The sequence below is a fragment of the Pseudomonas sp. B3(2017) genome (assembly GCF_002113595.1).
In the GTDB taxonomy this organism is placed as follows: domain Bacteria; phylum Pseudomonadota; class Gammaproteobacteria; order Pseudomonadales; family Pseudomonadaceae; genus Aquipseudomonas; species Aquipseudomonas ekonensis.
In genome coordinates, this window is the sequence record NZ_NEIU01000012.1 from 114,269 (window position 1) to 170,729 (window position 56,461).

The 56,461-nt window shown below is 66.0% G+C and carries 52 protein-coding genes (2 of these 52 cut by a window edge); 29 read left to right on the forward strand and 23 right to left on the reverse strand.

The genetic code is table 11. From position 1 onward, the window contains the following. A protein-coding gene (locus CAG33_RS18175; RefSeq protein ID WP_085632621.1) for a 2-hydroxyacid dehydrogenase crosses the window boundary here: on the forward strand, positions 1-61 show its 3' portion. Its footprint begins 908 nt before the window's first position; the window shows 61 of its 969 coding nt (coding positions 909-969); the start codon falls outside the window, past its left edge; the stop codon is at positions 59-61. On the opposite strand, the gene tssA is transcribed toward CAG33_RS18175, so the two are convergent. The 5 genes from tssA to CAG33_RS18200 are packed head-to-tail and all read right to left on the reverse strand — an operon-like array spanning position 58 to position 7,581. Further along, positions 58-1,158 (reverse strand): type VI secretion system protein TssA, encoded by a 1,101-nt coding sequence (tssA, locus tag CAG33_RS18180; RefSeq protein WP_085639875.1) that lies wholly within the window; start codon positions 1,156-1,158, stop codon positions 58-60. The two genes, CAG33_RS18175 and tssA, sit on opposite strands and share 4 nt — an antisense overlap. Beyond that, positions 1,155-4,976, reverse strand: a complete 3,822-nt coding sequence (locus CAG33_RS18185; protein ID WP_085639878.1) for a type VI secretion protein IcmF/TssM N-terminal domain-containing protein — start codon at positions 4,974-4,976, stop codon at positions 1,155-1,157. Before CAG33_RS18185 ends, tssA begins: the two co-directional genes overlap by 4 nt. Then, on the reverse strand, positions 4,973-5,737 hold the full coding sequence (locus tag CAG33_RS18190; protein WP_085583477.1) for a DotU/TssL family secretion system protein: 765 nt from the start codon (positions 5,735-5,737) through the stop codon (positions 4,973-4,975). Before CAG33_RS18190 ends, CAG33_RS18185 begins: the two co-directional genes overlap by 4 nt. Before the next feature lie 18 nt (positions 5,738-5,755). Next, the gene (gene tssK, locus CAG33_RS18195; RefSeq protein WP_085639881.1) at positions 5,756-7,087 is read right to left on the reverse strand and encodes a type VI secretion system baseplate subunit TssK; all 1,332 of its coding nucleotides are present in this window, start codon (positions 7,085-7,087) and stop codon (positions 5,756-5,758) included. Between the two features lie 47 nt (positions 7,088-7,134). After that, entirely contained in the window at positions 7,135-7,581 is a 447-nt protein-coding gene (locus CAG33_RS18200; protein WP_085583618.1) for a type VI secretion protein, read from the reverse strand. 228 nt (positions 7,582-7,809) lie between these two features. On the opposite strand from CAG33_RS18200, the gene tssB reads away from it, so the two are divergent. From tssB to CAG33_RS18255, 11 genes are all read left to right on the forward strand, one after another. Next, positions 7,810-8,352 (forward strand): type VI secretion system contractile sheath small subunit, encoded by a 543-nt coding sequence (tssB, locus tag CAG33_RS18205; protein ID WP_085583473.1) that lies wholly within the window; start codon positions 7,810-7,812, stop codon positions 8,350-8,352. 30 nt (positions 8,353-8,382) lie between these two features. Next, positions 8,383-9,864, forward strand: a complete 1,482-nt coding sequence (gene tssC, locus CAG33_RS18210; RefSeq protein WP_085583471.1) for a type VI secretion system contractile sheath large subunit — start codon at positions 8,383-8,385, stop codon at positions 9,862-9,864. Between the two features lie 76 nt (positions 9,865-9,940). Further along, on the forward strand, positions 9,941-10,438 hold the full coding sequence (locus CAG33_RS18215; RefSeq protein ID WP_007958866.1) for an Hcp family type VI secretion system effector: 498 nt from the start codon (positions 9,941-9,943) through the stop codon (positions 10,436-10,438). Positions 10,439-10,453: 15 nt separating this feature from the next. Further along, positions 10,454-10,897 carry a type VI secretion system baseplate subunit TssE gene (gene tssE / locus CAG33_RS18220; RefSeq protein WP_085639884.1) on the forward strand — a complete coding sequence of 148 codons (444 nt, stop codon included), beginning with the start codon at positions 10,454-10,456 and terminating at the stop codon, positions 10,895-10,897. Further along, on the forward strand, positions 10,881-12,674 hold the full coding sequence (gene tssF, locus CAG33_RS18225; protein WP_085639887.1) for a type VI secretion system baseplate subunit TssF: 1,794 nt from the start codon (positions 10,881-10,883) through the stop codon (positions 12,672-12,674). The genes tssE and tssF overlap by 17 nt, the downstream gene beginning before the upstream one ends. Beyond that, entirely contained in the window at positions 12,638-13,663 is a 1,026-nt protein-coding gene (tssG, locus tag CAG33_RS18230) for a type VI secretion system baseplate subunit TssG (RefSeq protein WP_085583465.1), read from the forward strand. The genes tssF and tssG overlap by 37 nt, the downstream gene beginning before the upstream one ends. 1 nt (position 13,664) lies before the next feature. Beyond that, positions 13,665-16,205: a type VI secretion system ATPase TssH gene (tssH, locus tag CAG33_RS18235; RefSeq protein ID WP_085639890.1), complete on the forward strand. Its 2,541-nt coding sequence runs from the start codon at positions 13,665-13,667 to the stop codon at positions 16,203-16,205. A gap of 54 nt (positions 16,206-16,259) precedes the next feature. Then, positions 16,260-17,780 carry a hypothetical protein gene (locus CAG33_RS18240; RefSeq protein ID WP_085639893.1) on the forward strand — a complete coding sequence of 507 codons (1,521 nt, stop codon included), beginning with the start codon at positions 16,260-16,262 and terminating at the stop codon, positions 17,778-17,780. Between the two features lie 52 nt (positions 17,781-17,832). After that, positions 17,833-19,113 (forward strand): endonuclease/exonuclease/phosphatase family protein, encoded by a 1,281-nt coding sequence (locus tag CAG33_RS18245; RefSeq protein WP_085632607.1) that lies wholly within the window; start codon positions 17,833-17,835, stop codon positions 19,111-19,113. Positions 19,114-19,177: 64 nt separating this feature from the next. After that, on the forward strand, positions 19,178-21,187 hold the full coding sequence (tssI, locus tag CAG33_RS18250; protein ID WP_085639896.1) for a type VI secretion system tip protein VgrG: 2,010 nt from the start codon (positions 19,178-19,180) through the stop codon (positions 21,185-21,187). A 12-nt stretch (positions 21,188-21,199) separates the two neighbouring features. After that, positions 21,200-21,742: a toxin-antitoxin system YwqK family antitoxin gene (locus CAG33_RS18255; RefSeq protein ID WP_085583455.1), complete on the forward strand. Its 543-nt coding sequence runs from the start codon at positions 21,200-21,202 to the stop codon at positions 21,740-21,742. 151 nt (positions 21,743-21,893) lie between these two features. Here CAG33_RS18255 and CAG33_RS18260 read toward each other — a convergent pair whose 3' ends face one another. After that, positions 21,894-22,289, reverse strand: a complete 396-nt coding sequence (locus tag CAG33_RS18260) for a DUF4280 domain-containing protein (protein WP_085583453.1) — start codon at positions 22,287-22,289, stop codon at positions 21,894-21,896. 190 nt (positions 22,290-22,479) lie between these two features. Between CAG33_RS18260 and CAG33_RS18265 the strand changes: the two genes are divergently transcribed. After that, entirely contained in the window at positions 22,480-23,547 is a 1,068-nt protein-coding gene (locus tag CAG33_RS18265) for a phosphotransferase family protein (protein ID WP_085583451.1), read from the forward strand. 36 nt (positions 23,548-23,583) lie between these two features. Beyond that, the gene (locus tag CAG33_RS18270) at positions 23,584-24,351 is read left to right on the forward strand and encodes an SDR family oxidoreductase (RefSeq protein WP_085583449.1); all 768 of its coding nucleotides are present in this window, start codon (positions 23,584-23,586) and stop codon (positions 24,349-24,351) included. 295 nt (positions 24,352-24,646) lie between these two features. On the opposite strand, the gene CAG33_RS28540 is transcribed toward CAG33_RS18270, so the two are convergent. From CAG33_RS28540 to CAG33_RS18280, 3 genes are all read right to left on the reverse strand, one after another. Next, positions 24,647-24,817 (reverse strand): hypothetical protein, encoded by a 171-nt coding sequence (locus CAG33_RS28540; protein ID WP_170930025.1) that lies wholly within the window; start codon positions 24,815-24,817, stop codon positions 24,647-24,649. A 204-nt stretch (positions 24,818-25,021) separates the two neighbouring features. After that, entirely contained in the window at positions 25,022-25,276 is a 255-nt protein-coding gene (locus tag CAG33_RS18275) for a DUF1652 domain-containing protein (protein WP_085583447.1), read from the reverse strand. A 167-nt stretch (positions 25,277-25,443) separates the two neighbouring features. Then, on the reverse strand, positions 25,444-26,940 hold the full coding sequence (locus CAG33_RS18280) for a helix-turn-helix transcriptional regulator (protein ID WP_085583445.1): 1,497 nt from the start codon (positions 26,938-26,940) through the stop codon (positions 25,444-25,446). A gap of 165 nt (positions 26,941-27,105) precedes the next feature. Here CAG33_RS18280 and CAG33_RS18285 point away from each other — a divergent pair, with 165 nt between their 5' ends. After that, the gene (locus CAG33_RS18285; protein WP_085583443.1) at positions 27,106-27,315 is read left to right on the forward strand and encodes a hypothetical protein; all 210 of its coding nucleotides are present in this window, start codon (positions 27,106-27,108) and stop codon (positions 27,313-27,315) included. A gap of 91 nt (positions 27,316-27,406) precedes the next feature. Here CAG33_RS18285 and sigJ read toward each other — a convergent pair whose 3' ends face one another. The 5 genes from sigJ to CAG33_RS18310 form a co-directional block, all read right to left on the reverse strand. After that, the gene (gene sigJ / locus CAG33_RS18290) at positions 27,407-28,300 is read right to left on the reverse strand and encodes an RNA polymerase sigma factor SigJ (RefSeq protein ID WP_085639899.1); all 894 of its coding nucleotides are present in this window, start codon (positions 28,298-28,300) and stop codon (positions 27,407-27,409) included. A 3-nt stretch (positions 28,301-28,303) separates the two neighbouring features. Then, complete coding sequence (locus CAG33_RS18295; RefSeq protein ID WP_085632601.1) at positions 28,304-28,738, reverse strand: carboxymuconolactone decarboxylase family protein; 435 nt, start codon at positions 28,736-28,738, stop codon at positions 28,304-28,306. Between the two features lie 40 nt (positions 28,739-28,778). Then, complete coding sequence (locus CAG33_RS18300) at positions 28,779-28,982, reverse strand: hypothetical protein (protein WP_085639902.1); 204 nt, start codon at positions 28,980-28,982, stop codon at positions 28,779-28,781. A 76-nt stretch (positions 28,983-29,058) separates the two neighbouring features. Further along, complete coding sequence (locus CAG33_RS18305; RefSeq protein ID WP_085632599.1) at positions 29,059-30,342, reverse strand: Zn-dependent hydrolase; 1,284 nt, start codon at positions 30,340-30,342, stop codon at positions 29,059-29,061. A 156-nt stretch (positions 30,343-30,498) separates the two neighbouring features. Then, entirely contained in the window at positions 30,499-31,983 is a 1,485-nt protein-coding gene (locus tag CAG33_RS18310) for an NCS1 family nucleobase:cation symporter-1 (RefSeq protein WP_085639905.1), read from the reverse strand. A gap of 623 nt (positions 31,984-32,606) precedes the next feature. Between CAG33_RS18310 and hydA the strand changes: the two genes are divergently transcribed. The 3 genes from hydA (at position 32,607) to preA (ending at position 36,870) form a co-directional block, all read left to right on the forward strand. Further along, on the forward strand, positions 32,607-34,046 hold the full coding sequence (gene hydA, locus CAG33_RS18315; RefSeq protein ID WP_085583433.1) for a dihydropyrimidinase: 1,440 nt from the start codon (positions 32,607-32,609) through the stop codon (positions 34,044-34,046). A 181-nt stretch (positions 34,047-34,227) separates the two neighbouring features. Continuing rightward, positions 34,228-35,595 carry an NAD(P)-dependent oxidoreductase gene (locus CAG33_RS18320; RefSeq protein WP_085639908.1) on the forward strand — a complete coding sequence of 456 codons (1,368 nt, stop codon included), beginning with the start codon at positions 34,228-34,230 and terminating at the stop codon, positions 35,593-35,595. Then, a complete protein-coding gene (gene preA, locus CAG33_RS18325) occupies positions 35,596-36,870 on the forward strand; it encodes an NAD-dependent dihydropyrimidine dehydrogenase subunit PreA (RefSeq protein WP_085583429.1) in 1,275 nt (424 codons plus the stop codon). 126 nt (positions 36,871-36,996) lie between these two features. On the opposite strand, the gene CAG33_RS18330 is transcribed toward preA, so the two are convergent. Then, positions 36,997-37,617, reverse strand: coding sequence for a TetR/AcrR family transcriptional regulator (locus CAG33_RS18330; protein WP_085583427.1), 621 nt, complete (start codon positions 37,615-37,617; stop codon positions 36,997-36,999). Positions 37,618-37,764: 147 nt separating this feature from the next. On the opposite strand from CAG33_RS18330, the gene CAG33_RS18335 reads away from it, so the two are divergent. The 3 genes from CAG33_RS18335 to copD are packed head-to-tail and all read left to right on the forward strand — an operon-like array spanning position 37,765 to position 39,460. Then, on the forward strand, positions 37,765-38,199 hold the full coding sequence (locus tag CAG33_RS18335) for a GNAT family N-acetyltransferase (RefSeq protein WP_085583425.1): 435 nt from the start codon (positions 37,765-37,767) through the stop codon (positions 38,197-38,199). Positions 38,200-38,248: 49 nt separating this feature from the next. Next, positions 38,249-38,608 (forward strand): copper homeostasis periplasmic binding protein CopC, encoded by a 360-nt coding sequence (copC, locus tag CAG33_RS18340; RefSeq protein ID WP_085639911.1) that lies wholly within the window; start codon positions 38,249-38,251, stop codon positions 38,606-38,608. Between the two features lie 3 nt (positions 38,609-38,611). Continuing rightward, a complete protein-coding gene (gene copD, locus CAG33_RS18345; RefSeq protein ID WP_085639914.1) occupies positions 38,612-39,460 on the forward strand; it encodes a copper homeostasis membrane protein CopD in 849 nt (282 codons plus the stop codon). 162 nt (positions 39,461-39,622) lie between these two features. Here the strand turns inward: copD and CAG33_RS18350 are convergent, their stop codons facing one another. Continuing rightward, entirely contained in the window at positions 39,623-40,762 is a 1,140-nt protein-coding gene (locus CAG33_RS18350) for an HlyD family secretion protein (RefSeq protein WP_085583419.1), read from the reverse strand. Further along, entirely contained in the window at positions 40,759-42,414 is a 1,656-nt protein-coding gene (locus CAG33_RS18355) for an MFS transporter (protein ID WP_085583417.1), read from the reverse strand. The genes CAG33_RS18350 and CAG33_RS18355 overlap by 4 nt, the downstream gene beginning before the upstream one ends. Before the next feature lie 352 nt (positions 42,415-42,766). Here CAG33_RS18355 and CAG33_RS18360 point away from each other — a divergent pair, with 352 nt between their 5' ends. Then, entirely contained in the window at positions 42,767-43,717 is a 951-nt protein-coding gene (locus tag CAG33_RS18360; protein ID WP_085639917.1) for a polysaccharide deacetylase family protein, read from the forward strand. 39 nt (positions 43,718-43,756) lie between these two features. Here the strand turns inward: CAG33_RS18360 and CAG33_RS18365 are convergent, their stop codons facing one another. The 3 genes from CAG33_RS18365 to CAG33_RS18375 form a co-directional block, all read right to left on the reverse strand. After that, entirely contained in the window at positions 43,757-44,557 is an 801-nt protein-coding gene (locus CAG33_RS18365; protein WP_085583413.1) for a sulfite exporter TauE/SafE family protein, read from the reverse strand. A gap of 9 nt (positions 44,558-44,566) precedes the next feature. After that, the gene (locus CAG33_RS18370; RefSeq protein WP_085583411.1) at positions 44,567-45,811 is read right to left on the reverse strand and encodes an FAD/NAD(P)-binding oxidoreductase; all 1,245 of its coding nucleotides are present in this window, start codon (positions 45,809-45,811) and stop codon (positions 44,567-44,569) included. A gap of 136 nt (positions 45,812-45,947) precedes the next feature. Next, positions 45,948-46,298, reverse strand: coding sequence for a helix-turn-helix transcriptional regulator (locus tag CAG33_RS18375; RefSeq protein WP_085583409.1), 351 nt, complete (start codon positions 46,296-46,298; stop codon positions 45,948-45,950). Positions 46,299-46,402: 104 nt separating this feature from the next. Between CAG33_RS18375 and CAG33_RS18380 the strand changes: the two genes are divergently transcribed. Both CAG33_RS18380 and CAG33_RS18385 read left to right on the forward strand, forming a co-directional pair. Continuing rightward, complete coding sequence (locus CAG33_RS18380) at positions 46,403-47,266, forward strand: MBL fold metallo-hydrolase (protein WP_085583407.1); 864 nt, start codon at positions 46,403-46,405, stop codon at positions 47,264-47,266. Positions 47,267-47,272: 6 nt separating this feature from the next. Then, the gene (locus CAG33_RS18385) at positions 47,273-48,247 is read left to right on the forward strand and encodes a tyrosinase family protein (RefSeq protein WP_256575730.1); all 975 of its coding nucleotides are present in this window, start codon (positions 47,273-47,275) and stop codon (positions 48,245-48,247) included. Positions 48,248-48,260: 13 nt separating this feature from the next. Here the strand turns inward: CAG33_RS18385 and bkdR are convergent, their stop codons facing one another. After that, on the reverse strand, positions 48,261-48,749 hold the full coding sequence (gene bkdR / locus CAG33_RS18390; protein WP_007988200.1) for a Bkd operon transcriptional regulator BkdR: 489 nt from the start codon (positions 48,747-48,749) through the stop codon (positions 48,261-48,263). A 185-nt stretch (positions 48,750-48,934) separates the two neighbouring features. Here bkdR and CAG33_RS18395 point away from each other — a divergent pair, with 185 nt between their 5' ends. From CAG33_RS18395 to CAG33_RS18415, 5 genes are all read left to right on the forward strand, one after another. Beyond that, a complete protein-coding gene (locus CAG33_RS18395; RefSeq protein ID WP_085583403.1) occupies positions 48,935-50,170 on the forward strand; it encodes a 3-methyl-2-oxobutanoate dehydrogenase (2-methylpropanoyl-transferring) subunit alpha in 1,236 nt (411 codons plus the stop codon). A gap of 1 nt (position 50,171) precedes the next feature. Then, a complete protein-coding gene (locus CAG33_RS18400; RefSeq protein WP_085583401.1) occupies positions 50,172-51,230 on the forward strand; it encodes an alpha-ketoacid dehydrogenase subunit beta in 1,059 nt (352 codons plus the stop codon). Further along, complete coding sequence (locus CAG33_RS18405; protein WP_085632590.1) at positions 51,231-52,505, forward strand: dihydrolipoamide acetyltransferase family protein; 1,275 nt, start codon at positions 51,231-51,233, stop codon at positions 52,503-52,505. It abuts the gene before it with no gap. A 7-nt stretch (positions 52,506-52,512) separates the two neighbouring features. Further along, positions 52,513-53,886, forward strand: a complete 1,374-nt coding sequence (gene lpdA / locus CAG33_RS18410; protein ID WP_085583396.1) for a dihydrolipoyl dehydrogenase — start codon at positions 52,513-52,515, stop codon at positions 53,884-53,886. A gap of 312 nt (positions 53,887-54,198) precedes the next feature. After that, positions 54,199-55,218: a branched-chain amino acid aminotransferase gene (locus CAG33_RS18415; RefSeq protein ID WP_085583393.1), complete on the forward strand. Its 1,020-nt coding sequence runs from the start codon at positions 54,199-54,201 to the stop codon at positions 55,216-55,218. 90 nt (positions 55,219-55,308) lie between these two features. On the opposite strand, the gene dmeF is transcribed toward CAG33_RS18415, so the two are convergent. After that, entirely contained in the window at positions 55,309-56,238 is a 930-nt protein-coding gene (gene dmeF, locus CAG33_RS18420; protein ID WP_085583391.1) for a CDF family Co(II)/Ni(II) efflux transporter DmeF, read from the reverse strand. 11 nt (positions 56,239-56,249) lie between these two features. Beyond that, positions 56,250-56,461, reverse strand: the 3' portion of a protein-coding gene (locus CAG33_RS18425) for a metal/formaldehyde-sensitive transcriptional repressor (protein ID WP_085583389.1). Its footprint extends 64 nt past the window's final position; 212 of the gene's 276 nt are visible here — the last part of the coding sequence; its start codon lies off the right edge, out of view; its stop codon occupies positions 56,250-56,252.

The window sequence follows — 56,461 nt, forward strand, 5'->3', positions numbered from 1 at the left end:
GCAACCGGTGCTGACGCCCCTCGACCTGCCCCCTCGCCTCAACGACCAGCGCGTGCACTAAAGCACGCCGAGCAACGTCCACATCCGCCGCGCCTCGGCGTCGGCGGAAATCAGTTCGCCCAACAGCTCGCTCAACGGCTTGTTGCCCCACTCCACCGCGCGCCGGATCAGGTACGGCACCGGGCTGTGGGGTTCGGTGCGGGCCAGGTATTCGGCGATCAGCAGCAGTTGCCGGTAGGCTTCCTCGCGGCTGGCCGGCTCGCGGGCCGCCTGGATCGACGGCGCGTCGTTCACCGCATCGGCAGCCGCCTCATCGGCGGACGGGACCTCGGCGACCGGTTCCTGAACCGGTGGCGGCGCGGGTTGTTGCGGGTGCATGGCGATGAACTCCTTGACCAGCGTCAGCAGCGCTTGGAGGGTCTCCTGCAAGGGCTTGAGCCCCGGCCCCTGATCCCCCAGATAGGTGTCGCTCCAGGCGTCGAGCCTTTGCAGGTGCTGCAACCCCAGCAGCAGGTTGCCCTGCTGGCGCAGCCAGAACGCCATGGGCGTAGCGCGCACCTGATCGCTGAGGGTCTTCTGTTCGCTGCGGGCGGTTTCCGCCAGGGCCTTGGCGTTCTTGCTGTCGTTGACCTGCACCTGCTGCACCTGCAGACGGCGCCAGGCACTCAGGCTGTAGCCCTCGAAATCACGGTTGTGGGCGCCGAACAGCGGCACCCGGGTCAGCAGGATTTCGCTGTAGCGGCGCACCAGCCATTCCAGCGGCGTCACCCGCCAGGACTGGTCGCCGTCTTCGGCCTGTGGGTGCACCTGATCGGGATAGCGCTCGCACAGCCCCGCGACCAGCGCCAGGCTCCCGGGCAGACCGTCCAGCCCCTGCAAATGGAGCCACGCTTCGCCGAGCCAGGCGCTGAGCATCAAGTCCTTGCTGCGTTCCAGCAGCAGGTGGGTGGTGATCGCTTCCACCTTCGGCCAGTCCGCCCGCTTGAGCGTCGATTCCCATACACCGGTCGGCAGGCTGGCGTCGTCTTCGCGGCGCAGGTCGCGCAGTTGGTCGAACTCGCGTTCGTAGCGCAGGTCCACGCCGCACGGCGCGTCTTCGCTGATCGGCGCCAGCAGCTGTTCAATGAGGTCAGGCAACGCGGCGGATGGCAGGCTCACAGCCCCTCCTTCTGGGTGTCGATGGCGGCGGTGGTGCCGGTCATCTGAAACGGCGAACGCGGCGCCCGGGTCGGCGGCGGCGTGATGGACATCGGCAGTTTCGAGCCCTGGCTCATCAGCGACAGGCGCACGAACATCCGGGTGAAGCCGGTGGTGACGCTGTCGTTCTGCGCCGTGACCGGCAGGCGCAGGCTCAGCGGAAAGTCGGTGTAGTCCATGCTCGGCTGGCGCTGCACGGAGAAATGCGCGCGCATCAGGCGCAGCAGCGACCACGGCCCGCCGTACTCCCAGCCCGCCTCAAGGTCGCGCACCACCAGGTTGGGCTGCAGCGGATCGTTGACCGGCCGTTCGTTGCCGTTGCGCGCCCAGCGCAAGGTCAGGCGCACCGGCTGGCCCACCCTCCAGCGCAGGTTCGGCTGCTCGGCGCCGGGGTAATTGATCTGTTGGCTGCCGGCCAGCAGGCCCCAGGCGATCACCTGATCGGCGCCCCTCTCTTCCTCGCGGTCGGTGCGCCAGCGCACATCCAGCTCCAGGCCGAGGATGCCGCTCTTGTCCCGCACGAACAGCGGCGTCAGCCAGGTGCCGGCCTGCTTCAGGCGGTTGAGGAAATCCTCTGCCGCCAAGCGCTCCGGCGCCTGGCTCGTGGCCAGGCCCGCCAGCGCCACCGGCAGGCGCTTGTCGATCAGCTCCAGCAGGTGCTGCACCCGGGCCGGGTCGGCATCCTGCGCCTGCACGCCGTTGGCGAACGGGAAGCGGTCGGCCAGGTATTGATTGAAGTAGTTGGCCAGTTCGTTCCACGCGGCGGCAGCCTGTTGCTGTTGCAGGAACTGGCAACGCTGCATGGCCGACTGCTGCAGCTCCACGGCCCGCATCGCCAGGGTGCCGCGCCCGCCGGCGACGTTGGCGGTCTGCAGCACCTGCACGCAAGAGCCGGTGTCCATCTCGATGAAGTCACGGCTGACCAGCTGTTCGATCTGCGCGGGCGAGCTGGCGGGGTTGGCGTCCTTGTACTTGAGCAGCTCGTCGTTGAGCGCGCTGAACTGGGTCACCCGCTCGTAGTCCAGCGCCGACAGGTTGGCCTGCTGGGTCTTGAGCCACTGCAACGCCGAGGTGCGCCGCTCGGTGATGCCGAGCATGGTATTGAACTGCTGCTTGAGGCTGAGCTTCAGGTCCTGCACGTCGCTGGCGCCGTAGAGTTGCAGGCCGAGGTTCTTCGAGCCGTCCCACTGGCTGATTTCGGCCCGTCCGCCGAACAGCGGCTGGACGACGATCTCGTCCAGGCCGCTGACGATCTGCGCCATCGCCCGGCGGTTCAACGCGCTTTGCAGGCGCGCCGCCAGGTCCGTGCGGTGCACCTCGACGAACGCCTTCTGCAGTTCCATCGCCTGCTCCGCCCGCACGTTGAACACCGCGTAGGGTTGGGTCTGGTCATTGTGGTCTTTGAGGCTCAGCCACATCGCTTGGGCCGCTGCGCTTTCGGCTGCCTGCAGCAGTGCGCCACGGTAGGCCGACGGGATCCTGGGCAATTCTTCGGCGATGTAACTCTTGTAGCTGGCGAAATAGCTCAACGAAGTGTCGAGGTCGTCGCCGTCCACGGTCTGGCCGCGCAGGTCGATGTTGTCCTGGCTGGCGCGCAGGGCGACCGACACGAAGTCGCGCTTGAACAGCGACTGCACGGCGTTGTCCAGCTTGACCACATGCTCTTGCAGCGTCAGTTGCCCGCTGCCCTGCTGCACCAGCAGATTGCCCCGGGAGCCGACCTGGGCGATCCACTGGTCGCGAAAGCTCTGCTGCAGCTTGGCCGCCTGGGCCTCCAGTTGCTGCTCCACCGCCGGCCCCAGCAACGCGCTCTTGTGCACCTCGTCGAGCATTTCGCGGTAGCCCGGCACCAGGTCCTGGCCCTTGCCGCGCCCCCAGGTCGAGTTGGTCAGGGCGATCGCCACCTGCAAGTCGTCGACCAGCGCGCGCAGATCCTCCAGCTCGCCGAGGCTGTTGCCGCTGCCGACCTCCAGTTGTTCCAGGTGCAGCTTGAGGTAGCCGGCCTTGCTGACGAAATTGTCGGCCAGGAAATACTGATCCAGCCAACGTTCCATCAGCCCGGTGAAATTGCCCACGATCAGCGGCCGGTCGACGCTCAGATCCAGCGCCTGCAGATTGCCGTCCTCGTCGGCCAGCAGCACCCGGTTGAAGAACGCGGCGTGGGGCAGCGTGCCGGCGTTGAGGTTCAGCGACAGGGCGTTGTTGCTCAACTGCACCAGATCCTCCAGCGGCGCCCGGGGATTGTTCAGGGCCTGGCCGAACCACTGGTTCTGCTGCTCCAGGCGCACGGCGCGGTCCACCAGGTCGGTGGCCTTCTGGTAGTTCTGCCACTGCGCAGGATCCTCGCTTTCGACACTGGCCCGCCGGTCGGTGCTGCGGATGCCCTTGAGCTTGGTCAGCTCGGCGTTCAGCAGATCATGCAGCGGTTCGAGCAGGTGCCGCCGGGCCGACAGGCGCAGTTGCTGTTCAAGCGTGGCGTCGAGCGACGAGAACCACGACGTCGGGAACACCAGCGACGCGAAATCCCAGCGCGGCGAGCGCTCCATCACCCGCCACAGGCTCTGCACGTTGCGCCGGGTCGGCTCGACCCGGTGCGCATCGTCGGTGACCGCCACATAGCCTTTCTGGGCGACTTGCAGCAGCCGCGCCAGCTCATGGGCGTCCTTGACCGAGGCATGCCAGACCAGCAGCATCGCCACCGCCCAGACCCCCGCGACCACCACCGCCACCCCGGCCGTCAGCCGTTGCCAGCGCTGGCGCAGGCGCAACAGGCGCGGCACGCCTTGGGCCACGCCACGCTCGCCGACGATGCGCTGGCGCCACAACTGGCGCACGAAGGCGCTTTGCTGCAAGCCGCTGTCATCGGCCGAGAACCCGTCCTGCGCATCCTCCGCCGGTTGGTTGGCGCTCAGGTACAGCCCGCGAAAGCACGGTGCTTCACCCTGGGCGTTGCCCTGGAACACCGGCTCCAGCACGTTCTGCAAGCCGCGGCGCAGGCTTTCCAGACGCTCCGGCAAGGCGTACAGGTCGGCGCTCAGATGCCCGGACAACGTGCCGATCTCGATCACCGCTTCGGCCACCGCCCGGTGCAGGCGGTCCAGCGCCTGGTCGCTCCATTGCCCCTGCCAGACCGCGTCCCTGGCATAGGGCGACGACCAGCCCAAGGTGCGTTCGCGGGCCTCGTCCGGCAACGCGCTGATCAGCTCCTGGAACCCCGGCAATTCCTCCAGCCCAGTGACCACCACGTACACCGGCAAGCTCAGGCCGAAGCGCTGCAGCAGGTCGATGAAGCGTCGCCGGGCCGCCAGGCCGAGGCCGGTCGCCTGCTCCAGGTTGCCCAGGCGCGCGGCGGGCACGGTCCAGATCACGCCGTCCAGCGGACGTTTGCTGCGCAGGCGCAGGATCAGCCCCAGCAGCCGCCACCAGCCGCCGCGTTGCAGGTGCATGCCGTCTTCGGGCAAGAACAGCGCCTGGGGCACCACCAGCACCGCGCCTTCAGGGTCGGACCACCAGCGGCCGAACCAGGCCGGTTTGTCGGTGGGTTGCAGGCGCCACTCGGTCACCAGTTGCGTGCCTTGGACTTCGTCGCCGAGCATCAGCAGCCACGGCAACTGATAGCGGTCGCGGCTGCCCTGCTCCTGCTCCATGTGCCGCACCGCACCGTAGAAGCTGCGGATCGCCGCGCCGCTCTGGGTGCGCAGCCACCACACCGCGACGGCCAGCAGCACCAGCAGCAGGACGATGCCGACCACCCACGCCACGATCGCCAGCGTGCTCATGAGCCTTGCTCCGGCGCGGGCGCAAGTTCTGTCATCTGCAGCACCGGTTCCAGTTCCTGGCCGATGTCGCGCCACAGCATGTGCCCCAGACCGGCGAGCAGCAGCACCATCGCCGCAATGCCCAAGGCCAGCCGGAAGCCGTCCGGCAGCGCAGTGCGCACCGGCAGGTTCAGCGGCGCCGCCTGCGAGGGCTGCACCAGCCGTTGGCTGACGTCGGCCCAGTCCGCGTCGTCCTGCCAGGCGAAGGTGAACAGCGCCAGGCGCCACTTCTCCCGTTGCGCCTGGCTCTGCTCGCCGCGCAGGCGACCGTGGAAACCGAGGATCAGGCATTGCAGGTAGACGTTGGCCAGGTCCCGGGCGGTGGGCTGCTGTTCCTCAAGCAGGGTGGCGATGGCCGCCGGCACCTGCTCGCCGGCCTGGCGGCTGGCGTACAGGCGCGACTCCAGGGGCTTGTCCTGCCAGGCGGCCTGCCCCGGCCAGGGCGTGAACAACAGGGTTTCGTCCACCAGCGCGACGAACGCGTACACCAGCGCCCGCACCTGCTCGGTGGCCGCGTCGCCGACCCGGGCAAACGCGGTGCGCCACAGGCGCTGCGAGGCCTGGGTCGAGAGCTCGACCACGGTGTCGACCAACGCCTGTTCGTCCTCGCCGTCCTTGGGCAACTGGCTCCAGTCCTGCGACCACTGCTGCCAGGCCTGGCGGAACGCGCTGCTCAGCGGCGCGTCTTGCAACCCCAGGCTTGCGGCATTCCCCTGCGACATGAGCGGCTCCTTGTGTGATCAGGCACTTTCACCGGTCTGCGGGACAAACAGCACCACCTGCCAGGGGCTGCTGGTCAGCTTGGCCGCCGGGGCGGCGATCATCAGCGGCAGTTGGGCGTCGAACCAGGTGCCTTCGGCGTTCACCACAAACAGGCGGGTGTCGTCGCCGACGCTGTAGGCCATCTGCTCGCTGCGGCTCATGGCCTGGTGCGTCAGGCCGCTCATGCGCTGGCGGCTGAGCAGCGCGATGTGCGGCGCCGACGCGATGATCGCGCCGCGCAGCCAGTCGCCGGCGGCCTGTTCGCTGGCGCCGTTGGGCATGCGCAGGCCGATGACCAGGCGCTGACTGGGCCGGTCCTCAGGCAACTGGATGGAAAAGCTGTGCTCGCCCCGTTCGAAGGCGATGCTGCGGTAACCGGCGCGGATCAGTTCGAGGGTGGTCTCCAGCCAGTCGAGCACCTGCCCGTAACCGCGCTGCAGCTCAAGGAAGTCCAAGGGTGCGAACGCCGGCACGCCGGCCAGCGGATCCAGCGCCGCCCATGCGCCGGCCAGGCCCAGCAACTGCACATACAGCGCCTGCGGATGGGCGATGCGCGTGTTGAGCAGGCCTTCGACTTCCGGCAGGCGCGCCCACAAGGCCGTCAACTGGCGGCGGATCTCCAGCGCATCGTCCTGGTTGCCGGCCTGCTGCGCCTGGCGCAGGCGACCGCCGAGGAACAGGCACTTCTCCCGCGCCCGCGCGCACAGCCCGGCCACCCGGCGGCCCAGCGGCGAGTCCGGCAGCAGCAAAGGCGTCGGCGGCGTGTACGGCAACGGCAGGAAGCCGCCGCCCTCCTTGCGGATCTTCAGCAGCGGCAGGCAGATCGAATCGGCCTTGTTCAGTTGCGTGCACAGGCGCGGATTGGGTCGCCACACGGTGATCGATTCGGGGAACTCGCCGCTGGTGAGGTCCGGCAGCGCCTCGCCCACCACCGATTGCAGACGCCCCTTGAGCGGCAACAGCTGACCGGCGCGCCACAACGGGCTGACGGCCAGGTACACGGTGACGGTGGCGTCGTCGGTCTCGTCCACCGCCGCTCTCACGTCCAGCTCCAGCGCCGGGCCGACGCCGGCCTGCACATCCACCGGCAGGCCGTCGGGCATCGTCCCTTGCAGCGCCAGGATGCGCACCACCCCGGCGCTCATCGCCGAGGGGTCGAACTCCAGGCGCGCCACGCCCCAGAACCACGGGTTGCAGGCCTGGGCCAAATGCGCGCCGAGCGCCTCGGCCCGCAACCCCTGCAACTGAAAATGCTGCGGCAGCAACTGCATGCCTTCATGCCAGCAAACCGCGTCAGGTAGCAGACTCATGTGATTCCCTTCGACTGCGCCGCAGGCCGGCGGCGGACGGTGCGCTTTCAGTTTTCCCTGCTGACCAGGCTCATCTCGCGGCTGTCGAACTTGAGCCAGGCGTCACTCCGGTCGTCCAGCCGCAAGCGGTGCGCTCCGGGTGTGTTATAGCTGGCGAAGACCAAAAGTCCAGCCGCCCGCTTGCCCCCCAACGGGAAGGGTTGGCGGTCGATGAATTGCCCCGGCACCAGCTCCAGTCCCCACACGCTCATCAGCTGACGGTAGTCGCGCTGGTACTGCTCGCGCTCGGCGAACCACTGACTGGCGCTGATGCCCGACAGTTGCTTGAGCAGATCCGGATCGTTGACCGCGATGAAATCCACGGCGATGGGGGTGTCGTCGTTGGCCTTGGGCGCGACGTCGAGGGTCAGGCTGTCGAGATCCACTTTCGGCCCGAAGAACGAACAGCCGGCGAGCAGCGCAAAACCGAACGTTAGAAAAAGTCGTGCACGCAAAATGAATTTTCCTTTTCGCAGAACAGTCCAAAAAAGTTTTTCGCTTGCATTTTTATAGTCCTGTTCTAGCGTCTTGGGTAGTTCGGTTCCTACGGCCGAATGTGGAAGGTTTGTCAAAGGAACGACAGGTCATCTGCCTCCCTTTCTAACCTGTGGTCCAGCAAGGGAAAGCGATGAACGGGCCTCCCCGATGCATTGCGCCCGCCCATCGCATCGGAGTCCGCCGACATGGCAGAAAGCACCCAGCACAAGCTCGACCGGGTTCGCCCGCCCCGAGTGCAAATCACCTACGACGTCGAAATCGGCAACGCCATCGAGAAAAAGGAATTGCCGCTGGTGGTCGGGATCCTCGCCGACTTGTCCGGCAAGCCCCTGGAGCCGTTGCCGAAACTGACCGAACGGCGCTTCACCGAAATCGACCGCGACAACTTCAACGAAGTGCTCGCCTCCATCGCTCCCCGCGCCACGATCCAGGTCAACAACACGCTGACCGGCGACGAGAGCAAGCTCAACATCGAACTGAACTTCAAGCACATCGACGATTTCGACCCGGTCAAGGTGGTGGAGCAAGTCACCCCGCTGCGCCGCCTGTTCGAAGCCCGTCAGCGCCTGCGCGACCTGTTGACCAAGCTCGACGGCAACGACGACCTGGACAAGCTGCTGCGCGATGTCATCGCCAACACCGAAGGCTTGCAGGAGATCAAGTCGGCTCGCCCGGACACCGCTGTCCCGGCCGCTGACGCCGAAGCGCCGGCCGAACCGCAAGCCTGACCGTCCACTTGAATCCAGGGAGAATCCACCATGCCCGCCGCCGCCCAGAACGAAGCCAGTGAAGGCACGACCCAGACCTTGTCCCTGCTGGACAAGATCATCGCCGAGGGCCGCATGGCCCACGACGACAGCCAGCAGGACTACGCCCGCGACATGCTCGCGGAGTTCGCCACCCAGGTGCTTGACGAAGGCATGGCCATCGACAAGGACACCGTGGCCATGATCAACGACCGCATCAGCCAGATCGACGAGCTGATCAGCGCCCAGCTCAACGAAGTGCTGCACCACCCGGATCTGCAGAAGCTCGAAGCGTCCTGGCGCGGCCTGCACATGCTGGTGCAGAACACCGAGACCAGCACCCGGCTGAAGCTGCGCCTGCTCAACGTCACCCAGAAAGAGCTGCAGAACGATCTGGAGAAAGCCGTCGAGTTCGACCAGAGCGCCCTGTTCAAGAAAATCTACGAAGAGGAATACGGCACCTTCGGCGGCCACCCCTTCAGCCTGCTGGTGGGCGACTACACCTTCGGCCGGCATCCGCAGGACATCGGCCTGCTGGAGAAACTCTCCAACGTCGCCGCCGCTGCCCACGCCCCGTTCATCGCCGCCGCCAGCCCACGGCTGTTCGACATGAACAGCTTCACCGAACTGGCGGTGCCGCGTGACCTGTCGAAAGTCTTCGAGAGCCAGGAACTGATCAAGTGGCGCTCGTTCCGCGAAAGCGAAGACTCACGCTACGTGTCGCTGGTGCTGCCGCACTTCCTGCTGCGTCTGCCCTACGGGCCGGACACCTCGCCGGTGGAAGGCATCAACTACGTCGAGGACGTCAACGGCACCGACCACAGCAAGTACCTGTGGGGCAACGCCGCCTGGGCGCTGTCGCAGCGCATCACCGAGGCCTTCGCCAAGTACGGCTGGTGCGCGGCGATCCGCGGGGCCGAGGGCGGCGGCGCGGTCGAAGGCCTGCCGGCGCACACCTTCCGCACCAGCTCCGGCGACCTGTCGCTCAAGTGCCCGACCGAGGTGGCCATCACCGACCGCCGCGAAAAAGAGCTGAACGACCTCGGCTTCATCGCCCTGTGCCACAAGAAGAACAGCGACATCGCGGTGTTCTTCGGCGGCCAGACCACCAACAAGTCCAAGGTCTACAACACCAACGAGGCCAACGCCAACGCGCGGATCTCGGCGATGCTGCCGTACGTGCTCGCCGCGTCGCGGTTCGCCCATTACCTGAAGGTGATCATGCGCGACAAGGTCGGCAGCTTCATGACCCGCGACAACGTGCAGAGCTACCTCAACAACTGGATCGCCGACTACGTGCTGATCAACGACAACGCGCCCCAGGAGATCAAGGCGCAGTACCCGTTGCGCGAAGCGCGGGTGGACGTCACCGAAGTCGCCGGCAAGCCCGGCGCCTATCGGGCCACGGTGTTCCTGCGGCCGCACTTCCAGCTTGAGGAACTGACCGCGTCGATCCGCCTGGTCGCGACCTTGCCGCCGCCGGTGGCGGCCTGACCGGCCCTCGCCCGCCGGCACCGCCGGCGGGCCTCTCCCGTTTGCCTAGCGCGACAACCTTCAGGAGTTCCAAGCGATGGATGCAATCATTCTCGACCTCGGCGGCGACATCAAAGGCGACAGCCTGCTCGAGGGCTACGCGGACAAGATCGAAGTCATGTCCTACAGCCACAACGTGGCCATGCAAGTGACCAACGACGTCAGCAACTCGGAACGCACCAGCGGCAAGCCCCACGTCGGCGAGTTCACCCTGACCAAGTTCGTCGACACCTCCACCCCGTCCCTCAACGAATACTGCTGCGCCGGCAAGCCGATCCCGGAAGCCAAGATCACCATCGGCCGCAACGCCGCCGAAGGCAGCGGCCAGTTGCTGCCCTTCATCATCTACACCCTGACCAACGTGGTGATCTCCAACGTCAGCGTCAGCGGCGGCACGGGCGGCAAGCCGGTCGAGACCCTGTCCCTGAACTTCACCAAGATCAAGTGGGAGCTCACCGCACAGAAGGACGACGGCACCAAGGAAGGCACCGCCGCTTCGACCTGGGACATGGCCGCGAACAAGCTGGTCAGTTAAGCGGACGCCCCGGCCATGGCAGACACCGGCATCCTGGCGCCGCTGTTCGAACGGCTCGCCTCCAGCGAGCACGACGGCGCGCCGGTGTTCGACCGCCAGGCGCTGCTCGACTCGGTGCACACCGAGCTGTCACGCCTGTTCAACACCCGCCGGGGCCCCAAGACCCTGACCCGCCCGCCCAGCGTCATCGACTACGGCATCGCCGACTGGAGCGCCCTGCAACAGCAGCGCAGCGATGACCGCCGGCGCCTTTCGCGGGACATCCGCGAAGCCATCGACCGGTTCGAACCGCGCCTGCGCCTGGGCGAGGTTCAGGTCAATCCCCTGCCCGAACATCCCCAGCGGCTGAGCATCCGCCTGCTCGGCGAACTGCGCAGCGGCCAGCGGCACTGGCCGGTGGCGTTCGTCATCGAGCCCGGCGACGAAGGGCTGGAGGTGCGCCATGAGCGACTCGATTGACCCGCAACTGCTCGACTACTACCAACGGGAACTGACCTGGCTGCGCCATGCCGGCAGTCAGTTCGCCGAGCGTTATCCCAAGGTCGCGCGGCGCCTCGAACTGTCGCCGGGCGAATGCCCCGACCCGCATGTGGAACGGCTGCTGGAAGGTTTCGCCCTGCTCGCCGCCCGCCTGCAACGGCGGCTGGACGACGACTACGCCGAGTTCAGCGATGCCCTGCTGGAGCAGCTGTACCCGCTGGCCATGCGGCCGATGCCGTCCTGCGCCATCGTGCAGTTCGAACCCGACCCGAGCAAAGGCAAGCTCGACGGCGGCTACCCGCTGCCCCGGGACACGCCGCTGTTCGTCACCACCGACAAGGGCGACAGCATCCACTTTCGCACCAGCGCGGCAGTGCGCCTATGGCCGCTGAAGGTCAGCGAAGCGTTGCTGCTGGGCAGCGACGAAGCGCAGGCCCTGACCGGCGTCGCCAGCGCCCGCTCTGCCCTGCGCCTGAGCCTGCAATGCCTGGGCGAAAGCCAGTGGCGCGAGCTGGGCATCGAGACGCTGCGCATTCACCTGACCGCCTCGCCGGTGATCAACGCCTGCCTGTGCGACCTGCTCGGCGCCCATGCCGTGCAGGTGCTGACCGGCCCGCCGGGCAGCGTGCCCGAGGCGCTCAAGGGGTTGCCGCAGGTGGTCGGTTTCGCCGATGACGAGGCCCTGCTGCCGGACGAAGACGGCGTGCATCCGGGCATGCGCCTGCTCGCCGAATACTTCGCGTTCCCGGACAAATTCCACTTCTTCGACCTGCCGCTGGCCGGCGCCGCCAGCGACAGCCAGACCCTGTACCTGTACATCGTGTTCGACCGGGCCCCGGCCAGTCGTCTGTCGTTGCAGGCCAGCGACATCGCCCTGGGCTGCGCGCCGGTGATCAACCTGTTCCCGCGCACGTCCGAGCCGCTGCGCCCGGACGGCACCCGCAGCGAATACCGCCTGATCGCCGACAGCCACCGGGAAAACAGCGTGGAGATCCACAGCATCCGCGCCATGCGCGCCAGCTCCGCCGCCGGCGTGCAGCGGGTGCCGGCCTATTACGGCAGCCAGCACAGCGGCGGCGACCAGCAGCGTTACTGGCATGCGCGGCGGGTCAGCGGCATGACGCCCAACCGGCTCGGCAGCGACCTGTTGGTGAGCGTGGTCGACACCCGTTTCGAACCGTCGACCGACCTGCCCGACTACAGCCTCACGGCGGAGCTGCTGTGCACCAACCGTCACCTGGCCCAGAGCCTGCCGGCCGGCACGCCGCTGGGTTTCGAGCGGCCGGGGCCGGTGGCCTGGGCGCGCCTGCGCAACCCGCCGAGCCCGCAGAGTCTCCCACGCCTGGACGGCGCGTCGCGCTGGCGCCTGGTGTCGCAGCTGACCCTCAATCACCTGTCACTGGTCGAAGGCCCGCAGGCGCTCGATGCGCTCAAGGAAATCCTCCATCTGCACAACCTGCGCGACGAAGCCAGCGCACTGCGCCAGATCGAAGGCCTGGCGCACCTGGCCTGCGAGCGGGTGATCGGCCATGTCGGCGCCGATGCCTGGCGCGGCTGGCGCAATGGCCTTGAGGTGCAACTGCAGCTCGACCCGCACCATTTCGTCGGCAGCAGCGCCGTGCTGTTTTCCGCCGTGCTGGCGCAGTTCTTCTCGCTCTACGCGACCGCCAACCGTTTCGTGCGCACGGTGCTGATGCAGGCCGACAGGGAGGTCAAGGCATGGCAACCCCAAGCCGGCATGCCCCTGTCGCTCTGAGCCTGGGCCAGCGCCTGCGCCGCGATCCGCAGGCGTTCGAATGGCTGCAGGCGCTGTTGCTGCTGGAGCGTGAGCAGCCCCAGGCCGAGTCCCTGGGCAGCGGCACCGCGCCCCAGGCCGAAGCCGTGAAGCTGCGCGGGCCGCTGACCCCGATCTTCCCCACCAGCCAGATCGAGCGCCTGCGCGAAGAGCCGGGCCAGCCGCTGACGTTGGAGACGCCGGTGTTCGGCCTCGGCGGCCCCGACGGCCCCCTGCCCTATGCCTATCAGGAGTGGCTGCAGCAGCGGGCCCGGGCCAAGGACCACGCGCCCGCCGAGTTCCTCGACCTGTTCCAGCACCGCTTGCTGAGCCTGCTGTACAAGGTGATGCGCAAGCACCGGATCGCCCTCGGTTTCACCACGCCCGGTGCCTCGCCGGTGCAGGCGCAGTTGCGGGCGTTGACCGGGCTGCTGCCCAAGTCCTTGCAGGAGCGTCAGGCCGTACCCGACTGCGCGGTGCTGGCCTGCACGGCCCTGTACGCCGACGGCCGCCGCTCCCTGGCCGGGTTCGCCGCCATTGTGCGGGAGCAGTTCGAAGTGCCCGTGGAGCTCAACGCCTATGAAGGCGCCTGGCGCGAGATCCCGCCCGCCAGCCGCAGCGTCATGAAGGCCGGCGGACGCAATCTGCAGCTCGGCCGCAGCGCCGTGGCCGGCACCCGCGTGTGGGACGAGCACGCCGGCATCCGCCTGACCCTCGGCCCGTTGCCTCAGGCTGCGGCCGCGCGCTTCCTGCCGGACGGCGAAGCGCACCCGGCGCTGGCCAGCCTCGCGGCGCTGTACTTCGGCCCGGACCTGGACGTCACCCTGGTGCTGCTGATTCGCGGCGCCGGCCCGCTGAAGCTCGGGCGCCAGGCCCCAGCCCTGCTGAGCTGGAACGGCGGCCTGCAACGTCAGGCCAGCCTGGCGGTGCAGCGGATCGAAACCCGTCTTCGCCAGTTGGAGATCACCTGAGATGGAACTGGCCAGCCTGATCGGGCGCCTCAACCCCGACAACCGCCGCGCCCTCGAACGGGCCGCCCAGCGCTGCCTGCAACGGGGCCACCACTTCGTCGAGATCGAACACCTGCTGCTGGAGCTGCTCGACATCGAGGGCGGCGACCTGGCGTTCCTGCTGCCGCGCTTCGGCCTGGAGCGCGATGCCCTGACGGCGGAAATCAACAAGGCGCTGGACCTGTTCAAGTCCGGCAGCACCCGCACGCCAGCCCTGTCGAACCACACCCTCGGCCTGCTGGAGGACGCCGTGGTGCAGGCCAGCGTGCTGGGGCTCGACAGCATCCGCTCAGGCCTCCTGCTGCTGGCGCTGATCGACCGCGACGAACGCCGCAGCCTGCTGCTCAACAGCGCCTCGTCCTTGCTGCGCATCCCCAAGGAAGCACTGCGGGCGAACTTGCTGGAATGGACAGAGAACTCCCGCGAGCACGTCGGCCCGCGCACCGTCCCGAACGCAGGCCCGGTTCCCCGGCAGGATTCGGTGCTGGACCTGTACACCCAGGACCTGACCGCCGACGCCCACGCCGGACGCATCGACCCGATCGTCGGCCGCGACGGCGAGATCCGCCAGTGCATCGACATCCTCCTGCGGCGCCGGCAGAACAACCCGATCCTGGTGGGCGCGCCGGGCGTGGGCAAGACCGCCGTGGTCGAAGGCCTGGCCCTGCGCATCGCCGCCGGCGATGTGCCGCCGTCCTTGCAGGAGGTCAGCCTGCGGGTGCTCGACCTCGGCCTGCTGCAGGCCGGGGCCGGGGTCAAGGGCGAGTTCGAACAACGGCTCAAAGGCGTGATCGACGCGGTGCGCAGCGCCGACAAGCCGATCATCCTGTTCATCGACGAAGCCCACACCCTGATCGGCGCCGGTGGCTCCGAAGGCGGCAGCGACGCCGCCAACCTGCTGAAGCCGGCGCTGGCCCGGGGCGAACTGCGCACCCTCGCCGCCACCACCTGGATGGAATACAAGAAATACTTCGAGAAGGATCCGGCCCTCGCCCGCCGCTTCCAATTGGTGCAAGTGGAGGAGCCGGACGAAACCACCGCCGTGGAGATGCTCCGGGGCGTGGCCGCCAAACTGGAGCAGCACCACGGCGTGCAGGTGCTCGACGCGGCGATCCATGAGGCGGTGAAACTGTCGCACCGCTACATTTCCGGCCGCCAGTTGCCCGACAAGGCCATCAGCGTGCTCGACACCGCGTGCGCCCGGGTCGCCCTCGGCCAGCACGACGTGCCGCCGCCGCTGGAAAGCCTGCGTCACCGTCAGCAAAGCCTCAAGGAAGAGCTCGAACGCCTGCGCCGCGAGCAAGCCACGGGCCTGGACCACCGCGAACGCATCACCGGGCTTGAGAGCGAATCGACCGCCAACGTCCAGGCGATCCGCGAACTGGAGACCCGCTGGAGCGAAGAGCGCGTGGCCGTGCGCGAACTGCTCGACACCCGCCGCGAACTGCTCGACCTGAGCGAACGCGCCGACAGCGACAGGCCCGACGAAGCCACCGACAGCCGCATCGATCACCTGGCCGCCGAACTGCTGCGCCTGGAGGCCGGGCTCGACGCGATCCGCCAGGACGATCCGCTGGTGCCCGAACAGGTCGACGGCAAGACCGTCGCCGCCGTCATCGCCGGCTGGACCGGCATCCCCGTCGGCAAGATGCTCGCCGACGAGGCCCACGCCGTGCGCACCCTCGGTCAGCGCATGGGCCAGCGGGTGATGGGCCAGAGCACCGCGCTCGGCACCATCGCCCAGCGTCTGCAGGCCTACCGCGCCGGCCTGACCGATCCGCAGAAACCGGTGGGCGTGTTCCTGCTGGTGGGCCCCACCGGCGTCGGCAAGACCGAAACCGCCTACGCGCTGGCCGACGCCCTGTACGGCGGCGAGCGCAACCTGATCAGCATCAACCTCTCCGAATACCAGGAAGCCCACACCGTCAGCCAGCTCAAGGGCGCCCCGCCCGGCTACGTCGGCTACGGCAGCGGCGGCGTGCTCACCGAGGCCGTGCGGCGCAAGCCGTATTCGGTGGTGCTGCTGGATGAGATCGAGAAGGCCCATCCGGACGTGCTGGAGGCGTTCTACAACGTGTTCGACAAGGGCCTGATGGAAGACGGCACCGGGCTGGTGGTGGACTTCAAGAACACCGTGATGCTCGCCACCAGCAACGTCGGCGCAGAGCTGCTGCTCGACACGCCCGCCGCGCAGATCGGCTCCGAAGCCTTCAACGAAGCGCTGCACAAGGTGCTGCTGCAAGCCTTCCGCCCAGCGTTCCTGGCGCGCATGACGGTGGTCGCCTACCGGCCGCTGGACGAAGCGACGCTGGAAGGGATCGTGCTGGCCAAGCTTGAGAAACTGCGCGGACGCTATAAGGCCGCGACCGGCAAACCGTTCGAATTTGATGCCGGAATCGTCAAGGCGGTGCTCGCCAAATGCAGCGCGGCGGGTGCGCGGGATGTCGAGAATGTGTTGATGACGCAGGTGACGGGGAAGTTGGCGGAATGGGCGCTGGAATGAGCGCCGAATCACGTTTTGCAGTGGATCTGCTGACCAGGACAAGGAGAAAGCCAGATGCGTTACAAATGCGCAAGCTGTGAAACGGAGTTCAATCACCAGACGCTGACCTGCCCGGTTTGCCACTCCGACAGCATCTATCAAAGCCTGGTGGACCAGGACCCTGGCGATCTGAACAGCGTGGTGACCCGAGATGCGCACAAAGACTTTCACCGTCCCTCAACGAACCTGGGAAACTTTGATATTCACTACAGCGCGGCAAGGCACCTCATCTCCATCACGGTGAAGATTCATCCCACCTACGATGACCGCTACTACAAGGTCTTGAGCGAGGAGGAGCAGAACACCCACCTGTCCTTGACCGGCAAGCTGCTCAGAAAGGTTCAGTCGACCACTGACGCCGCGCCAAGCGCCCACAAGAAAGGCGTGCTCAGCGAGTTCACCGCAGCGGCCAAGAAAGCCATACCGCTGACCTGGAACAACCGGTTCGAAATCGTGCACAAGCGCTTCAGCGGCCCGCCGATCAAGATCGAATTCGCTCTCGAGGCGTCCGACCTGCAAAGCTCGCACTACGAAGTCGAGATCATCGATGCGAACGAACACATCTCCAACCAGGCGACGGTGCTGGAGACCGGCAGCACACCCGGCACGTCCTATCATCGGGCCATGTTCACCAGCGATGTGTCCGGCCCCAGCGGTTCAGGCTTCAAGCGCGAGCAGATCATCGGCAACCTGGTGGCCGGCTACAAGATTCCCTTTCCGAACTACAGCACAGCCTCGCCCGCCCTCCCGGTCGCCTCCTCCTCATCGGCCCATCACCCGAGCGACCACACCGGCATCGGCGCTGACCAGGACGAGCGCGCCGGCAAAAAGCTGCTGCGCGAGTTCGCCACCGAATTCAGAAGGGTCATCGCCGGCACCGACTACAAGAGGTTCAAGATCCTCGTTGAGATCAAAGCCCCCATCAACAGAACCGGGAGCCTGCTGGAATACCTGTTCAGCGAGCTTGCCCCCCAGGAAACGGAAATAGCCCGACGCAACATCCGTCACCTGTTCGGCCCGATGGGCTCAGCGGAGCGCTACATAAAAATAAGCATTGCCTCCGCCGATCCGACCTGCACGACCCCCGCCCAACATGTTCGGCAAATCATGCTGGACACCGATGCGCCGTCCCCCGCGAAGGCCTGCCCGGCACAGATAACCATCTGCCATGAGTTTGGCCACATGCTGGGGCTGCCGGACGAATACGTGTGCATCAGCCACTCGGCGGAAAACAATCTCCGGCGCCTGGGCATGAATGTGTTTCGCAGCGATCACGCCTTCGAGAGCTGGAACGAGCTGCAACTGCCGAACCCCGGACAGCGCATGAGCGATGTGGTCAGGGACAATCAGAAAAGGTTCCTGCAGTTGTGCGACAGGGCCGACCTTCCTCCGCCCCTGTTCGGCCACTCCACCACCAGCCTGATGTCCGCCGGCTCGGTTCTGCATGAGCATCATGCGGTCACGATCCTTGAGGCTTTCTGTGCCTGCATGGGCGGCGCGACGCAAATCGATGACTGGAAGGTCCGCATGCTCTGAGCGGCGGACGACCGACTGTTTCTCTGTACACGCCTCACTACAGGTCTCTGTCATGCCCTACAAAATTCTCATGTGGAACACGCAGCACCTCAACAACCAGAGCAAAAAGGAATCGGAGGCCTACCAGGCAAAAGCCGCCTACCTGATCAAAGTGCTGCTCATCAGAAGGCCGGACCTGCTTGCGCTCTTCGAGACAGGCACCACGGGCACGCCGAACGTGAGCGTGGAGAAGCTTCTCAATGCCCAGGGGTATCAGTTGGTGCATGCCCTGGACAACGAAGGCGGGATCCGCATCGACACCACGTTGGGTTCGATGGTGTTCGTCAGGAATGAATTGGCGGGGGCTTTTCAGATGCTGCCCGGCTACGTGCTGGGCGCCTCTGAGCGGCGTGCGCCGATCATCATACGGCACCGGTACAACCACGACGCCTTGGCGTTCTACCACGCCAATTCGTCCTACAAGGCCGTCGAGTTGACGGCGGAAACCATCAACTTCATCGTCGAAAACTACCGCGAAAGTTTCCGTGAACTGATTTTCTTCGGGGGCGACCTCAACGCCATGCCCCACGAGAACCACAAGGTCATCCATCCCCGGGGCCACAAGCCCCTGCAACCCAACTGCCCCCCCACCGCGGGCACCCATATCCAGATCATCAACAAGACGCGCCAGCAGGCGCAGCGGGACTGGCGCCTCAATGTCGAGTATGTGTACGACTTCGACCAAGGCATCGATGTGCCCTTGCAAACCCTTGAACACTGGCAAAAGCGGTTCAAGTGGGACGAGGCCATCACCGAGGATGAATACGTGGCGGCCGCTCGGGTGCTCGACTACGCGTACGTCACCGATACCTATCGCTGGAGCTGCGAATGCGACGGGTATGCCGAAGGCACGCCGAACGGCAGCGGCGGCTTCAAGGCCATCAGGCGCATCAGCCATGGCGAGGTGATTCGCAGCGACCATTTCCCCGTGTTCTATTTCGGCAAGAGACACGACGAAGAGGCCATGTTTCTGGTTCACATCGCCGAAGACCCTCATCTCAGCGCCTCGCTGAGGCATCGGCTCGGCGCGGCGGAGCAGCCCGTCACCCTGCGTTTCGGTTCGTTCAAATCGTCACCGGTGGTGATGGAAGCGCCGGTTGGCGCGACCTACTGGGCCTGGGCCAACGCAAAGACCCTGCGGGTTGCATCCAGCACCAACCTGGTGGCGAGCTTTCGGTACAAGAAACAGACGGGCGTCACCTGGCCGGCCATTCTCGAGTTTCCGTCGTTTTCCGGGCCCGGCGGCAGCGGTGCGGCAATCACGCTTTACGTCACCGGCATCGATTACCAGTAAGTCGGGGCCGCATGCCTCTCGACACCGCCACCCACGAACCGGACTTCCCCCAGCAGGCCCCCCCATGCCCCGCGCCACCGACAGCAACACCAGCCTCTCCCTCACCGCCTCTTCGCTGTCGGCGCTGTTCCCTGAGTCGCTGTCCGGCGACGAAGCGCTCAACGCGCTGGGCTCCCAGATTCTCAACGGCCTCAACGACGGCGCCGCCCTCACCCTGAGCAGCGCCGTCGCCACCCACGTCACCACCACCCTGCACAACGATGCGCAGAGCCGGCCGTTCGACGGCCTGGTCGCCGAGATCCGCCAGTTGCCGGCCGACGCCACCGCCGAACGCTACCAACTGCTGCTGCGCCCGTGGCTGTGGTGGCTGAACCTGGCCAGCAACAACCGGGTGTTCCAGAACCTCAGCACCTCGGACATCGTCACCACGATCTTCAACGCCCACGGGTTCAGCGACTTCAAGCTCTCGCTGACCGGCAGCTACACGCCCCGCGAGTATTGCGTGCAGTACGGCGAAACCGACTTCGCCTTCGTGTCGCGCCTGCTGGAGGAGGAAGGGATCTTCTGGTTCTTCACCCACGACGACGGCAAGCACACCCTGGTGCTGGGCGACAGCAACGATGCCTTCGTGCAGATCCCCAACGGGCCGAAGGTCAAGTACCTGGGCCAGCAGTTGGGCGAGCGTGAGCTGCACGGTATCCGCACCGGCCAAGTGTGCGTGCAGGCCGTGGCCGGGGTGTACCGGGCGACCGATTATGAATTCACCACACCCACCACCTCGCTCTACGGCCAGGCCGAGGCCGTGGCCGGGCCGCGTTCGGTGTACGAGCACCCCGGCGGCTACAACGCCAAGGCCCGGGGCGATGCGCTGACCAAATTGCGGGTCGACGGCCTGCGCAGCGAGGAGAAGCGCTTCGTCGGCGAGAGCGACTGCCGCTGGCTGGTGCCGGGACACTGGTTCACCCTCGACGGCCACGACGACGAGAGCCTGAACGTCGATTGGGTGGTGACGCGGGTCGTCCACGACGCCAGCCACCTCGACTACCGCAACCGCTTCGAGGCAATCCCCAAGGCCACACCGTTCCGTCCGCAGCGGCTCACGGCCAAACCGCGCATGCACCCGCAGACCGCCGTGGTGGTGGGCAAGTCCGGCGAGGAGATCTGGACCGACGAGTACGGGCGGATCAAGGTGCAGTTCCCCTGGGACCGCGACGGCAAGAACGACGAGACCAGCTCCTGCTGGGTGCGCGTGGTGCTGCCCTGGAGCGGCAAGGGGTTCGGCATGCAGTTCGTGCCGCGCATCGGCCAGGAGGTGATCGTGACCTTCATCGACGGCGATCCGGACCGGCCGCTGGTGACCGGCTGCGTGTACAACGGCGACAACGCCCTGCCTTACGCCCTGCCCGCCAACCAGACCCAGTCGGGCATCAAGACCCAGTCGTCCAAGGGCGGCGGCGGTTTCAACGAATTGCGCTTCGAGGACAAGAAAGACGCCGAGGAAGTGTTCCTGCAAGCGCAGAAGGATCTGAAGGTCAACGTGCTCAACGACACCACCGCCACCGTCGGCCACGACGAGACCCTCACGGTGCAGAACGCCCGCACCCGTACGGTCAAGGACGGCGACGAAACCGTGACCCTGGAAAAGGGCAAGCGCAGCGTGACCATCCAGACCGGCAGCGACTCGCTCGACGTGAAGGACAGCCGCACCGTGAAGGTCGGCGCCGACCAGAACCACAGCACCGGCGGCAACTACACCGACAAGGTCACCGGCGACTACAGCCTGACAGTGGACGGCAACCTGACCATCAAGGTCAGCGGCACCCTCACCCTGCAGAGCGGCGGCAGTTTCACGATCAAGAGCGGCGCCGACCTGGCGGTCCAGGCGAGTACGTCGATCAGCCAGAAGGCCGGCACGTCACTGGCCAACCAGGCCGGCACCTCGCTGGACAACAAGGCCGGGACTACGCTGACCAACGACGCCGGCATCAGCCTGACCAACAAGGGCGCCGCGTCGCAGACCGTGGACGGCGGCGGCATGCTGACCATCAAGGGCGGGCTGGTGCAGGTCAACTGACGGGGGAAAGGCATGGCGATCACACCGCTGGATGTGCAGCAGGACGACAAGCACCTCAAGGGCCGCCTGCAGGACGGGCAGCTCGACGGTGCGTTGCAGATCAAGGACGACGGCCGGGCCCAGGCGAACCTCAACTACAGCCAGGGCGAGCTGCAAGGCACGTCCCTGCTCTATCACCCCAACGGCAAGGTCTCGGCGCAGTTGCCGTTCGTGCGCGACAAGCTGCAAGGGGTCGCCAGTTTCTACGCCCCCGAAGGCTGGCTGCAGCGCAAGGCCACTTACCGGCGCGGCTTGCTGCACGGCGAGGCGTCGAACTTCTTTCCCGACGGGCAGTTGGCCGAGGCCGAGTTCTACCGCGACGGCGTGCGGGAGGGGCGCTATCAGCGGTTCCATCCCAACGGCAAACCGGCGGTTCAGGCTCGCTACCTGAACGGGCAACTGGTGGAACCGGAACAGGCGTTCGCCGACGACGGCCGGCCGCTGGACGCCGACGGCAAGCCAATCTCGCGGGTGCGCTGGTGGTTCAGGCGCTGGACGGATCCGCAGCAGGCCTGAGGGCACCGGTCGCCAGGACGGGCCTCATCGCCAGCAGGCTGGCTCCCACAAGGGAATGGTGGCTGGCTTCCGCAAGGGACTGCTGCTCAATGGCTCTCCATTGTGGGAGCCAGCCTGCTGGCGATGGGGCCGGCCCCTGCGGCGCAAGGCCTCAGGGGATGAGCATCTGCACCTGCCCCGGCATCGCGATCTTGATCACCCCCGCCCAGTTGCACATCAGCGTGCTGTTGGCGTCGATGGCCGGCATGCCGCCCAGCAGCAAGGTCGGCGCGCCGCCGGGGATCCACGGCGTGGCGGTGGCGGGAATGCACGGCATCGGCGTCAGCACCCCCAGCGCCGCCGCCGTGGCGGCGGCCACCATCGGATTGGCCATGCTCATGCACATGCCGAACGGCAGGATGTTGACCAGCGGAATGTGATCCATGATGTTCGCCGCCGGCATCCCGCCGGTCAGCGTGCGGTTGACCGGCAGCACGTTGAGCGCTGACGGCGCGGCGCCGAAACTGCATTGCAGCGTGGCGCCGGCACAGACTTGCGGACAGCCCATCTCAAAGCTCCTTGCCCAAAGCCGCAGACCCGCTAAACCTTAGCCTGCCGCGCCGCCGGGCGCACATTCCCGAGGGTGATTATCCGCCAACACGCTAACCTATAAGACCGGCGCGCCCTTGTGACCCGTCCGGCACGCCATTAGATTAGCCAATGATGTCTGGCCTCCAAAATAAGCAGAAGGGATAAGCATGGCGCTTACTGACCAGTCCACCCGTATCCGCTCCGGCGAAGAACTCGACGCCGGCCTGATCGACCCGTACCTCAAGGCGCACATTCCGGGCCTGACCGGCACTCCGCGGATCAGTCAGTTCCCCGGTGGCGCATCGAACCTGACTTACCTTCTGGAGTACCCGGAGCAGGAATTCGTCCTGCGCCGTCCGCCGTTCGGCCACAAGGCCAAGTCCGCCCACGACATGGGCCGCGAATTCCGCATCCTCAACCAGCTGCGCGACGGTTTCCCGTACTGCCCCAAGGCCTATGTGCACTGCACCGACGAATCGGTGATGGGCGCCGAGTTCTACGTGATGGAACGGGTCAAGGGCATCATCCTGCGCTCCGACCTGCCGCCGGAACTGGGCCTGGATGCGCAGAAGACCGAAGCCCTGTGCAAGAGCTTCATCGACAAGTTCGTCGAGTTGCACCGGGTCGACTACAAGGCCTGCGGCCTGGCCGACCTGGGAAAGCCTGAAGGCTACGTCGCCCGCCAGATCAAGGGCTGGAGCGAGCGCTACGAAAAGGCCCTGACCCCGGACGCGCCGCACTGGGAAGCGGTCAAGGCCTGGCTCAACGACAAGATGCCGGCCGACCACCCGACCTCCAGCATCGTCCACAACGACTACCGCTTCGACAACGTGATCCTCGACCCGGACAACCCGATGCAGATCATCGGCGTGCTGGACTGGGAGCTGACCACCCTCGGCGATCCGCTGATGGATCTGGGCAACACCCTCGCCTACTGGATCCAGGCCGACGACCCGGCGCCGGTGCAACTGATGCGCCGCCAGCCGAGCCACGCGCCGGGCATGCTGACCCGCCGCGAGTTCGTCGACTACTACGCCGAGCGCGCCGGGATCGCCATCGACAACTTCGACTTCTACTACACCTACGGCCTGTTCCGCCTGGCCGGCATCGTGCAGCAGATCTACTACCGCTTCTACCACGGCCAGACCCAGGACAAACGCTTCGCGCAGTTCATCCACATGAACAAGCTGCTGGAGCAGATGAGCCTGCAGGTCATTTCGAAATCCAGCCTCTGAGCTCAACGCCCGAGCCCCATTGCCCAAGGAAACCCCATGTCCAAGACTCAGTTGTTCGACCTCGACGGCAAGATCGCTTTCGTCTCCGGCGCCAGCCGCGGCATCGGTGAAGCCATCGCCAAACTGCTGGCCCAGCAAGGCGCCCACGTGATCGTCTCGAGCCGCAAGCTCGAAGGCTGCCAGCACGTCGCCGACGCGATCATCGCCGCCGGCGGCAAGGCCACCGCCATCGCCTGCCACATCGGCGAAATGGAGCAGATCAGCCAGGTGTTCGCCGGGATCAAGGAACAGTTCGGACGCCTGGACATCCTGGTCAACAACGCCGCGACCAACCCGCAGTTCTGCAACGTGCTGGACACCGACCTCGGCGCCTTCCAGAAGACCGTGGACGTGAACATCCGCGGCTACTTCTTCATGTCCGTGGAGGCCGGCAAGCTGATGCGCGAGAACGGCGGCGGCAGCATCATCAACGTCGCCTCGATCAACGGCGTTTCGCCGGGCATCTTCCAGGGCATCTACTCGGTGACCAAGGCCGCCGTGATCAACATGACCAAGGTGTTCGCCAAGGAATGCGCGCAGTTCGGCATCCGCTGCAACGCGCTGCTGCCGGGCCTGACCGACACCAAGTTCGCCTCGGCGCTGGTCAAGAACGACGCCATCCTCAAGACCGCCCTGGCGCAGATCCCGCTCAAGCGCGTGGCCGACCCGAGCGAAATGGCCGGCGCCGTGCTGTACCTGGCCAGCGACGCGTCGAGCTACACCACCGGCGTTTCGCTGAATGTGGACGGCGGTTTCCTGTCCTGATCCCAGCCCAAAAAACTGTAGGAGCCAGCCTGCTGGCGATGAGGCCGGCACTGCCGACATCTCTAGTGCCTGATCCACCGCTATCGCTGGCAAGCCAGCTCCCACAGGTATCCCGGGTGTTCCCAAGAATCATGCTCACCACCAAAAACTGTGGGAGCTGCGGTGCGACGATTCGACTTGCCAGCGATTTGGCCGGCACTGCCGACCTCTCTGGTGGCTGACCCACCGCCATCGCCAGCAGGCTGGCTCCCACAGGGGATCTCAGGTGTTCGCAGGAGCCCTGCACACCGCAATGTCACTGGGTGACGCAGCGGGTCGTGGTGGTGTGTCGGGTCACTTGGCCGTCGGCGTACATGTCGCCGGACACGTCGGTGTTTTCCAGGGTCTGGCAGGTGCGCACCGGCTCTGGCGGCGGTAGGGCCGGTGGAGGTGGCGGAGGGCTGGCGCAGCCGCCGAGAAGGGCCATGGCGAAAATCCACGGCAAGGGTTCAAGCACGCGTTTCCCAAGTCTGTTCATAGGTTGGCCCGCGATGAATGGATGACTCAATTCCCGCCGCTGCGCGTTGATCCACCCGGCCACGGGAAACCCACCACTCATTCTTTATAGCTCAGCCACCCGCAAGCGCCAGTGAAACGGCGCCGCGCAGCCGGGCGGGCTGTCGATTCCGCGTCAGGCCAGCCCCGGATCCGACGCGTCGAGGGAATTGCACTGCAACTCGTAACGCAGCTCCTCGACCAGCGCCGCCACCGCCTCGGGCGTGCGCAAGGCATCGACGCTCAGACCGCTGATCACCAGATCCACCTGCCCCGAGACCGGGTGATAGAGCTTCACCGTCAGCGAGTGCTCGCCGTCCACCGTGCAGGCGCAGGCCAAGGGCGAGAAGCTGTGCTCAAGCCGGGCCCGCAGCTGGGCCAGCGTGATCATAGCAAGCGCCTTGTGGGGGAGCTTGCGGTGATGAAGGGAGAATGGTTCATGGGGCGGATCCTTCAGCGGTTCTCAGGGGCGCACACGACAGGCGCCCCGCCAGCTTAAGAATCGACCCGGCGGGCAAGAACCCGAATTTGCACCGCCTCCACTAGTGCATTTGCACCTTACCGCTGGCCCCGGTTGCCCCACCCGGCGGAAAACAGCCCCCGCTCCCGGGCCCAGACGATGGCCTCGCTGCGGCTGTGCACATCGAGCTTGGAATACACCGTCGCCACATGGTTGCGCACCGTGTTCGGCGCCAGCTTCAGCCGCGCGGCGATCTCCTTGTCGGCCAGGCCCTCGCAGATCAGCCCCAGCACATCGCGCTCCCGGGCCGTGAGGTCGGTGAACGCAACGCCCGGCAACTGCGGTGCGTTGATCTTCTTCACATTGGCCAGTTTCTCGATCAGCGTGCGGCTGAACCACGAGGCGTCCTTCATCACCTCCTCGATCGCCGCCACCAGTTCCAGCTCGGTGCGCTTGCGCTCGGTGATGTCCATCAGCACCAGCAGGTAGCAGGGCCGGTCGTGGATGTTGACGGTGTCGGCGGACACCGCGCACTCCAGCAGCTCAGCGTCCTTCTTGCGCACCTGCACCTCGACGCGGTCGACCCGGCCCGCCTTCTCCAGGGCCGTCATCAGCCGTGCCCGGCTCGCCGGGTCGGCGATGAAATCCAGTTGCGCAACGGTCTTGCCGATCACCTCGTCGTCGCCATAGGCCAAGGCATCGAGGAACGCCTGATTGACATCGATCACCCGCTGCTCGTCGGCGCTGCACACCAGGATCGGCACCGGCGTCAGGCGGAAAGCCTTGGCGAACCGCTCCTCGCTCTCGCGCAGCGCCAGCTCGGCCTTGTGCCGCAGCTCCATGTCGACGAAGGAAAACAGCATGCAGTCCTCATCGTTGAGCTGCAGCGGCTGGCCGGCCACGATCACCTGCTTGCTGCCGCCGTCGGGTAGCCGAAGCTCGGCCTGCATCTGCGGGATGGTCGCCACCTCGCGCAGGCGCTGGATCGCCAGATCCTTGCGTTCGGCCTGTTCCAGGATGTCGAGTTCGTAGGTGGAGGCGCCGATCACTTGGTCGCGGCTGTAGCCGGTCATTTCCAGGAAGCCCGGATTGACCTTGATGTAGCGCAGGTCACTGAGCCGGCAGATCACCGCCGGCGCCGGGTTGGCATGGAAGGTCTTCTCGAAGCGCTGCTCGGCGTTGGCCCAATCGGTGACGTCGCTCATGATCAGCACCAGCGACTCGGGTTCGCCGTCACGGTCGGTCAGCACCAGGCTGCGCACACTGTGCACCCAAGTGCGCTCATCATCACCGGCGGCTCTGGCCTCCACCAGCACATCGCTGAACGACTCGCCCGCCGCCACCCGATTGAGCGGGTATTGCTCAAGGGTCAAAGGATGGTTGTTGCGGTAGCGCAGGCTGAACCGCCCGGCATAGTCTTCGGCATCCTTGCCCAACGCCTCGACGCGGTCGACGCCATGCATCGCCAGCGCCGCTTCGTTGGCCCAGCGGATGCGCCGGTCGGGCTCCATCAGGATCACGCCGTCGGACAGGCCCGCAATGATCTGCTGCAACTGGCGGCGGTTGGTTTCGCTGATCAGGACATCTCGGCTCATCGGCCCTCCACAGGTTAGGGGGTGTGAGGGTTGTGACCACGCCCGTCCCGGAACGTGCGGGCGAGGTGCGCCCCGCTCCGCCCGTCCGGTCGTTAGCCCCGCAAGGAATTCTCGACTAACGTTAACGACTCAGCGACCCGCAAGCACCTGATCAAGGAGAGACAGATGACGAGCGACAACACCGCCGAACAGGTCTACCGCACCTGGTCCACCCCGATCCTGCTGGAGCTCAAGAAACGCGAGCACCAGATGGCGCCGGCCGAGCGCCTGGCGCTGCAGACCGTGATGATCGAACGACGGTTGCTGGACACCGGCAACCCCAACGGCAAGGACCGGCGCAAGCAGTCGGCGGGCCAGACCGATAAGGTCGAATGACGGCAGGCGCGAACCTGCCCGCGATGGCGAACCTGAGCCACCACAACAAGTGACTGACAGACCGCCATCGCGAGCAGCTCGCTCCCACAGGTCAAATGACGCTGAAACCTTCCCCGAGCCCCGCCAGTTTGTCGGGGTTGCGCATGATGTAGATCCGGTTCACCCGCCCGCCCCCGTCGAAGCCGAACGTCATGGCCGCCGTGACTTCGCCCTGCGCCTTGATCAGCACGCCCTTCGCTCCGTTGATCTCCACCGGCAGCCATTCCTGCGCCTGCCAGTAGGCATGCAGCGACTGCCCGACGAAGTCCAGCACATCCGATCTGCCGAACAGGGTCTGGCGGATCGCCGACGCTTTGCCGCCGCTGTCGGCGCACAGTTCGACGTCTTCGCTCAGCAGGGCGCTGAGCGACACGGTCGAACCGCCGGCGATGGCGGCCTCAAAGGCATCGAGCAGTTGCGACTGGCGTTCGGGCTCCGGCCGGTAGCGGCCCTGCCCGTCGCCGATCCGCGCCTTGGCGCGGGACACCAGTTTGCGGCAGGCCGGTTCCTGGATGCCCAGGGTCGCGGCGACCTGCGGATAGTCGAAATCGAAGATGTCGTGGAGCAGGTAGGCCGCACGCTCCTTCGGGCTCAACCGTTCGAGCATCAGCAGGAACGCCGTGGACAGCGACGAGGCCAACTCATGCATGTGCTCGGGCGACTCATGGTGGGTGGTGTGGATCGGCTCGGGCAGCCAGGTGCCGACGTAATCGACCCGCGAGCGCTGCGCCGAACGCAGCGCATCGATGCAATGGCGGGTGCAGGCGGTGGTCAGCCAGGCCGCCGGGGTGGCGATGGAGGCCCGGTCGGCCTCCATCCATTTGATGAACAGTTCCTGGACCGCATCCTCGGCCTCCGCGCGGGAGCCGAGGATGCGGTAGGCCAGGCCGAGCAGAAACGGCCGCCGCGCCTGAAAGGTGGCAACGCTGTCCTCAGCGAGATTCATCGGTCAGTGCCTCGACACCTGCAAACGGTTCCACAGGTTGATCATGCCGATCTCCCCCGTCAAGGCAGCGATCTGCCCGTCGTTGAAATGCTCGCGCAGGGCGCTGCGCAAAGGGGCGTAGTCAGTGTGCGGGTCGAGGACGGTCAATGCCTCGGTCCACGCCAGCGCCGCACGCTCGGCGGCGCTGAAATCGCTGACATGGCGCCAGACGATCAGGCGGTCCAGGCGTTCGTTGCTTTCCTGGGCCTCCCGCGCTTCGCGGCTGTGCATCTTCACGCAGAAACCGCATTGGTTGATCTGCGAGGCGCGCAAGTGAACCAGGTGCACCAGCGAGGGCGCAAGGTCGTGCGCGCCGAGGCTGACATGCACCTGGGCCAGGCTGTCGAAGACCTGGGGCATGGCGTGTTGCAGGTTGACCGCTTGAGTGTTGGACGACATCGCGTTGCTCCGTGTTTGAGGGATTCAACGGGATGACGATTCAGCCTCGCGGCTTGTGACACGAGACTCGACATTTCGCTGAGAGCCCCAGCCGCAGCAGCTCCTTGCGCAGGATCGACGGTTGCAGAACGGCTTCCCCGGCGTACCAGTCAAGCGCAACCAGGCGGCTGAGCTTGTCCTGGCTGATCGGCGGATCCGCAAGATAGCGGCTCTCGCCGTCGCGGATGCCGATGACGTTCAGCAACCAGTCCTCGCCCTGCCCCGTCAGCCAGCCGCTGATCTCTGCGCGATGCCCGGCCCCGCTGCCTGCGGCGTCGGACTCAGGCCGCCTGCTGCCTCCCGGCCACCGCCGCCGAAGCCGCCAGCATCGCCCGCAGCAGCACGGCGCAGCCCGCCGCCAGGTCGTCCGGTGCGGCGTTCTCGATTTCGTTGTGGCTGATGCCGCCCTCGCACGGCACGAAGATCATGCCGGCCGGGCCCAGTTCGGCGAGGAAGATCGCGTCGTGGCCGGCGCCGCTGACGATGTCCATGTACGACAGGCCCAGCCCTTTGGCCGCGCTGCGTACGGCGTCGACGCAGCCCTTTTCGAAGTACAGCGGCGGGAAGTCGGCGGTCGGAGTCAACTCATAGGTCAGGCCGTGTTCCTCGCACGTGGTGTCGATGACCTGCTTCACTTCGGCGATCATCGAGTCCAGGCGCGCCGGTTCCAGGTGCCGGAAGTCCAGGGTCATGCGCACCTCGCCGGGGATCACGTTGCGCGAACCCGGATAGGCCTGCAGGCAGCCGACCGTGCCGCAGGCGTGGGGCTGGTGGCCGAGGGCGGCACGGTTGACCGCGCCGACGATCACCGAGGCGCCGACCAGGGCGTCCTTGCGCAGGTGCATCGGGGTCGGCCCGGCGTGGGCCTCGACGCCGCGCAGCTTGAGGTCGAACCACTTCTGCCCCAGTGCGCCGAGCACCACGCCGATGGTCTTGCGTTCGTCCTCAAGGATCGGCCCCTGCTCGATGTGCGCCTCGAAATAGGCGCCGACCTTGTGGCCGCTGACCTTGCGCGGCCCGGCATAGCCGATGGCGTTGAGCGCCTCGCCGACCGTGATGCCGTCGGCGTCGACCTTGGCCAGGGTTTCGGCCAGGGTGAATTTTTCCGCGAACACCCCGGAGCCCATCATGCACGGGGCGAAGCGCGAGCCTTCTTCGTTGGTCCACACCACCACTTCCAGCGGCGCTTCGGTCTCCACGCCGAGGTCGTTTAGGGTGCGCAGCACCTCGACGCCGGCCAGCACGCCGAAGCAGCCGTCGAACTTGCCGCCGGTGGGCTGGGTGTCGATGTGGCTGCCGGTCATCACTGGCGGCAGGTCCGGGTTACGGCCCGGGCGCCGGGCGAAGATGTTGCCGACCTCGTCGATGCTGACGCTGCAGCCGGCGTCCCGGCACCATTGCACGAACAGGTCGCGGGCCTGGCGGTCGAGGTCGGTCAGGGCCAAGCGACAGACACCGCCCTTGACCGTGGCGCCGAGCTTGGCCAGTTCCATGAGCGACTGCCACAGACGGTCGCGGTTGATGTGCTGAAGGGTCGATTGCAGGACGTCGACGGCTGCGTTCATGGGGATCTCCTCAGGCAGTTCTTATGGATGTTTCTGCGGTGTCTGTCGGGCCGCCATCGCCAGCAGGCTGGCTCCCACAGGGAATGAAGTCGCACACCGATGCTGTGTCCGACCCAAACCCTGTGGGAGCGGGCTTGCCCGCGAAGGGGCCGGCCGCTACACCGCCGTTTTCACGGCCGCAGGCTGCGTGCGCAACACGCACAGCCCGTAATAGATCAACCCGCCCAACGCCGAGCCGGTGAACCAGCCATAGCTGTAGAACCAGTTGAAGGCATCGCTGCCCAGCGACAGCAGGGTCAGCGCCACCGGCACGCCGAAGGCGATGAACCCCGCCGCGTTCCAGGCCGGGTACACGTCGTCGCGGTACAGGCCGGCCAGGTCCAGGCGCTGTTTCTTGATCAGGAAATAGTCCACCACCATGATCCCGGCGATGGGCCCCAGCAGGCTGGAGTAGCCCAGCAGCCAGTTCGAGTACACGGTCTCCAGGCTGACGTCGGACACGATCAGGCCGAGCTTCTTGAGCAGTTCATGGCCCATCAGCAGCAGCCCCACCAGACCGGTCAGCAGCACCGCCTTGGTACGGTCGATGATCCGCGGGGCGATGTTCTGGAAGTCGTTGGTGGGCGAAACGATGTTGGCGGCAGTGTTGGTCGACAGCGTGGCGATGATGATCAGCGCCATGGCCACCGCGACCCACGCGGGGCTCTGGATGTGGCCGATCAGGCTGACCGGGTCGGACACGGTCACCCCCACCAGCTTCACTGACGCGGCGGTCATCACCACGCCCAGCGCGGCGAACAGGAACATGGTCAGCGGCAGGCCGAAGATCTGCCCCAGGATCTGGTCCTTCTGGCTTCTGGCGTAGCGGCTGAAATCGGGGATGTTCAGCGACAGCGTGGCCCAGAAGCCGACCATCGCCGTCAGGCCTGCCGCGAAGTAACCGACCACGCTGGCGCCCTCGGGGCGTTTCGGCGGGATGGCCAGCAATTCCGTCATCGACACGTTGGGCATCGCCCACACCAACAGCCCCAGCCCCACCGCCACCAGCAGCGGCGCGGACAGGGTCTCCAGCCACTTGATCGATTCGGCGCCGCGGATCACCACCCACAGGTTGAGCGCCCAGAACACCATGAAACCGATCACCTCCCCCGTACCGCCGAGGGACTTCCAGCCCTCGAAGACCGAGCCGAGAAACAAGTGGATCGCCAACCCGCCGAACATCGTCTGGATGCCGAACCAGCCGCACGCCACCAGCGCCCGGATCAGGCACGGTACGTTGGAGCCGAGGATCCCGAACGACGACCGCAGCAGCACCGGGAACGGAATGCCGTACTTGGTGCCGGCGAAGGCGTTGAGGGTCAGGGGAATGAGCACGATGACGTTGGCCAACAGGATCGCCAGCAGCGCCTCGCCGACCGTCAGCCCGAAATAGGCGGTCAGTACGCCGCCCAGGGTGTAGGTCGGCACGCAGATCGACATGCCGATCCACAGCGCGGTGATGTGCCACTTGTTCCAGGTGCGTTCACGCACCCGGGTGGGCGCCATGTCGTGGTTGTAACGGGGACTGTCGAGGACGTCGCTGCCGGCGTCGAGTTCGAACAAGCCGTCGCGCTCGGTCACTTGCGATCTGTTCTGTTGCATGGCCGCTCCACTGTTCTTCTGATTATTTTTTTGCTCATCAGGCGGCTGCGCACGAAGGTGCGGGCCGGACGATGGCCGGAGGAATCGACAACGTTCACGCACCGGCCAAGGCGTCAGCGACGGCATCAAATTGCGTGCCGGGTTCTGCGCAGGACGCTCGGGCGGTGCCTTTGCAACGGGTCAAGCCACTGATATCCATCAGTTTAATTTTATGTTCGCAACGTCCCTGGAAAGTTGTCCGGGCACTCAGGCCGAATGCCGGGCAAGTTGTCCGAACTGTCAGGACTCAACTTGGTGCATCACATTTATTTTCGTTATGGCGCATCGCTTTCCGCCCGGTTTCAAGCGGCTGATTTCACATAGGAAATCTTGACCATATTTGCATCCTGTCAAGTGCGTCAAAATGGTGAAGGGCCTCACCATTTTGGGGATTTTTGCTATTTATTCTTTTAAATCAATAAGTTATTAACCGAATAAGCTTATGAAAAATAATCTTGCCCAATCTCATATCTGCGACTAGCGTCTATTCCTGACAGACCTGACAAGATTCAACCGATTGCGCTTACCAACGATAAAAACATCTAGAACCGGCACAAGCCGGTCATGCCTGCGAGGAATCCGGAATGTCTCTGTTGATCCGTGGCGCCACCGTTGTCACCCATGATGAAAGTTACCGCGCCGATGTGTATTGCGCCGACGGCGTGATCAAGGCCATCGGTGAACACCTCGATGTTCCGGCCGGCGCCGAAGTGCTCGACGGCAGCGGGCAATACCTGATGCCCGGCGGCATCGATCCGCACACCCACATGCAACTGCCCTTCATGGGCACCGTGGCCAGCGAGGACTTCTACAGCGGCACGGCGGCGGGGCTGGCCGGCGGCACCACGTCGATCATCGACTTCGTGATCCCCAACCCACAGCAGTCGCTGCTCGAAGCCTTCCACCAGTGGCGTGGCTGGGCGCAAAAGTCCGCGTCCGACTACGGCTTCCACGTCGCGATCACCTGGTGGAGCGAGCAGGTGCGCGAAGAAATGGCCGAGTTGGTGCACCACCACGGGATCAACAGCTTCAAGCATTTCATGGCCTACAAGAACGCGATCATGGCCGCCGACGACACCCTCGTGGCGAGCTTCGAACGCTGCCTGGAACTCGGCGCCGTGCCCACCGTGCACGCGGAGAACGGTGAACTGGTCTATCACCTGCAACGCAAGCTGCTGGCCCAGGGCATCACCGGCCCCGAGGCGCATCCGCTGTCGCGCCCCTCCCAGGTCGAAGGCGAAGCCGCGAGCCGGGCCATCCGCATCGCCGAGACCCTCGGCACGCCGCTGTACCTGGTGCACGTCTCGACTAAGGAAGCGCTGGACGAAATCACCTACGCCCGCGGCAAGGGCCAGCCGGTCTACGGCGAAGTGCTGGCCGGGCACCTGCTGCTGGACGACAGCGTCTACCGTCACCCGGACTGGCAGACCGCCGCCGGCTACGTGATGAGCCCGCCGTTCCGCCCGCGCGGGCATCAGGAGGCGCTGTGGCACGGCCTGCAATCGGGCAACCTGCACACCACCGCCACCGACCACTGCTGCTTCTGCGCCGAGCAGAAAGCCGCCGGGCGCGACGATTTCAGCAAGATCCCCAACGGCACCGCCGGCATCGAAGACCGAATGGCGGTGCTGTGGGACGAAGGGGTGAACACCGGGCGCCTGTCGATGCAGGCCTTCGTCGCCCTCACCTCCACCCACACCGCCAAGATCTTCAACCTCTACCCGCGCAAGGGCGCGATCCGGGTCGGCGCCGATGCCGACCTGGTGCTGTGGGATCCCGAAGGCACCCGCACCATCTCCGCCAAGACCCACCATCAGCAGGTGGACTTCAACATCTTCGAAGGCAAGACCGTGCGCGGCGTGCCCAGCCACACCATCAGCCAGGGCCGGGTGGTCTGGGCCGACGGCGACCTGCGCGCCGAACGCGGGGCCGGGCGCTACATCGAGCGGCCGGCGTACCCGGCGGTGTTCGACCTGCTGAGCAAGCGGGCCGAGCAGCACAAGCCCACTGCCGTGAAACGCTGAAATCGGCCTTCGACCTATCGCTGGCAAGCCAGCTCCCACAGTGATTGCAGTCGCACACAACGATTGTGTTCACCCAAGAACCTGTGGGAGCTGGCTTGCCAGCGATGGGGCCCTTTCAAGCACCACAAAACCACTGCCCGACAGAGGCAGAGAACCTCAAATAACCGTGAGGCACACCACCGTGATCGAGTCCCTGAACCACCTCCCGCACCCGCACGAAAGCGCCGCCGCCCTGGCCGGCCATTTCACCGACCTGGCGCCGCCGCTCAACGACCGCCAGGCGCACCTGGAAGCCTCGCGTTGCCTGTACTGCTACGACGCCCCGTGCGTCAACGCATGCCCGAGCGAAATCGACATTCCCTCGTTCATCCGCAACATCCACCAGGACAACGTGCCCGGCGCCGCGCAGAAGATCCTGTCGGCCAACATCCTCGGCGGCAGTTGCGCGCGGGTGTGCCCGACCGAAATCCTCTGCCAGCAAGCCTGTGTGCGCAACAACGCCCACGAGTGCGCGCCGGTGCTGATCGGCCTGCTGCAGCGCTATGCCGTGGACAATGCGCACTTCACCGAACACCCGTTCCGGCGGGCGGCCAGCACCGGCAAGCGCATCGCCGTGGTCGGCGCCGGTCCGGCCGGGCTGTCCTGCGCCCACCGCAGCGCCATGCACGGCCATGACGTGGTGATTTTCGAGGCACGGGAAAAGGCTGGCGGACTCAACGAATACGGGATCGCCAAGTACAAGCTGGTGGACGACTACGCGCAGAAGGAACTGGAGTTCCTGCTGCAGATCGGCGGCATCGAAATCCGCCACGGCCAAAGGCTCGGCGACCACCTCACCCTCAGCGAACTGCACCAGCAGTTCGACGCGGTGTTCCTCGGCCTGGGCCTCAACGCCAGCAAGCAGTTGGGCCTGCCCCACGAAGACGCCCCCGGCCTGCTCGCCGCCACCGACTACATCCGCGAACTGCGCCAGGCCGACGACCTCACCCAACTGCCTCTGGCCGAGCGCTGCATCGTGCTGGGCGCCGGCAACACCGCCATCGACATGGCCGTGCAGATGGCCCGCCTCGGCGCCCGCGACGTCAACCTGGTGTACCGCCGTGGCGCGGCGGACATGGGCGCCACCGGCCACGAACAGGACATCGCCAAGGCCAACCAGGTGCGGCTGCTGACCTGGGCCCAACCGGAGGAAGTGCTGCTGGACGGCCAAGGCCACGTGCGCGGCATGCGCTTCGCCCGCACCCATCTGGTGGAGGGCCGTTTGCAGACCACCGGCGAAACCTTCGAACTGGCCGCCGACGCGATCTTCAAGGCCATCGGCCAGGCGTTCGACGGCGCCGCCCTCGCCGACCCGCTGGCCCGCGAACTCAAGCGCCAGGGCGAGCGGATCCAGGTGGACGAGCACCTGCAGACCAGCATTCCCGGCGTCTACGCCGGCGGCGACTGCACCAGCCTCGACCAGGACCTGACCGTGCAGGCGGTGCAGCACGGCAAACGGGCCGCCGAGGCCATCAACGCCCAACTGACGCTCAACGTGGAGGCTGCGTAAATGGCCGATCTCTCGATTGTCTTCGCCGGCATCAAAGCCCCCAACCCGTTCTGGCTCGCCTCCGCGCCGCCGACCGACAAGGCCTACAACGTGGTGCGCGCCTTCGAGGCCGGCTGGGGCGGCGTGGTCTGGAAAACCCTGGGCGAGGACCCGGCGGCGGTCAACGTGTCCTCGCGCTACTCGGCCCACTACGGGGCCAACCGCGAGGTGCTGGGCATCAACAACATCGAGCTGATCACCGACCGCTCGCTGGAAATCAACCTGCGGGAAATCACCCAGGTGAAGAAGGACTGGCCGGACCGGGCGCTGATCGTTTCGCTGATGGTGCCGTGCGTGGAGGAATCGTGGAAACGCATCCTGCCGCTGGTGGAGGCCACCGGCGCCGACGGCATCGAGCTCAACTTCGGCTGCCCCCACGGCATGCCCGAGCGCGGCATGGGCGCGGCGGTCGGCCAGGTGCCGGAGTACGTCGAGCAGGTGACGCGCTGGTGCAAGACCTACTGTTCGCTGCCGGTGATCGTCAAGCTGACGCCCAACATCACCGACATCCGCGTCGCCGCCCGCGCCGCGCACCGGGGCGGCGCCGATGCGGTGTCGCTGATCAACACCATCAACTCCATCACCAGCGTCGACCTGGAGCACATGGTCGCCCTGCCCACCGTCGGCAGCAAAAGCACCCACGGCGGCTACTGCGGCTCGGCGGTCAAACCGATCGCGCTGAACATGGTGGCGGAAATCGCCCGCGACCCGCAGACCCATGGCTTACCGATCTGCGGCATCGGCGGCATCGGCAGTTGGCGCGACGCGGCGGAGTTCATCGCCCTGGGCAGCGGCGCGGTGCAGGTGTGCACGGCGGCGATGCTGCACGGGTTCCGCATCGTCGAGGAGATGAAGGACGGGCTGTCACGCTGGATGGACAGTCAGGGCTACGCCAGCCTTGCGGATTTCTCCGGGCGGGCGGTGGGCAACACCACCGACTGGAAGTACCTGGACATCAACTACCAGGTGATCGCGAAGATCGACCAAGAGGCGTGCATCGGCTGCGGGCGCTGCCACATCGCCTGCGAGGACACCTCGCACCAGGCCATCGCCAGCCTGCGCCAGGCGGACGGCACGCACACCTATGAAGTGATCGATGAGGAATGCGTGGGCTGCAACCTGTGCCAGATCACCTGCCCGGTGCAGGACTGCATCGAGATGGTGCCGGTGGAGTCCGGCAAGCCGTTCCTGGACTGGAACCATGATCCGCGCAATCCCTACCATGTCAGCCCTTGAGGGCGGCGGCGCCTGAACCGGCGCCATCGCCAGCAGGCTGGCTCCCACATTCTTCCTGTGGGAGCCAGCCTGCTGGCGATGAGGCCCGCCCCGGCACCTCAAGACTCAAGGCTCAAGGCTCAGGGCTCAGGGCTCCAGCCCGATCCCCCGCAGGATCACCCCGGTCACCGTCTGCACCGCCCGCTCGAACTGCATGTCCGACAGCGGCTGGTGCTCGTTGAGTATGTTCACCTGATGATCGAAGTCGGCGTAGTGCTGGGTCGAGGCCCAGATCATGTACAGCAGGCTCGACGGTTCCACCGGGAGGATGCGCTTGTCCTCCACCCATTGGCGGATCTTGGCTTCCTTCATCTTCGCCCAGTCGTACAGGCTGGCGTCCAGCGCCTCGCCCAGGGTCGGCGCGCCGTGGATGATCTCGTTGGCCCACACCTTGGAGCCGTAGGGGCGGCTGCGCGAGTGGTTCATCTTGGCGCGGATGTAGCTGCTGAGCACCACGCGCGGGTCGTCGAACATCTCGAAGCACAGCGCGTCCTGCTTCCACACGTCCAGCAGATCCAGCAGCACCGCGCTGTACAGCTCGCCCTTGGTGCTGAAGTAGTAATGCAGGTTGGAGCGCGGCAGTTGCACTTCGGCGGCGATGTCGGCCATGGCCGTGCCGCCGAAGCCTTTTTCGGCGAACACCTTTTCCGCCGCCAACAGGATCTTCTCGACGTTACTGCGGCGGATTCCGATCTTGTGATTGCCCATGAGGGCTCCCTGTCGACAACGTTGTTGAAGACTAGCATCCGCTCTGGGCAGCGGGCGACAGCCAGGCACGATTCTTCACACACAGGCCGGCTCATCTGGTTTAGGATCGCCCCCCTTCTCCCCGTCATCCGCTGAAGGATCCTGCCCGTGAACATTCGCCAGCGCATCGCTGCGGACGACCCCGCCCTCGCCGCCCTGTGGGAACGCTCGGTGCGCGCCACCCACGCCTTCCTGCCCGAAGACGACATCCAGCGGCTGTTCCCGCTGGTGCGCGACACCTACCTGCCGGCCCTCGACGTGTGGGTGTTCGAGAACCCCGACCGCAGCCCGGCCGGCTTCATCGCGACCGATGCGGACACCGTGCAGATGCTGTTCATCGACCCGGCGCAGCGCGGCCAGGGCATCGGCCGCCGCCTGCTCGACCATGTCCGGCGCCCGCGGCTGAAGGTCGACGTCAACGAACAGAATCCCCAGGCCCACGGCTTCTACCGGCACTACGGTTTCGAAGACATCGGCCGCTCGGAGACCGACGGCGAAGGCCGACCGTTTCCGGTCATACACATGCGCCTGAAGGCCGACTGAGGCGCGCTCTATACTCAGCCCCGCGACTTCACTGAAAGGGAACTGCCCCATGCCGATGAAAACCCTGCTGACCGCCGGCGCCCTGCTGGCGTCGTTGACTGTTTCCCAGGCGTTCGCCCACGCCCACCTCAAATCCCAGGTGCCGGCCGCCGACAGCACCGTCGCCGCGCCGACGGAACTGCGCCTTAAGTTTTCCGAAGGCGTCGAGACCACGTTCACCAAGGTCACGATCACCCGCGACGGCGCGCCGGTGACGGTCAAGCCGCTGACCACCGAAGATGACAAGAAGACCTTGATCGTCACCCCCGAGGCGCCGCTGACCGCCGGCAAGTACAAGGTCGAATGGCACGCGGTGTCGGTCGACACGCACAAGAGCGAAGGCGCCTATCAGTTCAAGGTCGGCCAATAGTCCATGGCCGAAGCGTTGGTGCTGTGCCGGTTCCTGCATTTCACCGTGGTGCTGACGCTGTTCGGGGCCTGGCTGTTCCGGCCGCTGCTGCTCAAGGCTGATGCGACAGACGCGGACCTTCGCTCCAGCCGCTGGTTGGCGGCCGTGGCCCTGGTCAGCGGCGTCGTCTGGGCGTTGCTGGTCACCGCAAGCATGGCCGGTTCGCTGGCGGCGGCGTTCGATCCGCAGACGTTGGCGCTGGTGTCGCAGCAGACGTTCTTCGGCCAGGTCTGGCGCTGGCACCTGTTGCTCAACGCCCTGCTGCTGATGCTGCTGTTCACGCCCTGGCGCACGCGCCGGCCGTTGCGCCAGGGCCTCGCCGCCCTGCTGCTGGCGACGCTGGCGCCGGTCGGCCACGGCGCCATGTTCGACGGCTGGCACGGGCAACTGCTGATCCTCAACCAGATCGTCCACCTGACCTGCGTCGGCGCCTGGCTCGGCGGGTTGCGGGTGCTGGTGATGGTCCTGCGCCGGCCGCAAATCGCCATCGCGCCGGTGCTGCGTAGCTTCAGCGGCATCGGCTACGGGTTGGTGGCGGGGTTGCTGGTCACCGGCCTGATCAACGTGCGGGCGCTGACCGGCCAGTGGTGGCCGACGCCGCTGTTCACGGGCTTCGCCCTGATCCTGCTGATCAAGGCGCTGCTGGTGCTCGGCATGCTCGGGCTGGCGCTGTTCAACCGCCTGCGGATCAAGGACTGCGAACGGCGCGCCGCTGCCCTCAGGCGCAGCGTGACGCTGGAATGGCTGCTGGGGATCGGCGCAGTGGCGGCGGTGTCGCTGCTCGGCACCCTGCCGCCGATGATCGCCGCCTGAAGCCTCAGCGGGCGCTCACCTCTGTTGCGAATGCCACAAAACCTGTGGGAGCGAGCTTGCTCGCGATAGCGGTGGGCCTGCCGGCATTAATGCAACTGACAGACCGCAATCGCGAGCAGTCTCGCTCCTACAGGGGCAGTGGCCCGCAGGACTTGCCGGGAATCAGTGCGGCTGGGTGTCCCCCGCCGCCGTGTCGATGCTCACCACCACCGACATCCCCGGCCGCAACCGCTCGCTCTCCTGCTGGTCGGGGTCGATGGTGATGCGCACCGGCACCCGCTGGGCGATCTTCACGAAATTGCCGGTGGCGTTGTCGGCCTGCAACAGGGCGAATTCGGAACCGGTGCCCGGCGACACATGCTGCACCCGGCCGGTGAATCTGCGGTGGTTCAGCGCATCGACCGTGAAGGTCGCCGGCTGGCCGACCCGCACGTTGTCCATCTGGGTTTCCTTGAGGTTGGCGATCACCCACTTCTGGTTCGGCACCAGCGCCATCAGTTGCGCGCCGGAGTTGACGTAGGCGCCGAGGCGCACGCCGATCTGCCCCAACTGGCCGTCACGGGGGGCGATGATGCGGGTGTTGGACAAATCGATCCGCGCCAGTTGCACCGCCGCCTCGGCGCTGGCCACCGCCGCTTCCAGGGAGCCGCGGTTGACGATCACCGTCTGCAGGTCCTGCCGGGCGATCTCAAGGTTCGCCTTGGCCTGGGCCACCGACGCGGTGGTCTGGGCACTGGCGGCAAGGGTCACGTCCAGCTCGCGCCGGGACACCGAACCGTCGCTCACCAGCGCCTTGTTGCGCGCCAGGTCCGCCCCGCTCTTGCGCGCCTGGGCCTCGCTGTCGGCCAGCGCCGCCTGACGCAGCTTGATGGTCGCCTCGGCGCTGTTGCGCTGCTGCACCACGTTGGCCAGCGCGGCCTTCTGCACCGCCAGCTGCGCCAGCGACTGGTCCAGCCGCTGCTTGTAGATGCGGTCGTCCAGGCGCACCAGCAGGTCGCCTTCCTTGACAAACTGGAAGTCCTGCACCGGCACTTCGTACACGTAGCCGCTGAGCTGCGGGCCGATGATCGTCACTTGCCCGCGCACCAAAGCGTTCTCGGTGGTTTCGACGGCGCTGCTGAACGGCGGCAGCTGCCAGGCGTACAGCACGATCAGCACGCCGACCAGGGCGATGGCGGCGAACCCCAGCGACGAGATGATCCGCACCCGCAGGGAACGCGGTTCGGTGTTGGGCGACGACGGCGGCGCCACACCCTCGGGCGTGGCGGCAATGGCGTTGGTGGTGACGGTCGGTTCGGTCATGAAGAAGAGGCACCGCTGGAGGGGACGGAAGGCTTGGGAGAAACCGTGCGGGTGGTGCTGACCAGCCACAGCGCGCGGACGGAAATCCAGATCAGGGTCAGCACCGCGATCACGGCGATCAGCATGAACACATCGTTGTAGGCCAGGATGTTGGCTTCGCGGGTGGCGGCGTTGGCCAGGCTGCGGATGCCTTGCAGGTTGCGCAGGCCCGGATCGGCGATCAGCGAGCCCACCGCCGAGCCGCCGCCCTGCACGCGGGCGGCCACCTGGGGATCGGCCAGCACCAGTTGGTCGACGATGTGGCTGGAGTGGAACTTCTCGCGCGCGATCTGGAACGTGCCCAGCAACGCCGCGCCGATCAGGCCGCCGAGGTTGTTGCAGATCCCGAACAGCACCGAGAAGCTCACCAGGTTGCGCGGATTGGTCAGCACGTTGCGGGTGCCGAGCACCATGGTCGGCCCGAGGAAGAAGGTGCTGCCGAACGCCAGCAGGAACTGGCTGAAGTAGAGGTTCTGCGGGCGCGTCAGGTTGTTCGAGTAGCTGTCCATCACCGACCCGGTGGCCATCAGCGCCAGGGAGATGATCAACGGCAGGAGCAAGTGCGCAGGATTGATGGTCAGCGCGCTGGTGAGCAGCCCGGCGATGCTGCCGATCAGCATCACCACGTACAGGCTGTGCAACTGCTGGCTGCCCATGTTCAGGTTCTGCATGAACCCCACGGCGCCGGTGGACTGCTCCGAAGTGACCATGCGGATCAGGATCACCGCCAGGGCCAGGCGGATCATCACTCCGCTGCCGAGCCAGCGGGTCATCAGCATCGGGTTGCTGCGGTTGTGCTCGATGGCCAGGCCCGCCAGGATCAGCACGATGGCCGCCGCCAGGGCGATGCCGATCCAGCGCGCCTCCAGCCACCAGTCGATCCGCCCCAGCGACAGCACCGCGCAGAGCAGCGCCACGCCGCTGGCGAGGATGGCGAAGGTGAGGAAGTCCAGCGGTTCGAAGGTGCGGAAGCGGTCGCCCGGCGGCAGTTTCAGCATCAGCACGCAGCCCAGCGACAGCAGCGCCATGCCCATTTCGAACAGGTACAGGCCGCGCCATTCGGCGATCTGCAAGAGGTCTTCGGAGAACAGCCGCGCCAACGGCAAGGCCAGCTGCGACGCGCCCAGCCCCAGCACCAGCGCCTTCATCCGCCATTTGGCCGGGAACGCCTGCACCATGTAATACAGGCCCAGGGAACTGAGCGCCGCGCCGACCATGCCGTGGGCGGCGCGCACCGCAATCGCCGAACTCAGGTCGTTGACGAACAGGTGGCCGAAGGTCACCAGCGCGTACAGCACCAGGAACACCTCGGTGAACGCCCGCAGGCCGAACTGCTGGCGGAACTTCACCAGCAACAGGTTCATCGACACGTTGGTCATCACATACGCCGCCGGCAGCCAGGCCATCTCCGCCGTGGTCGCGCCGAGCGCGCCTTGCAGGTAAGGCAGGTTGGCGACCACCAGCGAATTGCCCAGCCCGCCGGTCAACGCCACCAGCAACCCCACCAGCGCATAGGCCAGGCGCTTGGGGTTGGAATGCAGCGGCGTCGAGGGGGAACCCGGCAGGCTGGGCTTCTCGTGGGGCTGCCAGTTGCGCGGGGCGTAGTGATCCATTGAAAGGCCTTGTGCCGGAAAGTTGAACAAGTGTGACGCAAAACCACGGCCAAACCCATATCCGCTGTGGAATCGGAACTGCTCGCAATAGCGTGGAGTCAGCCCTGTCGACGGTGACTGAAACGGCCTCATCGCGGGCAAGCCCGCTCCCACATTGACCGTGCCGTGCACAAGACCTGTGGGAGCGGGCTTGCCCGCGATGACGTCGGCCCAGGCACCGCAGGGCTTGAGGCAGACCACTGCCCCGCCCGATTCGTAAAAATTGTTTAAAGGTCATCTCGCCCGCAGCGGATGTTTCCCGCCGCCCGCCGATGCCAACCTTGCCGCACTTCTCAACTGCAAGGTGTTCGCTATGACCACGTCCAACCGTCGACGCTCCCTGCGTCCGTTAAAAAGCCTTCTGGCCGCCGCCCTGTTGCTGCCCGCCCTCGCCTTCGCCCAGGAACGCCCCTGGCCGGACGGCTCGCAGCTGGTGATTTCGGTGTCGATGCAATTCGAGACCGGCGGCCAGCCGGAAGGCGCCGAAAGCCCGTTCTCCGGCAGCCCGCTGCCCAAGGGCTACCCCGACCTGCCGGCGCAGACCTGGTTCGACTACGGCTACAAGGAAGGCCTGTGGCGGATGCTCGACCTGTGGGACCGTACCGGCATCAAGGTCACCTCCCATGTGGTCGGCGAAGCGGCGCTCAAGCACCCGGAACTGGCCAAGGCCATCGCCGAACGCGGCCACGAAGTGGCGGCCCATGGCATGCGCTGGGCCGATTCGTACAACATGAACTACGCCCAGGAAAAGCAGTTCATCGGCGACGGCGTGGCCGCCGTGGAGAAAATCACCGGCCAGCGCTCGGTGGGCTACAACGCCAACTGGCTGCGGCGCAGCCCCAACACGCTGAAGGTGCTGCAGGACCTGAAGTTCACCTACCACATCGACGACGTCAGCCGCGACGAACCGTTCGTGACCCTGGTGCGCGGCCGCAAGTTCGCCGTGGTGCCGTACACCCTGCGCAACAACGACATCGTGCTGGTCGAGGGCCGGCACTTCTCCGCCGAGCAGTTCTACCAGCAGCTGGTGCTGGAGTTCGACCGCCTGTATGCCGAGGGCGCCGAGAAACGGCGGATGATGTCGGTCAGCCTGCACGACCGCATCGGCGGCACCCCAGCGATGGTCGAGGCCATGGAGCGCTTCATCCGTTACGCCCAGTCCCATCCGAAGGTGAGCTTCATGCGCAAGGACCGGATCGCGCAAATCGTGCTGACCGAGAAGGATCCGCTGATCGACGACAGCGAAGCGGCCTATAACCACTGAGGCTTGCGGCGAGGACGCTTCCTCGCCGTCATCGCAAATTCAGGCCCGCAGCATCATGTAGGCCGCCACCACCAGGCACACCCCGGCGAACCCCACCTGCAAGGCCCGCGCCGGCACCAGGTAGCAGAGTTTGCGACCGATGATCATGCCGACGATGCTGGCGACGATGAACGCTGCGCCCACGTGATCGATCCGCACCCCGGCGTGGAACGCACCGGCCACGCCGATGGCGGAGATCAGGCTGATCACCATCAGCGACGTGGCGACGATGCCGCGCATCTGCACATCGGTCAGTTGCTTGAACGCCGGCACGATCAGAAAGCCGCCGCCGACGCCGAGCAGTCCCGACACCACGCCGGTCACCGCCCCCAGCGCCGCGAGGGTCGCGGTGCATTTGGCGGTCCAGGCCAGGCGTCCGGTCTGCTGGTTGAGCATGCAGTTCTTCTGCCCCCAACTGGCATGGCCGTGGTCGCTCGGCCCCTCTTCCTTGCGTTCGCGGCGCAGCATGCGCCCGGCCACCATCACCATCAGCAGGCTGAAGAGGATCATCAAGATCTTCTCCGGCAACTGATGGGCGAAGTAGATGCCCAGCGGCGAAAACACCGCCCCCAGCGCCGCGATCAACAACGCCGCACGGTAGCGCACCAGCCCGTGGCGCAAGCCGTCGATGGCGCCGACCGCCGCCGCGCTGCCCACCGCGAACAGCGCCACCGGCGCCGCTTGCGTCATGCTCCAGCCCAACCCCAGCACCAGCGCCGGCACGGCGAGAATCCCGCCGCCCGCGCCGGTCAGGCCGAGGATCAGCCCCATCACCACACCAAACAGACTTGCCAGCAACATAAGCGGATCTCAGTCGACTCTGGACAGGCCGGTCAGCCACTCGCGGCCCTTGAGCATGCCGTTCCAGTAGAACCACGGCAGCAACGTCGCCTTCAGCCACCACGCCGAACGGCGCGGCACGGTCGGGTCGAGGGCGAAGGTCGGCAGCAGTTTGCCGCCGTAGCCGAACTCGGCGAGGATCACCTTGCCCTTCTCCACCGTCAGCGGACACGACCCGTAGCCGTCGTACTTGAGCGGCAGCGGCTGGCCCTTGCGCAGGGCCAGCAGGTTCTGCGCGACCACCACGACCTGCTTGCGCACCGCCGCGGCGGTCTTGGCGTTGGCGGTGCCGCAGATGTCGCCCAGGCCGAACACCTCGGGGTAGCGCGGATGCTGCAGCGTGTGCGGATTGACCTCGCACCAACCGGCCGCATCGGCCAAGGGGCTCTGCGCGATGAAGTCCGGGGCGACCTGCGGCGGCACGGCGTGCAGCAGGTCGAAGGCCTTCGCCTCGCGGGTGACGTTGCCGTCGGCGTCCTTGACCTCGAACCACGCGGTCTTCGCCGGGCCGTCCACCTTCACCAGGTTCGAATTGAACGCCAGCCGGGCGTTGTACTTCTCGATGTACTTCATCAGCGGCGGCACGAAGGTCGGCACGCCGAACAGCGCAGGTCCGGCCAGGTTGAACTCCACGTCGATGCCGTTCAGCACCGAAGACTGGAGCCAGTGATCGCAGGACAGGTACAGCGCCTTCTGCGGCGCGCCGGCGCATTTGATCGGCATCGCCGGCTGGGTGAACAACGCCTTGCCGCCGCGCAGGTTCTGCACCAGTTCCCAAGTGTAGGCCGCGTGCTGGTAACTGTAGTTGGAGGTGACGCCGTGCCGGCCGAGGCTTTCCTGCAGGCCTTCGATCTTCTCCCAGGCCAGGCGCAGGCCGGGGCAGACGATCAGGTTGCGGTAGCTGACGGTGCGGTCGTCGTTGAGGGTGAGCTGGCGCTTGTCCGGGTCGACGCAGGTCACCAGGGCCTGCACCCAGGTCGCCTGGCGCGGCAGCACCGACGTCATCGGCCGCGCGGTGTCCTTCACGTCGTAGGCGCCGCCGCCGACCAGCGTCCACGCCGGTTGGTAGTAATGGTGGGTGCTCGGTTCGATCACGGTGACTTTCAGGGTCGGGTCACGCTTGAGCAGGCTGGCGACGAAACCGATGCCGGCCGTACCGCCGCCGATGACCACGATGTCCGCACTGATGGAGGGGCCCCAGTGTTGGTCGTTCATTGCTTGTTCCTTTTGCTGCACGCAAGGATGGATGCGGGAGCGAGCCGGCGCGCGATGACGGCGCGACATTCGCCATCGACATGGCCTGAACCACCGCAATCGCGATCAGGCCCGCTCCCGCAGGTGCCGTGTTTCGTTATTGGGGTCCTGGCTGTTCCCAACTCTTGAGCACCGCGCCGCAGTACAGGCCCGAGAGGGTTTTCATCACCTGGATCACTTCGTGACTGGCGAGGCCGTAGAAAATGTACTTGCCTTCACGGCGGGTCGCGACCAGCCCTTCATCGCGCAGGATGCCCAACTGCTGGGACAGGGTCGGCTGACGCACGCCGGTCATCTTTTCCAGGTCGCCGACGTTGCGTTCGCCCTGGGTCAACTGGCACAGGATCAACAGCCGGTCCTCGTTGGCCAGGGCCTTGAGCAGCGAACAGGCCTTGGAGGCCGACGCCCGCAGTTGGGCGACTTCACATTCGGTCAGACTGGATTGCATTTGCAGGAAGCCTTCAACGTCACTTAAGCTGCGAACATTATGTTTTTACATAAAGTGTTGCAACCCATGACTGACTTCTCGTCCCCTTTCACAGGTTCATCTCCATGCCCGCACTGATTGAAGCCTTCCTCGACCCCGTCTCCTCGACCTACAGCTACGTGGTCTACGAGGCCGACGGCGGTCAGTGCGCGATCGTCGATCCGGTGCTCGACTACGACGGCGCCGCCGGCCGCACCTGCACCGCCCAGGCCGACAAGATCATCGCCTTCGTCCGCGCCCATGGCCTGCACGTGCAATGGCTGCTGGAAACCCACGCCCATGCCGACCACCTCTCCGCCGCGCCGTACCTGCGCCGGGAGCTGGGCGGCAAGATCGCCATCGGCCAGGCGATCAGCAAGGTGCAGGACGTGTTCAAGGCGCTGTTCAACCTGGAGCCGGAATTTTGCGTCGACGGCTCGCAGTTCGATCACCTGTTCGCCCCCGGCGAATCCTTCATGATCGGCGGCCTCAAGGCCACCGCCCTGCACGTCCCCGGCCACACGCCGGCGGACATGGCCTACCTGATCGACGGCGAGCAGATCCTGGTCGGCGACACCCTGTTCATGCCGGACGTCGGCACCGCCCGCTGCGACTTCCCCGGTGGCGACGCCCATCAATTGTTCAAGTCGATCCACAAGCTGCTGGCCTTCCCCGCCAGCGTCAAACTCTACGTCTGCCACGATTACCCGCCGGCCGGCCGCGGCCCGCAGTGCCAGACCACCGTCGGCGAACAGCGCAAAAGCAACATCCATGTGCACGACGGCATCGATGAGGCGGCGTTCGTCCAGATGCGCACCCGGCGCGACGCCGGGCTGGGCATGCCGACGCTGCTGCTGCCGGCGATCCAGGTGAACGTGCGGGCGGGCAACCTGCCGCCTGCGGAAAGCAACGGCGTGACGTACCTGAAAATTCCGCTCAATGCCTTTTGAGGCGGAATGCCCGACACCTTTGCGATTCTTTTTCCCACGGGTGCCGGCGAAAGGGTCGAATTGAACGAAGCGTCCTCCATGCGGAAACTCGAATGCGCAAACATTCAATGGAGTTTTCGCAATATGGACATTCGCATCAACCACCGGGACATGACGCCGGATCAGAAATCCCGTTTCGTCAGGGCCGTCCTCACGCTGAAAAACGATGTCGACAGCGTGCTGCGGCCCGGACAGCAGAGCCGCTACGACGACTTCGTGCAGATCCACAAGAACTCGATGGGCAGGGGCAATCCGCTGGTTCCCAATCCCCACGCCACCCCTTTGTTCTACCCTTGGCACCGAGTCCTGCTGCGCCAGTTCGAACTGGCCCTGCAGTCCGCCGTCGACGACCCCGACATCACCCTGCCCTACTGGAACTGGCAGCTCACCGGCGCCGACAACCCCTTCACCTCGGACTTCATGGGCGCCAACGGCGACAATCTGGACCGGCAGCACCTGATCAGCGGCCCGTTCACCCTGGAGGCCAACCGGTTCAGGGTCGCCGTATGGGACACCGACATCGCTCCCACGCCGGACAACATCAGTCTGCGCCGCAACTTCGGGCAGGCCGGCAGGCTGCCCGGGCCGGACGAGGTGATCGACGTGCTCAATCGCCCCTCCTACCAGCAAGATGCCAACGGATGGGAATTGGTCTCCCAACGCCAGTTGCACAATCCGGTGCATGGCTGGATCGGCGGCAACATGGCGGAAGCGTCCTCCCCCAACGACCCGATCTTCTTCCTGCACCACTGCTACATGGACCTGCTGTGGGAACGCTGGAAGCAACAGCACCGCAGCAGCGGCAAGCCATTTGCGGAGCCGTTGCTGAATCAGACCCTGGTCTTCCACCCGGACAACGAACCGGCGCCGTGGCCGCAGACCTTCACCGTACAAGAAACGATCGACACGCAAGCGCTCAACTACAGGTACGCCTCCGTCTGACCGCCCGTGGGGCTCAACTGCCCAAGGTCAACCCGTTCGCCGGCAGCGGCAGCGCGGTCTTGTAGCGCACCTGCTTGAGCGCAAAGCTTGAGCGGATGTTCGCCACGCCCGGCACCTTGGTCAGAAAGTCCATCATGAAGCGCTCAAGCGACTGGATCGTCGGCACCAGCACCCGGATCAGGTAGTCCGGGTCGCCGGCCATCAAGTAGCACTCCATCACTTCGGGGCGGTCCGAGATCGCCTCTTCGAAATGCTGCAAGGCTTCCTCCACCTGCTTCTCCAGGCTCACATGGATGAACACGTTGACGTGCAGGCCCAAAAGGTCCGCATCGAGCAAGGTCACCTGCTCGCGGATCACCCCCAGTTCCTCCATCGCCTTGACCCGGTTGAAGCACGGCGTCGGCGACAGGTTGACCGAACGGGCGAGGTCGGCGTTGGTGATGCGCGCATTCTCCTGAAGGCTGTTGAGAATGCCGATGTCGGTACGGTCCAGTTTGCGCATGAGACAAAACCACCTGTTTTTTATGTTTATGCAGATTTTCTATCTGCAAATGATCTTCAGCGCAACGAAACACAGAGAAATATTCTTCTTGGCCGGGCCTATGATTGTTGTAGGACAAGAATTCTTTTACCGAAGAACGACTGTCAGCTCACTACAAGAAATTCACAAGATCGAGCGTAGAAGCCATGACCCAAGCGTATGAACCGCTGCGTCTGCACGTGCCCGAACCCTCGGGCCGCCCAGGCTGCAAAACCGACTTCTCCTACCTGCATCTGACCGACGCCGGCACGATGCGCAAGCCTTCCATCGACGTAGAGCCCGCCGACACCGCAGACCTGGCCCGTGGCCTGATCCGCGTGCTCGACGACCAGGGCAACGCCCACGGCCCCTGGGCCGAAGACGTGCCGGTCGAGATCCTGCGCAAGGGCATGCGCGCCATGCTCAAGACGCGCATCTACGACAACCGCATGGTGGTCGCCCAGCGTCAGAAAAAGATGTCGTTCTACATGCAGAGCCTCGGCGAGGAAGCCATCGGCAGCGCCCAGGCCCTGGCGCTGAACATCGATGACATGTGCTTCCCGACCTACCGCCAGCAAAGCATCCTGATGGCCCGCGAAGTGCCGCTGGTGGACCTGATCTGCCAGTTGCTGTCCAACGAGCGCGATCCGCTCAAGGGTCGCCAGCTGCCGATCATGTACTCGGTCAAGGACGCCGGTTTCTTCACCATCTCCGGCAACCTCGCCACCCAATTCATCCAGGGCGTGGGCTGGGGCATGGCCTCGGCGATCAAGGGCGACACCAAAATCGCCTCGGCCTGGATCGGCGACGGCGCCACCGCCGAATCGGACTTCCACACCGCCCTCACCTTCGCCCACGTCTATCGCGCCCCCGTGATCCTCAACGTGGTCAACAACCAGTGGGCGATCTCCACCTTCCAGGCCATCGCCGGCGGTGAAGCCACCACCTTCGCCGGACGCGGCGTCGGCTGCGGCATCGCTTCCCTGCGCGTGGACGGCAACGACTTCGTCGCCGCCTTCGCCGCCTCCGCCTGGGCCGCCGAACGCGCCCGCCGGGGCCTGGGCCCGACCATGATCGAATGGGTCACCTACCGCGCCGGCCCGCACTCGACCTCCGACGATCCGTCCAAGTACCGCCCGGCCGACGACTGGAGCCACTTCCCGCTGGGCGACCCGATCGCTCGCCTGAAGCAGCACCTGATCAAGATCGGCCACTGGTCGGAGGAAGAGCACGCCGCCGCCAGCGCCGAGATCGAGGCCGAAGTCATCGCCGCCCAGAAGCAGGCCGAGCAGCACGGCACCCTCACCAGCGGGCAGATCCCGAGCGCCGCGACCATGTTCGAAGACGTATACAAAGAGATGCCGGAGCACTTGAAGCGCCAGCGTCAGCAGTTGGGGGTCTGAGATGAACGATCACAACAACAATATCCAGCTGGAAACCGCCATGACCACGACCACCATGACCATGATCCAGGCCCTGCGCTCGGCCATGGACGTGATGCTTGAGCGCGACGACAACGTCGTGGTGTTCGGCCAGGACGTCGGCTACTTCGGCGGCGTGTTCCGTTGCACCGAAGGCCTGCAGACCAAATACGGCACCTCGCGGGTGTTCGACGCACCGATCTCCGAGAGCGGCATCGTCGGCACCGCCGTGGGCATGGGCGCCTACGGCCTGCGCCCGGTGGTGGAAATCCAGTTCGCCGACTACGTGTACCCGGCCTACGACCAGATCATTTCCGAGGCGGCGCGCCTGCGCTACCGCTCGGCCGGCGAGTTCACCGCGCCGATGACCCTGCGCATGCCCTGCGGCGGCGGCATCTACGGCGGCCAGACCCACAGCCAGAGCATCGAGGCCCTGTTCACCCAGGTCTGCGGCCTGCGCACCGTCATGCCGTCCAACCCCTACGACGCCAAAGGCCTGCTGATCGCCTCCATCGAAAACGATGACCCGGTGATCTTCCTGGAGCCCAAGCGCCTGTACAACGGCCCGTTCGACGGCCACCACGACCGCCCGGTGACCCCGTGGTCGAAACACCCCGCCGCCCAGGTGCCGGACGGCTACTACACCGTGCCGCTGGACGTCGCCGCCATCACCCGTCCGGGCAAGGACGTGACCGTGCTGACCTACGGCACCACCGTCTACGTGTCGCAGGTGGCCGCCGAAGAGAGCGGCGTGGACGCCGAGGTCATCGACCTGCGCAGCCTGTGGCCGCTGGACCTTGAGACCATCGTCAAGTCCGTGAAGAAGACCGGCCGCTGCGTCGTGGTGCACGAAGCCACGCGCACCTGCGGTTTCGGCGCCGAGCTGGTGTCGCTGGTGCAAGAGCATTGCTTCCATCACCTGGAAGCCCCGATCGAGCGCGTCACCGGTTGGGACACCCCCTACCCGCACGCGCAGGAGTGGGCGTATTTCCCAGGGCCGTCCCGAGTGGGCGCGGCGTTGAAACGGGTCATGGAGGTCTGAATGGGCACGCACGTCATTAAAATGCCGGACATCGGCGAAGGCATCGCAGAAGTAGAACTGTCGCAGTGGCACGTCAAGGTCGGGGACCTGGTCGTCGAAGACCAGGTGCTGGCCGACGTCATGACCGACAAGGCCATGGTCGACATCCCGTCGCCGGTGCACGGCAAGGTCATCGCCCTCGGCGGGCAGCCAGGTGAAGTGATGGCGGTCGGCAGCGTGCTGATCAGCATCGAAGTCGAAGGCGCCGGCAACCTGAAAGAGTCCGCCGCGCCGGCTCCGGTCAAGGAAGCCCCGGCCCCCGTGGCGCCGAAGGTCGAGGCCGTCATCGAAAGCAAACCTGCCGCCGCACCGCGTCCGGCCGCCGTTTGCCAGGGCCCGATGGTGGCCCGCGAAGCCGGCGACCGTCCGCTGGCCTCCCCGGCGGTGCGCAAGCACGCGCTGGACCTGGGCATCCAGCTGCGCCTGGTGCGCGGTTCCGGCCCGGCCGGCCGGGTGCTGCACGAAGACCTCGACGCCTACCTGGCGCAAGGTCAGTCGAACGCTTCGGCGCCTGCCGCCAACGCTTACGCCCAGCGCAACGACGAAGAGCAGATCCCGGTGATCGGCATGCGCCGCAAGATCGCCCAGCGCATGCAGGAATCCACCCAGCGCGCCGCGCACTTCAGCTACGTCGAGGAAATCGACGTCACCGCCATCGAAGAGCTGCGCGCGCACCTGAACGACAAGCACGGCGCCAGCCGCGGCAAGCTCACCCTGCTGCCGTTCCTGGTGCGGGCGCTGGTCGTCGCCCTGCGCGACTTCCCGCAGATGAACGCCCGTTACGACGACGAGGCCCAGGTCATCCACCGCCTCGGTGCGGTGCATGTCGGCGTCGCCACCCAGAGCGACGTCGGCCTGATGGTGCCGGTGGTGCGCCACGCCGAAGCCCGCAGCCTGTGGGACAGCGCCGCAGAGATCGCCCGCCTGGCCAACGCCGCGCGCAATGGCAAGGCCAGCCGCGACGAACTGTCCGGCTCGACCATCACCCTGACCAGCCTCGGCGCGCTGGGCGGCATCGTCAGCACCCCGGTGCTGAACCTGCCGGAAGTGGCCATCGTCGGCGTGAACAAAATCGTCGAACGGCCGATGGTCGTAAAAGGCCAGGTGGTGATCCGCAAGATGATGAACCTCTCCAGCTCCTTCGATCACCGCGTGGTCGACGGCATGGACGCGGCGCTCTTCATCCAGGCCATCCGTGGCCTGCTCGAACAACCCGCGACCCTGTTTGTGGAGTGAGGCACGCATGCAAACCCTGAACACCACCCTGCTGATCATCGGCGGCGGCCCCGGCGGCTACGTGACGGCGATCCGCGCCGGCCAGCTCGGCATCTCGACCATCCTGGTCGAAGGCCGCTCGCTGGGCGGCACCTGCCTGAACATCGGCTGCATCCCGTCCAAGGCCCTGATCCATGTGGCCGAGCAGTTCCAGCAGACGCAGCACCACAGCCAGCATTCGGCGCTGGGCATCAGCGTCGGCGCGCCGACCCTCGACATCGGCAAGAGCGTCGAGTGGAAGGACGGCATCGTCGACCGCCTGACCACCGGCGTGGCGGCGCTGCTGAAGAAGAACAAAGTGCAGGTCATCAACGGCTGGGCCAAGGTCATCGACGGCAAGACCGTCGAGGTCGGCGACACCCGCATCCAGTGCGAACACCTGGTGCTGGCCACCGGCTCGAAGACCGTCGACCTGCCGATGCTGCCGATCGGCGGGCCGATCATCTCGTCCACCGAAGCCCTGGCACCTACGTCGGTGCCCAAGCGCCTGATCGTGGTCGGCGGCGGCTACATCGGCCTGGAACTGGGCATCGCCTACCGCAAGCTCGGCGCCGAAGTCAGCGTGGTCGAGGCCCAGGACAGGATCCTGCCGGCCTACGACGCCGAACTGACCCAACCGGTGCACGAAGCCCTCAAGCAACTGGGCGTGAAGCTGTACCTCAAGCACAGCGTCCTGGGCTTCGACGGCAAACTGCAGGTGCGCGACCCGAACGGCGAAACTCTGAACCTGGAAACCGACCAGGTGCTGGTGGCCGTCGGCCGCAAGCCCAACACCCAGGGCTGGAACCTCGAAGCGCTGAACCTTCAGATGAACGGCGCCTCGATCAAGATCGATAGCCGCTGCCAGACCAGCATGCGCAACGTCTACGCCATCGGCGACGTGGCCGGCGAGCCGATGCTGGCCCACCGCGCCATGGCCCAGGGCGAAATGGTCGCCGAGCTGATCAGCGGCAAGACCCGCGAGTTCAACCCCACCGCCATCGCCGCCGTGTGCTTCACCGACCCGGAGCTGGTGGTGGTCGGCAAGACGCCGGACGAGGCCAAGGCCGCAGGGCTGGACTGCATCGTGTCGAGCTTCCCGTTCGCGGCCAACGGCCGGGCCATGACGCTGGAGTCCAAAAGCGGCTTCGTGCGGGTGGTCGCCCGCCGCGACAACCATGTGATCGTCGGCTGGCAAGCGGTCGGCGTCGGCGTGTCGGAGCTGTCCACGGCGTTTGCCCAGAGCCTGGAGATGGGTGCGCGGCTGGAAGACATCGGCGGCACCATCCACGCCCACCCGACCCTGGGCGAGGCGGTGCAGGAAGCGGCGCTGCGGGCCTTGGGGCATGCCTTGCACATTTGATTCAGGAAGATAGAGGGGGGGCAGTGATGGCCCCCTTCGCGGGCAAGCCCGCTCCCACAGGTTTTGTGTCGTTCACACTGATGCGGCGGGCTGATTCCTACAGGGGATCAGGCTGCCCGCAGAATCTGCGGTCACCGCAAGGCCTGTGGGAGCGGGCTTGCCCGCGATTTCTCAAGGGCGACACGATTTATCTGCCCGTCATCCGATAGTCCGGGCTGCGAAACCGGATCAGAATGAAGTATTGTTGTGCCCATCCAAAAAAACGTCAGAAGCCTTGACCGTTTCGACGGTTGTTCAGTGATAGAGGGTGTCATGGGTAACGAAAGCATCAATTGGGACAAGCTGGGTTTTGACTACATCAAGACCGACAAACGCTATCTGTCGTACTTTCGCAACGGCGAGTGGGACAAAGGCACCCTGACCGAAGACAACGTGCTGCACATCAGCGAAGGCTCCACCGCCCTTCACTATGGCCAGCAGTGCTTCGAAGGCCTGAAGGCCTACCGTTGCAAGGACGGCTCGATCAACCTGTTCCGCCCGGACCAGAACGCCGCCCGCATGCAGCGCAGCTGCGCCCGCCTGCTGATGCCGCACGTGTCCACCGAGCAGTTCATCGAGGCGTGCAAGCAAGTGGTCCGCGCCAACGAGCGCTTCATCCCGCCGTACGGCACCGGCGGCGCGCTGTACCTGCGTCCGTTCGTGATCGGCGTGGGTGACAACATCGGCGTGCGCACCGCGCCGGAGTTCATCTTCTCGGTGTTCGCGATCCCGGTCGGCGCCTACTTCAAGGGCGGCCTGACCCCGCACAACTTCCAGATCTCCACCTTCGACCGCGCCGCCCCGCAAGGCACCGGCGCCGCCAAGGTCGGCGGCAACTACGCGGCCAGCCTGATGCCGGGCTCCCAGGCCAAGAAGGCGCACTTCGCCGACGCCATCTACCTGGATCCGCTGACCCACAAGAAAATCGAGGAAGTCGGTTCGGCCAACTTCTTCGGGATCACCCACGACAACAAGTTCGTCACCCCGAACTCGCCGTCGGTGCTGCCGGGCATCACCCGCCTGTCGCTGATCGAACTGGCCAAGACCCGCCTGGGCCTGGAAGTGGTCGAAGGCGACGTGTTCATCGACAAGCTGTCGGACTTCAAAGAAGCCGGCGCCTGCGGCACCGCCGCCGTGATCACCCCGATCGGCGGCATCAGCTACCAGGACCACCTGCACGTGTTCCACAGCGAAACCGAAGTCGGCCCGGTCACCCAGAAGCTCTACAAAGAGCTGACCGGCGTGCAGACCGGCGACATCGAAGCGCCGGCGGGCTGGATCGTCAAGGTCTGACCTGACGCCCGGCAACGCAAAAGCCCCTCTCCGAGCGATCGGTGAGGGGCTTTTTAATGCCCGTGCGTCAGCCTTTCGGCGTGCCGCAGGTCAGGCGCTGCGCAGTTCGACGGTCAGGTGCGACAGCTCATGCACCGGCGCCAGACGCTCGCGGATCGCCTCGGCGCTGACGCCGGCGGCCGCCACCACGCTGACGATGGCCGCCCGCGCCTGCGGGCCGACCTGCCAGACGTGCAGGTCGCTGATGCGCACATCGTCCGAGGCTTCCAGCAGCTCGCGGATCTCTTCGGCCACCGGCTCGTCGGTGGCGTCGAGCAGCACGGCGGCGCTGTCGCGCATCAGGGTGTACGCCCACTTGGCGATGACCACGGCGCCGACGATGCCCATCACCGGATCCAGCCACACCCAACCCAGATACCGGCCCGCCAGCAGCGCGGCGATGGCCAGCACCGAGGTCAGCGCGTCGGCCAGTACGTGCATGTAGGCCGAGCGGAGGTTGTTGTCGTGATGGTGATGATGAGCATGGTCGTGGCCGTGTTCATGGTGATGCCCGTGGTCATGGCCGTGATGGCCCATCAACATGAAGGCACTGACCAGGTTGACCGCCAACCCCACCACCGCGATCACCGTGGCTTCGCCGAAGGCCACCGTGGTCGGCTGGAACAGGCGCAGGGCCGATTCGCCGGCGATGCCGAGCGACACCAGCCCCAGCACCATGGCCGACGCGAAGCCGGCCAGGTCACCGACCTTGCCGGTGCCGAAACTGTAGCGGCGGTTGCTGGCGTTGCGCCGGGCGAACCCATAGGCCGCCGCCGCAATGCCCAAGGCGCCGGCGTGGGTCGCCATGTGGAAACCGTCGGCCAGCAGCGCCATGGAGCCGGTGACATACCCGGCGGCGATTTCGCCGATCATCATCACGAAGGTCAGCGCCACCACCCACAGGGTGCGGCGGGCGTTCTCGTCGTGGGAGGCGCCGAGGAACTGATGGTCGTGGGCGAAGCGTTGAGCGTTGGGCGTCATGGCGTGTGGGCTCACTTTGAATAACGGCGGATGGCTTGCAGCAACTCTTCCACGCCTTGGGCGCGGGCTTCGTCGCTGAGGTCGGGGTGGGCGACGTGCTCACGGGCGTGGGCCTCGATGAACTGCTCCATCAGGCCGTTGACCGCCCCGCGGATCGCCGCCATCAGGTGCAGGGTCTTGCCGCAGTCGGCCTCGGCCTCCAGCGACCGCTCCACCGCCTGCA

What these genes read in the sequence shown, in the direction of transcription:
- CAG33_RS18370 (WP_085583411.1), bottom strand. Translation starts at nt 45,811, where the DNA reads ATGAACGACCAACACTGGGGCCCCTCCATCAGTGCGGACATCGTGGTC.
- tssF (WP_085639887.1), top strand. Translation starts at nt 10,881, where the DNA reads ATGAGCGACTCGATTGACCCGCAACTGCTCGACTACTACCAACGGGAA.
- CAG33_RS18295 (WP_085632601.1), bottom strand. Translation starts at nt 28,738, where the DNA reads ATGTCGTCCAACACTCAAGCGGTCAACCTGCAACACGCCATGCCCCAG.
- CAG33_RS18405 (WP_085632590.1), top strand. Translation starts at nt 51,231, where the DNA reads ATGGGCACGCACGTCATTAAAATGCCGGACATCGGCGAAGGCATCGCA.
- CAG33_RS18380 (WP_085583407.1), top strand. Translation starts at nt 46,403, where the DNA reads ATGCCCGCACTGATTGAAGCCTTCCTCGACCCCGTCTCCTCGACCTAC.
- bkdR (WP_007988200.1), bottom strand. Translation starts at nt 48,749, where the DNA reads ATGCGCAAACTGGACCGTACCGACATCGGCATTCTCAACAGCCTTCAG.
- tssI (WP_085639896.1), top strand. Translation starts at nt 19,178, where the DNA reads ATGCCCCGCGCCACCGACAGCAACACCAGCCTCTCCCTCACCGCCTCT.
- CAG33_RS18190 (WP_085583477.1), bottom strand. Translation starts at nt 5,737, where the DNA reads ATGTCGCAGGGGAATGCCGCAAGCCTGGGGTTGCAAGACGCGCCGCTG.
- tssC (WP_085583471.1), top strand. Translation starts at nt 8,383, where the DNA reads ATGCCCGCCGCCGCCCAGAACGAAGCCAGTGAAGGCACGACCCAGACC.
- CAG33_RS18395 (WP_085583403.1), top strand. Translation starts at nt 48,935, where the DNA reads ATGACCCAAGCGTATGAACCGCTGCGTCTGCACGTGCCCGAACCCTCG.
- CAG33_RS18285 (WP_085583443.1), top strand. Translation starts at nt 27,106, where the DNA reads ATGACGAGCGACAACACCGCCGAACAGGTCTACCGCACCTGGTCCACC.
- copC (WP_085639911.1), top strand. Translation starts at nt 38,249, where the DNA reads ATGCCGATGAAAACCCTGCTGACCGCCGGCGCCCTGCTGGCGTCGTTG.
- CAG33_RS18305 (WP_085632599.1), bottom strand. Translation starts at nt 30,342, where the DNA reads ATGAACGCAGCCGTCGACGTCCTGCAATCGACCCTTCAGCACATCAAC.
- preA (WP_085583429.1), top strand. Translation starts at nt 35,596, where the DNA reads ATGGCCGATCTCTCGATTGTCTTCGCCGGCATCAAAGCCCCCAACCCG.
- CAG33_RS18270 (WP_085583449.1), top strand. Translation starts at nt 23,584, where the DNA reads ATGTCCAAGACTCAGTTGTTCGACCTCGACGGCAAGATCGCTTTCGTC.
- CAG33_RS18260 (WP_085583453.1), bottom strand. Translation starts at nt 22,289, where the DNA reads ATGGGCTGTCCGCAAGTCTGTGCCGGCGCCACGCTGCAATGCAGTTTC.
- CAG33_RS18365 (WP_085583413.1), bottom strand. Translation starts at nt 44,557, where the DNA reads ATGTTGCTGGCAAGTCTGTTTGGTGTGGTGATGGGGCTGATCCTCGGC.
- copD (WP_085639914.1), top strand. Translation starts at nt 38,612, where the DNA reads ATGGCCGAAGCGTTGGTGCTGTGCCGGTTCCTGCATTTCACCGTGGTG.
- dmeF (WP_085583391.1), bottom strand. Translation starts at nt 56,238, where the DNA reads ATGACGCCCAACGCTCAACGCTTCGCCCACGACCATCAGTTCCTCGGC.
- CAG33_RS18280 (WP_085583445.1), bottom strand. Translation starts at nt 26,940, where the DNA reads ATGAGCCGAGATGTCCTGATCAGCGAAACCAACCGCCGCCAGTTGCAG.
- CAG33_RS18330 (WP_085583427.1), bottom strand. Translation starts at nt 37,617, where the DNA reads ATGGGCAATCACAAGATCGGAATCCGCCGCAGTAACGTCGAGAAGATC.
- CAG33_RS18355 (WP_085583417.1), bottom strand. Translation starts at nt 42,414, where the DNA reads ATGGATCACTACGCCCCGCGCAACTGGCAGCCCCACGAGAAGCCCAGC.
- CAG33_RS18415 (WP_085583393.1), top strand. Translation starts at nt 54,199, where the DNA reads ATGGGTAACGAAAGCATCAATTGGGACAAGCTGGGTTTTGACTACATC.
- tssE (WP_085639884.1), top strand. Translation starts at nt 10,454, where the DNA reads ATGGCAGACACCGGCATCCTGGCGCCGCTGTTCGAACGGCTCGCCTCC.
- lpdA (WP_085583396.1), top strand. Translation starts at nt 52,513, where the DNA reads ATGCAAACCCTGAACACCACCCTGCTGATCATCGGCGGCGGCCCCGGC.
- tssK (WP_085639881.1), bottom strand. Translation starts at nt 7,087, where the DNA reads ATGAGTCTGCTACCTGACGCGGTTTGCTGGCATGAAGGCATGCAGTTG.
- CAG33_RS18350 (WP_085583419.1), bottom strand. Translation starts at nt 40,762, where the DNA reads ATGACCGAACCGACCGTCACCACCAACGCCATTGCCGCCACGCCCGAG.
- tssG (WP_085583465.1), top strand. Translation starts at nt 12,638, where the DNA reads ATGGCAACCCCAAGCCGGCATGCCCCTGTCGCTCTGAGCCTGGGCCAG.
- CAG33_RS18360 (WP_085639917.1), top strand. Translation starts at nt 42,767, where the DNA reads ATGACCACGTCCAACCGTCGACGCTCCCTGCGTCCGTTAAAAAGCCTT.
- CAG33_RS18275 (WP_085583447.1), bottom strand. Translation starts at nt 25,276, where the DNA reads ATGATCACGCTGGCCCAGCTGCGGGCCCGGCTTGAGCACAGCTTCTCG.
- CAG33_RS18375 (WP_085583409.1), bottom strand. Translation starts at nt 46,298, where the DNA reads ATGCAATCCAGTCTGACCGAATGTGAAGTCGCCCAACTGCGGGCGTCG.
- CAG33_RS28540 (WP_170930025.1), bottom strand. Translation starts at nt 24,817, where the DNA reads ATGGCCCTTCTCGGCGGCTGCGCCAGCCCTCCGCCACCTCCACCGGCC.
- tssB (WP_085583473.1), top strand. Translation starts at nt 7,810, where the DNA reads ATGGCAGAAAGCACCCAGCACAAGCTCGACCGGGTTCGCCCGCCCCGA.
- CAG33_RS18265 (WP_085583451.1), top strand. Translation starts at nt 22,480, where the DNA reads ATGGCGCTTACTGACCAGTCCACCCGTATCCGCTCCGGCGAAGAACTC.
- CAG33_RS18185 (WP_085639878.1), bottom strand. Translation starts at nt 4,976, where the DNA reads ATGAGCACGCTGGCGATCGTGGCGTGGGTGGTCGGCATCGTCCTGCTG.
- CAG33_RS18385 (WP_256575730.1), top strand. Translation starts at nt 47,273, where the DNA reads ATGCCCGACACCTTTGCGATTCTTTTTCCCACGGGTGCCGGCGAAAGG.
- tssH (WP_085639890.1), top strand. Translation starts at nt 13,665, where the DNA reads ATGGAACTGGCCAGCCTGATCGGGCGCCTCAACCCCGACAACCGCCGC.
- CAG33_RS18255 (WP_085583455.1), top strand. Translation starts at nt 21,200, where the DNA reads ATGGCGATCACACCGCTGGATGTGCAGCAGGACGACAAGCACCTCAAG.
- sigJ (WP_085639899.1), bottom strand. Translation starts at nt 28,300, where the DNA reads ATGAATCTCGCTGAGGACAGCGTTGCCACCTTTCAGGCGCGGCGGCCG.
- CAG33_RS18245 (WP_085632607.1), top strand. Translation starts at nt 17,833, where the DNA reads ATGCCCTACAAAATTCTCATGTGGAACACGCAGCACCTCAACAACCAG.
- hydA (WP_085583433.1), top strand. Translation starts at nt 32,607, where the DNA reads ATGTCTCTGTTGATCCGTGGCGCCACCGTTGTCACCCATGATGAAAGT.
- CAG33_RS18240 (WP_085639893.1), top strand. Translation starts at nt 16,260, where the DNA reads ATGCGTTACAAATGCGCAAGCTGTGAAACGGAGTTCAATCACCAGACG.
- CAG33_RS18215 (WP_007958866.1), top strand. Translation starts at nt 9,941, where the DNA reads ATGGATGCAATCATTCTCGACCTCGGCGGCGACATCAAAGGCGACAGC.
- CAG33_RS18310 (WP_085639905.1), bottom strand. Translation starts at nt 31,983, where the DNA reads ATGCAACAGAACAGATCGCAAGTGACCGAGCGCGACGGCTTGTTCGAA.
- CAG33_RS18400 (WP_085583401.1), top strand. Translation starts at nt 50,172, where the DNA reads ATGAACGATCACAACAACAATATCCAGCTGGAAACCGCCATGACCACG.